General features: G+C 44.0%; 47 protein-coding genes (1 of these 47 only partly in view). 29 read left to right on the top strand and 18 right to left on the bottom strand.

Annotated features, from left to right (window positions below):
• The 4 genes from nirB to L8S15_RS17550 all read left to right on the top strand — a co-directional run.
• On the top strand, positions 1-1,991 hold the 3' portion of the coding sequence (nirB, locus tag L8S15_RS17565) for a nitrite reductase large subunit NirB (RefSeq protein ID WP_016769194.1). 592 nt of this gene lie to the left of the window's left edge; only the last 1,991 of its 2,583 coding nucleotides appear in the window; its start codon lies off the left edge, out of view; the stop codon is at positions 1,989-1,991.
• 248 nt (positions 1,992-2,239) lie between these two features.
• On the top strand, positions 2,240-2,584 hold the full coding sequence (gene nirD / locus L8S15_RS17560) for a nitrite reductase small subunit NirD (RefSeq protein ID WP_010428996.1): 345 nt from the start codon (positions 2,240-2,242) through the stop codon (positions 2,582-2,584).
• Positions 2,585-2,725: 141 nt separating this feature from the next.
• Complete coding sequence (locus tag L8S15_RS17555) at positions 2,726-4,195, top strand: NarK family nitrate/nitrite MFS transporter (RefSeq protein WP_010428993.1); 1,470 nt, start codon at positions 2,726-2,728, stop codon at positions 4,193-4,195.
• Between the two features lie 233 nt (positions 4,196-4,428).
• Positions 4,429-6,219, top strand: coding sequence for a bifunctional protein-serine/threonine kinase/phosphatase (locus tag L8S15_RS17550; RefSeq protein ID WP_016769192.1), 1,791 nt, complete (start codon positions 4,429-4,431; stop codon positions 6,217-6,219).
• A gap of 13 nt (positions 6,220-6,232) precedes the next feature.
• On the opposite strand, the gene cra is transcribed toward L8S15_RS17550, so the two are convergent.
• Entirely contained in the window at positions 6,233-7,237 is a 1,005-nt protein-coding gene (gene cra, locus L8S15_RS17545) for a catabolite repressor/activator (RefSeq protein ID WP_016769191.1), read from the bottom strand.
• 393 nt (positions 7,238-7,630) lie between these two features.
• Here cra and fruB point away from each other — a divergent pair, with 393 nt between their 5' ends.
• The 3 genes from fruB to fruA are packed head-to-tail and all read left to right on the top strand — an operon-like array spanning position 7,631 to position 11,527.
• Positions 7,631-8,764: a fused PTS fructose transporter subunit IIA/HPr protein gene (gene fruB, locus L8S15_RS17540; RefSeq protein ID WP_280574432.1), complete on the top strand. Its 1,134-nt coding sequence runs from the start codon at positions 7,631-7,633 to the stop codon at positions 8,762-8,764.
• A gap of 9 nt (positions 8,765-8,773) precedes the next feature.
• Positions 8,774-9,751 carry a 1-phosphofructokinase gene (gene pfkB, locus L8S15_RS17535; protein ID WP_016769189.1) on the top strand — a complete coding sequence of 326 codons (978 nt, stop codon included), beginning with the start codon at positions 8,774-8,776 and terminating at the stop codon, positions 9,749-9,751.
• 15 nt (positions 9,752-9,766) lie between these two features.
• Positions 9,767-11,527 (top strand): PTS fructose transporter subunit IIBC, encoded by a 1,761-nt coding sequence (gene fruA, locus L8S15_RS17530; protein WP_016789452.1) that lies wholly within the window; start codon positions 9,767-9,769, stop codon positions 11,525-11,527.
• Positions 11,528-11,693: 166 nt separating this feature from the next.
• On the opposite strand, the gene L8S15_RS17525 is transcribed toward fruA, so the two are convergent.
• Both L8S15_RS17525 and yghU read right to left on the bottom strand, forming a co-directional pair.
• Positions 11,694-12,017, bottom strand: coding sequence for a DOPA 4,5-dioxygenase family protein (locus tag L8S15_RS17525; RefSeq protein ID WP_010428978.1), 324 nt, complete (start codon positions 12,015-12,017; stop codon positions 11,694-11,696).
• Between the two features lie 181 nt (positions 12,018-12,198).
• Complete coding sequence (yghU, locus tag L8S15_RS17520) at positions 12,199-13,056, bottom strand: glutathione-dependent disulfide-bond oxidoreductase (protein ID WP_016785129.1); 858 nt, start codon at positions 13,054-13,056, stop codon at positions 12,199-12,201.
• A 289-nt stretch (positions 13,057-13,345) separates the two neighbouring features.
• Between yghU and L8S15_RS17515 the strand changes: the two genes are divergently transcribed.
• The gene (locus L8S15_RS17515; RefSeq protein WP_010428973.1) at positions 13,346-13,690 is read left to right on the top strand and encodes a YajD family HNH nuclease; all 345 of its coding nucleotides are present in this window, start codon (positions 13,346-13,348) and stop codon (positions 13,688-13,690) included.
• 148 nt (positions 13,691-13,838) lie between these two features.
• Here L8S15_RS17515 and L8S15_RS17510 read toward each other — a convergent pair whose 3' ends face one another.
• A complete protein-coding gene (locus tag L8S15_RS17510) occupies positions 13,839-14,219 on the bottom strand; it encodes a hypothetical protein (RefSeq protein WP_016785128.1) in 381 nt (126 codons plus the stop codon).
• 594 nt (positions 14,220-14,813) lie between these two features.
• Between L8S15_RS17510 and L8S15_RS17505 the strand changes: the two genes are divergently transcribed.
• The 3 genes from L8S15_RS17505 to L8S15_RS17495 all read left to right on the top strand — a co-directional run bounded on the left by L8S15_RS17505 (position 14,814) and on the right by L8S15_RS17495 (position 20,285).
• Positions 14,814-16,052 (top strand): OFA family MFS transporter, encoded by a 1,239-nt coding sequence (locus L8S15_RS17505; RefSeq protein WP_010428970.1) that lies wholly within the window; start codon positions 14,814-14,816, stop codon positions 16,050-16,052.
• A 57-nt stretch (positions 16,053-16,109) separates the two neighbouring features.
• Entirely contained in the window at positions 16,110-17,774 is a 1,665-nt protein-coding gene (locus L8S15_RS17500; protein ID WP_016797114.1) for a VRR-NUC domain-containing protein, read from the top strand.
• Between the two features lie 156 nt (positions 17,775-17,930).
• Complete coding sequence (locus L8S15_RS17495) at positions 17,931-20,285, top strand: fatty acid cis/trans isomerase (RefSeq protein WP_102297283.1); 2,355 nt, start codon at positions 17,931-17,933, stop codon at positions 20,283-20,285.
• 131 nt (positions 20,286-20,416) lie between these two features.
• Here L8S15_RS17495 and L8S15_RS17490 read toward each other — a convergent pair whose 3' ends face one another.
• Entirely contained in the window at positions 20,417-21,355 is a 939-nt protein-coding gene (locus L8S15_RS17490; protein ID WP_010428964.1) for a LysR family transcriptional regulator, read from the bottom strand.
• A 93-nt stretch (positions 21,356-21,448) separates the two neighbouring features.
• Between L8S15_RS17490 and L8S15_RS17485 the strand changes: the two genes are divergently transcribed.
• Genes L8S15_RS17485 through L8S15_RS17475 form a run of 3 tightly spaced genes read left to right on the top strand, consistent with a single transcriptional unit; the run spans position 21,449 to position 25,489 of the window.
• Positions 21,449-22,774 (top strand): cytosine permease, encoded by a 1,326-nt coding sequence (locus L8S15_RS17485; protein WP_280574421.1) that lies wholly within the window; start codon positions 21,449-21,451, stop codon positions 22,772-22,774.
• A gap of 5 nt (positions 22,775-22,779) precedes the next feature.
• On the top strand, positions 22,780-23,904 hold the full coding sequence (locus L8S15_RS17480) for a DUF917 domain-containing protein (RefSeq protein ID WP_016797112.1): 1,125 nt from the start codon (positions 22,780-22,782) through the stop codon (positions 23,902-23,904).
• A 4-nt stretch (positions 23,905-23,908) separates the two neighbouring features.
• Positions 23,909-25,489, top strand: coding sequence for a hydantoinase/oxoprolinase family protein (locus L8S15_RS17475; protein ID WP_016789447.1), 1,581 nt, complete (start codon positions 23,909-23,911; stop codon positions 25,487-25,489).
• A gap of 130 nt (positions 25,490-25,619) precedes the next feature.
• Here the strand turns inward: L8S15_RS17475 and torS are convergent, their stop codons facing one another.
• Positions 25,620-28,676, bottom strand: coding sequence for a TMAO reductase system sensor histidine kinase/response regulator TorS (torS, locus tag L8S15_RS17470; protein WP_010428956.1), 3,057 nt, complete (start codon positions 28,674-28,676; stop codon positions 25,620-25,622).
• Between the two features lie 92 nt (positions 28,677-28,768).
• On the opposite strand from torS, the gene torT reads away from it, so the two are divergent.
• Both torT and L8S15_RS17460 read left to right on the top strand, forming a co-directional pair.
• A complete protein-coding gene (gene torT / locus L8S15_RS17465; RefSeq protein WP_280574416.1) occupies positions 28,769-29,839 on the top strand; it encodes a TMAO reductase system periplasmic protein TorT in 1,071 nt (356 codons plus the stop codon).
• A gap of 62 nt (positions 29,840-29,901) precedes the next feature.
• Positions 29,902-30,357, top strand: coding sequence for a methylglyoxal synthase (locus tag L8S15_RS17460; protein ID WP_010428948.1), 456 nt, complete (start codon positions 29,902-29,904; stop codon positions 30,355-30,357).
• Between the two features lie 121 nt (positions 30,358-30,478).
• Here the strand turns inward: L8S15_RS17460 and L8S15_RS17455 are convergent, their stop codons facing one another.
• Positions 30,479-30,829 carry a VOC family protein gene (locus L8S15_RS17455; protein ID WP_010428944.1) on the bottom strand — a complete coding sequence of 117 codons (351 nt, stop codon included), beginning with the start codon at positions 30,827-30,829 and terminating at the stop codon, positions 30,479-30,481.
• Between the two features lie 88 nt (positions 30,830-30,917).
• Positions 30,918-32,993, bottom strand: a complete 2,076-nt coding sequence (gene helD / locus L8S15_RS17450) for a DNA helicase IV (protein WP_010428940.1) — start codon at positions 32,991-32,993, stop codon at positions 30,918-30,920.
• A 176-nt stretch (positions 32,994-33,169) separates the two neighbouring features.
• Here helD and yccS point away from each other — a divergent pair, with 176 nt between their 5' ends.
• From yccS to L8S15_RS17425, 5 genes are all read left to right on the top strand, one after another.
• The gene (yccS, locus tag L8S15_RS17445; protein WP_010428937.1) at positions 33,170-35,353 is read left to right on the top strand and encodes a YccS family putative transporter; all 2,184 of its coding nucleotides are present in this window, start codon (positions 33,170-33,172) and stop codon (positions 35,351-35,353) included.
• Between the two features lie 353 nt (positions 35,354-35,706).
• Positions 35,707-35,892 (top strand): hypothetical protein, encoded by a 186-nt coding sequence (locus L8S15_RS17440; protein WP_010428935.1) that lies wholly within the window; start codon positions 35,707-35,709, stop codon positions 35,890-35,892.
• A 121-nt stretch (positions 35,893-36,013) separates the two neighbouring features.
• Positions 36,014-36,334 carry a hypothetical protein gene (locus tag L8S15_RS17435; RefSeq protein ID WP_010428933.1) on the top strand — a complete coding sequence of 107 codons (321 nt, stop codon included), beginning with the start codon at positions 36,014-36,016 and terminating at the stop codon, positions 36,332-36,334.
• 162 nt (positions 36,335-36,496) lie between these two features.
• Entirely contained in the window at positions 36,497-37,756 is a 1,260-nt protein-coding gene (locus L8S15_RS17430; RefSeq protein WP_016769179.1) for a hydroxymethylglutaryl-CoA reductase, read from the top strand.
• 78 nt (positions 37,757-37,834) lie between these two features.
• Positions 37,835-38,746, top strand: a complete 912-nt coding sequence (locus L8S15_RS17425; protein WP_029203594.1) for a LysR family transcriptional regulator — start codon at positions 37,835-37,837, stop codon at positions 38,744-38,746.
• Positions 38,747-38,807: 61 nt separating this feature from the next.
• Here L8S15_RS17425 and L8S15_RS17420 read toward each other — a convergent pair whose 3' ends face one another.
• From L8S15_RS17420 to L8S15_RS17410, 3 genes are all read right to left on the bottom strand, one after another.
• A complete protein-coding gene (locus L8S15_RS17420; RefSeq protein ID WP_029203593.1) occupies positions 38,808-39,704 on the bottom strand; it encodes a YjjW family glycine radical enzyme activase in 897 nt (298 codons plus the stop codon).
• Between the two features lie 72 nt (positions 39,705-39,776).
• On the bottom strand, positions 39,777-41,342 hold the full coding sequence (locus L8S15_RS17415) for a YjjI family glycine radical enzyme (protein WP_016797109.1): 1,566 nt from the start codon (positions 41,340-41,342) through the stop codon (positions 39,777-39,779).
• 334 nt (positions 41,343-41,676) lie between these two features.
• Positions 41,677-42,276 carry a class I SAM-dependent methyltransferase gene (locus L8S15_RS17410; protein WP_016785115.1) on the bottom strand — a complete coding sequence of 200 codons (600 nt, stop codon included), beginning with the start codon at positions 42,274-42,276 and terminating at the stop codon, positions 41,677-41,679.
• A 161-nt stretch (positions 42,277-42,437) separates the two neighbouring features.
• Between L8S15_RS17410 and L8S15_RS17405 the strand changes: the two genes are divergently transcribed.
• Positions 42,438-43,316, top strand: a complete 879-nt coding sequence (locus tag L8S15_RS17405; protein WP_010428915.1) for a LysR family transcriptional regulator — start codon at positions 42,438-42,440, stop codon at positions 43,314-43,316.
• A 60-nt stretch (positions 43,317-43,376) separates the two neighbouring features.
• Here the strand turns inward: L8S15_RS17405 and L8S15_RS17400 are convergent, their stop codons facing one another.
• Entirely contained in the window at positions 43,377-43,727 is a 351-nt protein-coding gene (locus L8S15_RS17400) for a hypothetical protein (protein WP_016769174.1), read from the bottom strand.
• A gap of 283 nt (positions 43,728-44,010) precedes the next feature.
• Here L8S15_RS17400 and L8S15_RS17395 point away from each other — a divergent pair, with 283 nt between their 5' ends.
• Positions 44,011-44,907, top strand: coding sequence for a cation diffusion facilitator family transporter (locus L8S15_RS17395; RefSeq protein WP_010428909.1), 897 nt, complete (start codon positions 44,011-44,013; stop codon positions 44,905-44,907).
• A gap of 39 nt (positions 44,908-44,946) precedes the next feature.
• Here the strand turns inward: L8S15_RS17395 and yddG are convergent, their stop codons facing one another.
• Both yddG and yjjG read right to left on the bottom strand, forming a co-directional pair.
• Positions 44,947-45,876: an aromatic amino acid DMT transporter YddG gene (gene yddG / locus L8S15_RS17390; RefSeq protein ID WP_010428906.1), complete on the bottom strand. Its 930-nt coding sequence runs from the start codon at positions 45,874-45,876 to the stop codon at positions 44,947-44,949.
• Positions 45,877-46,066: 190 nt separating this feature from the next.
• Positions 46,067-46,741, bottom strand: coding sequence for a pyrimidine 5'-nucleotidase (gene yjjG, locus L8S15_RS17385; protein ID WP_010428904.1), 675 nt, complete (start codon positions 46,739-46,741; stop codon positions 46,067-46,069).
• A 212-nt stretch (positions 46,742-46,953) separates the two neighbouring features.
• Between yjjG and L8S15_RS17380 the strand changes: the two genes are divergently transcribed.
• The 3 genes from L8S15_RS17380 to L8S15_RS17370 all read left to right on the top strand — a co-directional run bounded on the left by L8S15_RS17380 (position 46,954) and on the right by L8S15_RS17370 (position 49,635).
• Positions 46,954-47,118 (top strand): hypothetical protein, encoded by a 165-nt coding sequence (locus L8S15_RS17380; RefSeq protein WP_010428901.1) that lies wholly within the window; start codon positions 46,954-46,956, stop codon positions 47,116-47,118.
• A 237-nt stretch (positions 47,119-47,355) separates the two neighbouring features.
• Positions 47,356-48,504, top strand: a complete 1,149-nt coding sequence (gene yiaY / locus L8S15_RS17375) for an L-threonine dehydrogenase (RefSeq protein ID WP_016794488.1) — start codon at positions 47,356-47,358, stop codon at positions 48,502-48,504.
• A 249-nt stretch (positions 48,505-48,753) separates the two neighbouring features.
• Positions 48,754-49,635: a hypothetical protein gene (locus tag L8S15_RS17370; protein WP_010428896.1), complete on the top strand. Its 882-nt coding sequence runs from the start codon at positions 48,754-48,756 to the stop codon at positions 49,633-49,635.
• A 92-nt stretch (positions 49,636-49,727) separates the two neighbouring features.
• Here L8S15_RS17370 and L8S15_RS17365 read toward each other — a convergent pair whose 3' ends face one another.
• Positions 49,728-50,162: a YccF domain-containing protein gene (locus L8S15_RS17365; protein ID WP_032544929.1), complete on the bottom strand. Its 435-nt coding sequence runs from the start codon at positions 50,160-50,162 to the stop codon at positions 49,728-49,730.
• A gap of 265 nt (positions 50,163-50,427) precedes the next feature.
• Here L8S15_RS17365 and L8S15_RS17360 point away from each other — a divergent pair, with 265 nt between their 5' ends.
• Positions 50,428-50,553, top strand: coding sequence for a hypothetical protein (locus tag L8S15_RS17360; RefSeq protein WP_016769172.1), 126 nt, complete (start codon positions 50,428-50,430; stop codon positions 50,551-50,553).
• Positions 50,554-50,675: 122 nt separating this feature from the next.
• Here L8S15_RS17360 and L8S15_RS17355 read toward each other — a convergent pair whose 3' ends face one another.
• Positions 50,676-51,752: a beta-eliminating lyase-related protein gene (locus L8S15_RS17355; RefSeq protein ID WP_016769171.1), complete on the bottom strand. Its 1,077-nt coding sequence runs from the start codon at positions 51,750-51,752 to the stop codon at positions 50,676-50,678.
• Between the two features lie 306 nt (positions 51,753-52,058).
• Between L8S15_RS17355 and L8S15_RS17350 the strand changes: the two genes are divergently transcribed.
• Both L8S15_RS17350 and L8S15_RS17345 read left to right on the top strand, forming a co-directional pair.
• Positions 52,059-52,676, top strand: a complete 618-nt coding sequence (locus L8S15_RS17350) for an NAD(P)H-dependent oxidoreductase (RefSeq protein ID WP_010428887.1) — start codon at positions 52,059-52,061, stop codon at positions 52,674-52,676.
• Positions 52,676-54,598: a monovalent cation:proton antiporter-2 (CPA2) family protein gene (locus tag L8S15_RS17345; protein ID WP_016769169.1), complete on the top strand. Its 1,923-nt coding sequence runs from the start codon at positions 52,676-52,678 to the stop codon at positions 54,596-54,598. The genes L8S15_RS17350 and L8S15_RS17345 overlap by 1 nt, the downstream gene beginning before the upstream one ends.
• Positions 54,599-55,053: 455 nt before the next feature.
• On the opposite strand, the gene tdh is transcribed toward L8S15_RS17345, so the two are convergent.
• Entirely contained in the window at positions 55,054-56,085 is a 1,032-nt protein-coding gene (tdh, locus tag L8S15_RS17340; RefSeq protein ID WP_010428880.1) for an L-threonine 3-dehydrogenase, read from the bottom strand.
• A 110-nt stretch (positions 56,086-56,195) separates the two neighbouring features.
• Positions 56,196-57,389 (bottom strand): glycine C-acetyltransferase, encoded by a 1,194-nt coding sequence (locus L8S15_RS17335; protein ID WP_280574392.1) that lies wholly within the window; start codon positions 57,387-57,389, stop codon positions 56,196-56,198.
• Positions 57,390-57,671: the final 282 nt, after the last annotated feature.

The following is a 57,671-nucleotide window of genomic DNA, read 5'->3' as shown; positions in this document are numbered from 1 at the left end:
ACCTTGGTGTTCAGGTTCACACTGAGAAGGCAACCTCTGAGATAGTCGCGGGTGAGAGTTCTCGCTACCGTATGAACTTCGCAGACGGCACCCATCTTGAAACCGATATGATTGTGTTTTCTGCGGGTATTCGTCCTCAAGATGCCCTAGCTCGTAGCTCTGATATTGCCATTGGTGAACGTGGCGGCATCGTGATTAACGATCATTGCCAAACCAACATCGACAATGTGTATGCGATTGGTGAATGTGCACTTTGGGACAACAAGATCTTCGGCTTAGTAGCTCCTGGCTATTCAATGGCGAAAGTCGCAGCAGCGCATATCATCTCTGATGGCGCGAGCGACGCTTCGTTTACTGGTGCCGACATGAGCACTAAGCTCAAACTGCTTGGTGTTGATGTCGCAAGTATAGGTGAAGTACACGGCCAAACAGAAGGTGCTCAATCGTATACTTATAACGACGAAATCGAGCAAGTTTACAAACGCCTTATCATCTCAGCTGATGGTAAAAAGATTGTTGGTGCAGTATTGGTGGGCGACGCAGAGGCTTACGGGTCACTACTGCAAATCAAACAAAATGATATGCCTCTTCCTGAAAACCCATCCGTGCTTATTCTGCCAAACCTCGCGGACGATTCTGGTTCAGCAATGGGTGTTGAAGCCCTGCCTGACAGCGCAGTGATTTGTTCGTGTTTTGATGTGACCAAAGGCGATATCAAAGACGCCGTATCTGCTGGATGCACCACCATGGCAGCATTAAAAGAAACAACCAATGCTTCAACAGGTTGTGGTGGTTGTTCTGCGCTTGCTAAACAAGTTTTAGACAGTGAACTAAGCAACCTTGGTGTGGAAGTCTCAAACGATATTTGTGAGCACTTTGCCTATTCTCGACAAGAACTTACCGACATTATCCGCGTCAACAAAATTAAGACATTCGATGAGCTATTGGATTCTCATGGCAATGGATTAGGCTGTACAGTTTGTAAGCCTGCAGTCGGTTCAATTTTGGCTTCTTACTGGAACGATTACATCCTAGAAGATCAGCATATTGAACTGCAAGACACCAACGATATCTACCTAGGCAACATGCAAAAAGACGGCACTTATTCAGTTGTGCCACGTATTGCAGGCGGTGAAATCACACCTGACAAATTGATCGTGCTTGGCGAAGTCGCGAAAGAGTTCGACCTTTACACCAAAATCACCGGTGGTCAGCGTGTCGATTTGTTTGGTGCGCAGCTTAACGAACTGCCTATCATTTGGAAAAAGCTGATTGATGCAGGTTTCGAAACAGGCCACGCCTACGGTAAGTCGGTTCGTACTGTTAAGTCGTGTGTGGGCAGCACTTGGTGCCGATACGGTATCGACGACAGCGTAGGCTTAGCGATTCGATTAGAGAACCGCTACAAAGGGCTACGCTCGCCACATAAAACCAAGTTTGCAGTTTCTGGCTGTACTCGTGAATGTGCAGAAGCGCAATCGAAAGACTTCGGCATTATCGCGACCGACAAAGGTTGGAACCTCTACATCTGTGGTAACGGTGGTATGCGCCCTCGCCATGGTGACCTTTTTGCTACCGACCTTGATGAAACCACCCTTCTGCAATACATAGACCGCATTCTAATGTTCTACACACGTACTGCAGATCGCCTGCAACGCACATCAGTATGGATGGAAAACCTTGAAGGCGGCATTGAATACCTCAAACAAGTCGTGATTGAAGACAAGCTCAATGTTGTTGAAGAACTTGAAGCCGACATCGCGCTCAACATCGAGAAATACCAGTGTGAATGGAAAACCACCATCGAAAACCCTGAAAAGATGAAGCGCTTCCAGCACTACATCAACAGCGAAGAGATGGACACTAGCCTTTCATTCATCAAAGAACGAGAGCAGCGCTTTCCTAAACCAAACATTAGCGCGTCTTTAGATTCGCAACGCGATGAAAAGCTAACCAAGGCTGACCAAATCGAAGTGACTGAAGTTTCATAAATATCAGTTTCATCAGCTTTATAAACAACAGTAGTCGTACCCCCAAAAAACAGTTGAGTAAGGTAAAGCATCTAACATAAAACGCTAGGAAGTGACTGGCATGCTCAGCAAGTCGCTCCCGCCGCTCAGCTATAAGACAAGAAAGACGACTCAAATGACAAAGATTACAGCAGCTCGGAAACGAACTGCTTAGAAACGAAAAAATTAGAGAAATGATTAAAGACTCAATTTTAGACTAGGAGAAAGTCATGGAAAATTGGACAACCGTATGCAACACCAAGGACTTAACCCCAAACGGTGGTATTTGCGCCAAAGTAGACGATAACCAAGTGGCTATTTTTTACTGCAAACGCAGTGACACACTGTATGGGCTATCTAACTACGACCCTATCGGCAAAGCGAATGTGATGTCTCGTGGTATCATTGGCTCATTAAGCGGTGAACCGTATGTCGCGTCGCCCTTATACAAGCAGCATTACCACTTAGAAACTGGAGCATGTCTTGAACAACCAGAACTCAAGCTCATGAAATTTGAAGTTCGCAAGCAAGGTGAACATGTACAAGTTCTCGCACCGCTTGCTATCGCCAGTTAATAAACAGCCGACATCATCCTCAAAACGCTTTAAGGCGTGAGTAATTTCGGCATAAAGGTTTAGCACATTTAAGCGTTCGAATTTCGGAAGTAACGCACGTGCTCAAGCCAGGTAATTTTCCAGATTTAAAGGATTTAAACCATGGATAACACAAAATTTTCGCTGCTTTCATTTACGGGTAAGATGAAAACCTTACACCTAAGTTGGATGGCCTTTTTTATCACCTTTGTTGTATGGTTCAACTTTGCTCCCCTACTGCAAATGGTGAAAACCACGCTTGGTCTTTCTACTGAAGAGATCAAAACACTTCTGATCCTCAACGTTGCATTGACTATTCCAGCGCGTGTCGCGATTGGTATGTTAACCGATAGGTATGGCCCAAGGTTGGTCTACTCTTCACTACTGGCTGTCTGTTCAATTCCTTGTTTTATGTTTGCGATGGCAGACTCTTTCATTCAAGCGGCGATTGCACGTTTCCTATTAGGTTTCATTGGCGCAGGCTTCGTTGTTGGTATTCGCCTTGTGTCTGAGTGGTTCCCACACAATGAACTGGGTACAGCAGAAGGTATTTACGGCGGTTGGGGTAACTTCGGTTCAGCAGCGGCAGCATTCACACTTCCCACATTAGCTCTAGCGTTTGGTGGTGAAGATGGCTGGCGTTATGCAGTCGGTATTACTGGCGCAATGAGCTTAGCGTTCTCGTTTATCTTCTACAAAAACGTAACAGACACACCAAAAGGCTCAACATACTTCAAACCGGCTCAAGTAACAGCGATGGAAGTAACATCAAAGGGTGACTTTTTCTTCTTACTTATTATGAAGATCCCGATGTATGCCGCTCTTGCTCTACTAACATGGAAACTATCGCCAACCAACATTAACATGCTTTCTGATATGGCGGTTAACTCGGTTTACGTGGGTTTAGCCGCACTTTACGTATATGAAGTTTCACAAGTTTGGAAAGTGAACAAAAACGTATTTAAAGAAGAAGTACCAGAAATTCACCAGTACAAATTTAAGCAAGTAGCGGTACTGAACGTATTATATTTCGCGACGTTTGGTTCTGAGCTGGCTGTTGTTTCTATGTTGCCACTGTTCTTCTCTGAAACCTTTGAATTAACACCCGTTCTTGCAGGTATGGTTGCATCGGCTTATGCCTTTATGAACCTAATGTCTCGCCCAGGTGGTGGTTGGATTTCAGATAAATTCGGTCGTAAACCAACCCTGCTTATTCTAACGATTGGTCTTGCTGTAGGTTACTTCGCAATGGGTCAAGTAGACAGTACATGGCCTGTATGGCTAGCGGTTGTCGCAGCAATGGCGTGTTCTTTCTTCGTTCAAGCGGGTGAAGGTGCGGTATTTGCGACAGTTCCTCTAATCAAACGACGCATGACAGGTCAGATTGCAGGTATGACTGGTGCTTACGGTAACGTTGGTGCGGTAGTTTACCTAACAGTATTGTCTTTCGTGAGCTACCAAACGTTTTTCTTAGTGATTGCTGCAACAGCGGTACTTGGCTTTGTGACTCTATTGTTCATGGAAGAACCTAACGGTCAAATTGCTGAAGTTAACGACGATGGCAGTGTCACGCTTATCAATGTTTCGAGTTAGTCTGAGCACTAACGGTTAACGTAGATATTATCAAATCGGGAGGAGCACCTTAGCTGACATATTTATGCTTGAATCTTTAATGCTTAAATGTACTAACGCTTAAGTTTATTCAAGTTTCGATATATCAATGCTGGGTGCTTCGTTCAAAGGCTCTACGTTCACTAGGGCTTTTGTTCTTCCTAGGGGGTTCTGTCAAGGAAGCGGGAAGAAGAGCAGTTAAGAGAAGAACAGTTATGACAATTTCATTCAGCCAAGGGCAAGTCATCACACCGGAATCGAACAACCAACTAACGCTCAAGTTTGGTGGCTATTCGAATAAAGGCGTACGTGATGAAAACCAAGATGCAATCATTGTAAAACACCCCAAAACTCGCGCAGAGCAAGAGTTAAAAGGCAGTGTTGCTTGTATAGCGGATGGTGCAAGTTGCAGTGAACACGGTCAAAAAGCCAGCCATACCAGCGTGATGCAATTCATTGATGACTATTACTCAACCCCGCAGAGCTGGAGTATTCAGCGTTCAGCTCAAAAAGTCCTAACCTCGCTCAACTCTTGGCTTTTTAACACTTCAGTCTCAAATATCCACCCCACTCAACAAGTTAACCATAATGCGCTCGTTTCCACTTTTAGCAGCGTGATCCTAAAATCAAACACCGCCCATATATTCCATGTCGGCGACAGTCGTATTTATCTATTGAGAGATGGCGAATTACGTCAGCTTACTCGCGATCATACCCGCAAGAATATGGGACAGAAACACTACCTAACACGAGCTTTAGGTATGGATAACCAACTCAACGTTGATTACCAAACACTACCGATTAAAAAAAATGACTGCTTCATCCTTACATCAGATGGCGTGCATGAGTTTGTTTCCCCTAACACCTTCAAGGAACACATCGACAAACCCGGAGCGGATTTCGAATATGCAGCACAAACCATCTGTAACACCGCTTTAAGCCACAATAGCTCTGATAACGTGAGCTGCTTGATTGTGCAAGTCAGTCATCTACCTAAGCCTTCGCTCATTGAGTTCCATGAAAAGCTCGCTAAACGAGCCATCCCACCCGCTTTAAAGCTCGGGCAAAGCATCGACAACTATATGGTACTCGAAGTCCTATATGCAGGTTCAAGAAGCCATGTATACCGTGTCATGCACAAAGAGACACAAACCGAATTCGTCCTCAAGGTACCTTCGGTTCAGTATCACGACAGCCCAGCACAACTGAGCGCGTTTTTTAACGAGCAATGGGCAGGAATCCTACTGAACAACAAGAAAGTAATGAAGGTCTACCCGACGCCAGAACACTCGCAATTCCTATATCAAATTTGTGAATGGGTAGAAGGCATCACGCTGAGACAGTGGATGTACGACAATCCAAAACCTTCACTCAAACAAGTGCGCGATATACTCGATAAGATCACACAAGGTATCCGAGTGCTACAACGTGCAGATATGGTGCACAGAGACTTAAAACCTGAAAACATCATGATTCAACGTGATGGCGAGATTAAAATAATTGATCTTGGGGCTGTGTTGGTAAGAGGTATTGAAGAAGGAAGTAAATCAGAGCAAGACTCGGTACCATTGGGCGCTGTTAATTACATTGCACCGGAAACCATAAAGCACAATACCGCGACCACAAGTTCGGATCTATTCTCTATTGCAGTCATCGGGTATGAAATGCTCACAGGCGAACTGCCCTACTCTGAGATGTCTGCACAATCGCTCAAGCAATCTCGTCATCATCAATGGGAATACCAATCGCTGACACAAAAGCGTACTGACATACCAGCTTGGGTTGATTTGGTTTTACAAAAAGCGTGTGCCGAATCGCCAAGCGAACGCCATCAAGTGTTAGGGGACTTTGTGGCCGACCTTTACACACCTAACCAAAGCTTGGTAAAAAGCAAAGCCAAGCAACCTTTGATAAACCGAAACCCGATCCAGTTTTGGAAAGTTTTAGCCTTGTTGCTCGGCATTATTGCGATAGTAGAACTAGGTTTGTTGTTAAACCCAAGCTAGATACGTTTACGAATTAGCCTCGCCTAACTAAGCTTCTTGGCACTAATTCAATACCCGCTTGATAACGTTTAGCAGAAGCGTTCAAAGCCAGAGCAAAAGCACTATCCGCAATTACTTCAAACTGCTGCGGAAGTGAATGGACCTTAAAAGGCAAGAAATCGAGCAGTCGGTTATCACCAAAGGTCGCCAACTTCACTTGATTAACCAGTTCTGGCTTTTCGACCATTACATCAAGTACACCCTCTAACAAGGTGTATGACATGGTGACAATCGCATCGGGCACTGCGTCTTTTGCAATCCAACCTTCAAAAATTTCACGCCCAGATTCTCGGTCAAAGTGCTCGCCGTAACCCACAACGATAGGTTTGTTTTCTGACAGCCCGACTTGTTGACCATACGCTTTGTTTGCCGCTTCGAAACCCAACTGACGTTCACGTGAGATGTTCAGATCTGGCAATGCACCTATCAAACCAACACTCTCAATACTGTCATCAAGAATAGAATGCGTCAGCTCAAACGCAGCTTCAAAATCTTCACTGATCACACAAGCAAAATGCTCATCATCTAATGGACGATCAATCGCGATTACGGGGGTGCCTGAGTTTTGCAGCTTCAAGTAAAACTCATTAGCGTCTGGCATAGAGCTCGCCACCAGCAAGGCATCAATACGACGACTCACCAAAGCGTCAGCGACTTTACGTTCGGTTTCAGCATCATCATCTGAACAGCCGATCAGGATTTGATAGCCCACTTTACGTGAGTTCTGCTCTATCAATTTTGCTAAACGCGCGTAACTGCTGTTTTCAAGATCAGGAATAATCAAACCAAATGAACGACTATTACCAGCACGCAGCGACGAAGCAGCATGATCTGGACGGTAGTTGTACTCATCAACGACTGCCATCACTTTCTGCTGAGTCTTTTCGCTGATTCTGTATTTCTGCGCCTTGCCGTTGATCACATAGCTAGCAGTGGTTTTCGACACACCAGCTAGTTTGGCAATTTCATCAAGTGTCATATGGGTGACCTGTATTTTGTGCGTAGGATCATATAACCAATATTCTGATCCTTGGATTAGTTGAATTATATGCTGAATCGATTCAGTATAAAAGCTGAAAGGATTCAGCAAAATCTGAAAAGTGACTTCAATCATCCTTTTGAATGAATTGAGAGCCATTTGTCGTTAATAAGCTTTTCATTATTTACGAATCGCAACCGAAGCAAATTAACGACACGCAGCAAACTATTTTGAAAACCAAAATCGGCTTTGCTGAATTTTTTTACACTAAATGCTGAACCGATTCAGCCAGGGTAAAACAAAGAGCAAGCAAAGAGTAAAGTTCACTAATTCTTGCTCTAAACTGAATCGTAGCGAAACACAAATTCTCAAGCGATACGCTAAAGAGGCACCATGCTTAAATTATCAAAATCTGACATTACTCTAGGCCAAACTGCCGAAGACAAATTCAAAGCAATCCAAAACATTGCTGGCGACTTAACGGCGAAAGGCTTAGTTGAATCTGGCTACGTTGAAGGAATGCTGAACCGTGAAAACCAGAACTCTACGTTCCTAGGTAACGGCATCGCGATTCCTCACGGAACCACTGATACTCGTGGCCTAGTAAAAGAGACAGGCGTTGCGGTACACCACTTCCCTGAAGGTATTGATTGGGCAGATGGCAACCGTGTTTACGTTGCGATTGGTATTGCGGCTAAATCTGACGAGCACTTAGGCATTCTTAAGCAACTGACCAAAGTTCTCGCTGCAGACGGTGTCGAAGAGAAGTTAAAGCAAGCGAAATCAGAAGACGAAATCATCGCTCTACTGAACGGTGAAGTTCAACTTGAAGCCGATCTAGACGCTTCTTTAGTGCAGCTACTGTTCCCTGCAAGCGACATGATTCAAATGTCTGCAGTAGCGGGCGGCCTACTTAAGAATACAGGTTGTACGGACAACGCATTCGTTGCTGACCTCGTAACAAAAACACCGACTCACCTAGGCCAAGGCCTTTGGTTGTTGGGCAGCGACAAAGGCGTAACTCGCACTGGCGTATCGTTCGTTTCAACGGCTAACCATTGTGAGTACGAAGGCACACCCGTTAAAGCATTGGTAGCGTTCGCCGCTTGTAACAGCGCTCACCAATCTATTTTAGCGAACCTAAGCAAAATGATTTTCGAAGGTAAACAGCAACTACTGTTGACTGCTGACATAGCACAAGTCATTGGCCTTCTAAGAGATGAAGCGGTTTCTACAGCGTCTCAAGACGATGACAACTGCGCGGTATTTAAAATCAAAAATGCTCACGGCTTACACGCTCGTCCGGGTGCAATGCTAGTCGCTGAAGCGAAGAAATTCGAGTCAACCATTCGCGTTTCAAACCTAGATGGCGACGGAAAAGAAGTGAATGCGAAGAGCTTGATGAAAGTGATCGCTCTTGGCGTTAAACACGGCCATCAGCTTCAGTTTGTTGCTGAAGGTGAAGATGCAGCACAAGCTCTTGAATCGATTGGTAAAGCTATCGCTTCAGGCCTTGGTGAAGGTTAAGGAATCGATATGTCTGATAAACAAATCAAAGCCGTTACCGTTACGCTAAACCCTGCTCTAGACCTGACTGGCGCTATCGACGCACTTAACGTGGGTTCAGTCAGCCTAGTGAACAAAGGTTCTCTACATGCAGCAGGCAAAGGTGTAAACGTAGCAAAAGTACTTTCAGAGCTTGGCGCGAAGGTTACCGTAACTGGTTTCCTTGGTCGTAATAACGAAGAAGCATTCTGCCAACTGTTCGAACAGATGGGCGCAACTGACCGCTTCATCCGTGTCGACGGCGCGACTCGCATCAACGTGAAATTGGTAGAAAACTCAGGCCAAGTAAGCGACATCAACTTCCCAGGTGTTCCTGTTGATGCTGACGCTATCAAAGCGTTTGAAGAAACCTTGTTAGAGCTTGCTGAAACACACGATTACTTCGTGATTGCAGGCAGCTTGCCACAAGGCGTATCACCAGAGCTTTGCGCTTCTTGGGTACAACGCTTGCGTGACCTAGGTAAAAAGGTGCTGTTCGACAGCAGCCGTGACGCACTTAAAGCCGGTATCAATGCACAGCCTTGGTTAATTAAACCAAACGATGAAGAGCTGTCTCAGCTGTTCAATGCAGAACTAACCACACGCGACCAATGCCAACACGCAGGCCAAGCCCTCAGTGAAAAAGGCATCGAGAACATCGTGGTGTCACTTGGCGCTGAAGGCGTGATGTGGCTAAACCAAGGTGAATGGCTACATGCTCAACCGCCGCGCATGCAAGTGGTAAGCACGGTTGGCGCAGGCGACACATTAGTCGCTGGCCTATGTTGGGGTCACATGCAACAGATGCCAAAACCAGAACTTATTAAATTCGCAACCGCCTTATCTGCTCTAGCAGTTTCACAGGTAGGCGTGGGCATTACCAGCCAACAAGAGCTGGATTCAGTACTACAAAATATCCAATTACAGTCGCTTAGTGCTCCAACTAACCAGTTAGACACAAGCAAATAGGACAAAAGGTTTATTATGAATATTACCATTATCACGGCTTGCCCTAGTGGCGTAGCAAACAGCATCATCGCAGCAGGCTTGTTAGAGCAAGCAACAAAAGCACTGGGTTGGAACGCCGCTATTGAATGCCAATCAAGCGTGCTACCTGACTCAACCGTATCACAAGACACTATCGACAGCAGCGACGTTGTGGTTATCGCAGCTAACACAAACGTTGATAAAGCACGTTTTGTTGGTAAAAAAGTGTACCAAGCGGCTATCTCTGAATGCACTGCAGATGCAAAAGCATTTCTAGAGAAAGCGGTAGCAGAAGCAACAGTACTAGACGCTTCTCAAGTTGAGACTACAGTGGAAGTGACTGGTACATCAGTAAACTCTTCTACAACGGCAAGCACAGGCAGCAAAAAGATCGTAGCGATTACGGCTTGCCCGACTGGCGTTGCACACACCTTTATGGCAGCTGAAGCGCTTGAAGCAGAAGGTAAACGCCTAGGTCACCAAATTAAAGTGGAAACTCGCGGCTCTGTAGGTGCGAAGAACCAACTGACAGACCAAGAAATCGCAGATGCTGACCTTGTTATCATCGCGGCAGACATCGATGTTCCTTTGGATCGTTTTAACGGCAAAGCGCTATACAAAACGACAACGGGTCCTGCGCTTAAGAAAACAAAGCAAGAGATGGAAAAAGCGTTCGCAGAAGCTAAACCATACCAACACACTGCTTCTTCAAATTCAGCACCTGCTGACGAGAAGAAAGGCGTGTACAAGCACCTAATGACAGGTGTATCGCACATGCTTCCTGTAGTTGTTGCGGGTGGTTTGATCATAGCTCTGTCTTTCGTATTCGGTATCGAAGCGTTTAAAGAAGAAGGCACACTAGCAGCAGCATTGATGACTATCGGTGGTGGTTCTGCATTCGCTCTAATGATTCCTGTTCTTGCTGGTTTCATTGCATTCTCAATTGCTGACCGTCCGGGTCTGGCTCCAGGTCTAATCGGCGGTATGCTGGCTAGCTCAACGGGCGCAGGTTTCCTAGGTGGTATCGCAGCAGGTTTCATTGCCGGTTACGCAGCGAAATTCATTGCCGACAAGGTTCAACTTCCACAATCCATGGAAGCCCTCAAGCCAATCCTGATCATTCCGTTTATCGCGAGTTTGTTCACTGGTTTGGTGATGGTTTACATCGTGGGTGGCCCTGTTTCTGGCGTGATGAGCGCAATGACGACTTTCCTAAACAACATGGGAACGTCTAATGCGATTCTTCTGGGTGTGATTCTAGGCGCAATGATGTGTTTCGACCTTGGTGGCCCTGTAAACAAAGCGGCGTACACATTCGGTGTTGGTCTACTAGCTTCGCAAACTTACGCACCAATGGCGGCTATCATGGCAGCAGGTATGGTTCCAGCTCTAGGTATGGGCCTTGCGACTTTCCTAGTGAAAGACAAGTTTGAAGCAGGCGAGCGTGAAGCAGGTAAAGCATCATTCGTTCTTGGCCTATGTTTCATCTCTGAAGGTGCAATCCCATTCGCAGCGAAAGATCCAATGCGTGTTATCCCAGCATGTATGGCAGGTGGTGCACTAACGGGTGCTCTATCAATGATGTTTGGCGCACAGCTAATGGCTCCACACGGTGGCTTGTTCGTATTACTGATTCCTGGTGCTATCTCTCCAGTGCTTATGTACCTAGTGGCGATTGCAGCAGGTACGGTAGTAACAGGCTTCGGTTACGCCGCTCTTAAAAAGATGAGCAGCGATAAAGTGACAGCAGAGGCTTGATCCCCCACTCTGTTTAACGGCTAAACCCGATGGACGGAGGCTCTTGATTAAACAGTCCCTTGGTAAAACTGTTCCTTGGTAAAACAAAGGCTCCCATTTGAGGAGCCTTTTTAGTTTGTGAATTGTTCCGTTCAGAAAGAGGTAATAACAACACTTGTATGTTTGATTAACTAGTCAGCGTTTCTTCAAAGACACCCAGTTCACGACCAAGCCAAGTCGCACGTACTGTGTGATCTAGCTTTTCTTCACCACCGGTTACTGGGTGAATCAACACCGACATATCGCCACGTTCTTGTTCAAGCCATTCGATAATACCCGACTCTTTGTTCGCAAAATGGAGCTCAAACATTGGCATCTTATGTGGGCCAACCAAACGCTGTATTAATGGGAAAGTCTCTAACACATCCCTGCGTTCTGATAGAATTTTCTGACGCAGTGTTTCTGCCTGCTCTGCAAATCGCAGAGGGAAATAAATATGTGCGTGGTACATGACACCATCCTTTAGAATTATGATGCCGCAAGTTTATACCTAAACCGCCTTTAATAGCTAAATCTAAATAAGTGGACTTACTATGGAAAAATCCGTAGGAACAAAAAACTAGAGTTTGAGTTAACGTTGTTCGCTAAAACAAACTCTAGAGATACTAGTGACGACTATCGTTTAAAAATTACTACGGGCGTAACGTTAAAACTCGATCAATATCTTCAGCTGAATGGCGCTCTGGAACTTGCTCCCACTCTTCGCCAAATGAGCGATTCACCACTCGACCTCGTTGGAAACCTTCACGCGCTTCAAGTTGCTTTGCCCAACGAACGACATTGATGTAAGACTCAACTTGTAGGAACTCAGCTGCATCATACAGTTTGCCTAGTACAAGGTTGCCATACCAAGGCCAAATCGCGATATCAGCGATGCTAAGCTCCTCACCCGCAACAAATGTGTTATTTGCTAACTGTTTGTCTAACACGTCTAGTTGACGCTTAGCTTCCATCGCAAAACGGTTAATTGGGTACTCTTGCTTTTCATCAGCGTAAGCGTAGAAGTGACCAAAGCCACCACCTAAGAATGGCGCTGAACCTTGTGCCCAAAACAACCAGTTAATGGTTTGTGTTCTTGCTGCCCCTTCTTTTGGTAAGAAGTGACCGAATTTTTCAGCTAAGTGCATCAAGATAGATGCCGATTCGAAAACATTAACATCTTCATCACCAGACTTGTCGACAAGTGCTGGTATTTTCGAGTTTGGATTCACGCCAACAAAACCAGAAGAGAATTGATCAGAGTCACCAATGTTGATCAAGTAAGCATCATATTCAGCCTCTTTTACACCTGCTGCCAATAGCTCTTCAAGCATGATAGTGACTTTTTGACCGTTAGGTGTGCCAAGAGAATACAATTGTAAAGCATGTTCACCAACAGCGAGCTCTTTATCAAACCGAGCTCCAGATTCAGGGCTATTGATGTTTGCCCACTTGTTACCACCAGCGGTATCGTTAACCCAAACTTTTGGCGGTGTGTATTGTTCTGACATGATATTTCCTTATTAATATAGGGTCTCACAATCTGATATTAGGTCACATACCCTTGGTTAAAACCCCTGAATACGATTTATTTTCAAACTGTTAAGCATGGCTTATTCCAGAAAGGCATAACCCGCTTTAAAAATTGGCTTGTGTAAAAGATAAGTACCTATTCAAACTTCAATCTAAATAGAGATTAATCCGTAGTACTATTTGGAATCGACATTTACAGACGACATGCCTACAGGTTTAAGAAAGCTGTGATAAAATTGGTGGATTACAATTGATAAGGATTTGGCAATGTCTTCTGATTACACAGGCTCGAGTGCAGCGTACGCTCGCCAAGAGAAAGGCTACCGCGAAAAAGCACTAAAACTGTACCCATGGGTTTGTGGTAAATGTGCACGTGAATTTGTTTACTCAAACTTGAGAGAGCTTACCGTTCACCACGTGGATCACGACCATACAAACAACCCTGAAGATGGCAGTAACTGGGAGCTATTGTGTCTATACTGTCACGATCATGAGCACTCAAAATACACTGACCATGAACGCTATGGTGTGGATGCAAAAGCAAGTTTAGATGATCATCAGTCAGCAACACATAATCCGTTTGCTGATCTCGCTAAGATGATGAAGAAGTAGCACAACTTTAAAGCTGTAGAAACTAAAAAGAATAACAATAAACCCCAGTATGTCAGCATACTGGGGTTTCTTCTATCTGCCTTTAAATTGATAGCTAGACAGGATCAAAAAAGCCTTCCGAGGAAGGCTTTTTAAGAATCAAATCGAATTATGCTGTCGCTTGTTTGCGGGACTCTTCAACCTGCTTGGCGCGTTTTTTCAACGTTAACTTATCGCGGTATGCAAACCAAACGTAAGTAACAACCACTAAGAAAAACAGGTATGACAACGAGAAAATGAACGGTGATTGAATGATATCGTTCGAGATACCCCAAGAAACACCGATAACCGTCACTGCAATTTTCGCGAAGAAGCCACACATTAATAGCATCAAAGCCAACTGTGGGAAGCGTGTGCTGCGGAATGCAAGCCAGTAACAACTACCCACCGCTAACGCAGCGATGTAGAAGCCGAATAAGAAAGAGTGAATATGGTCAGCTGCCGCTAAACCACCAGAAATTGACATCAATAGAATTAAAAACAGTTTCATAATACTCGCCTCACCATAAGTTGGAAACGCATCCTTTCAAATTTGGAATCTTTGTTTGCGTATTATTTTCCCACTTTTTACGGACAACACAACCCCTCAAATCGAACAAAATGTAAGCAAAGGTGCTAACAATAACCAACCGTAACAACTGGTTAACATTTTGTTTTTAATAGAACTCCGTTACTCCTTGTCTCGTATGGATAAAACTCCATTTTGATTTATTTTGTTACACAAAATTAACCTTAGAAAAAATTTTAAATAATTCGTAACTCTGTGATATCCGCACGGAATACGCGTCTATTTAGAGAGCATCATCGAAAAACGCCTAAAACAATAAGGCAACAGCACTAAAAAGAACAAAACAGAAAGGTGTTCAAAACAATTTAAAAACCAATAAAAAACAACTCATTAACAAACTGAATTTAATTGACCAAAAATGGAAAAAGAGATTCCAATCACATTTTTATTGGTTATAATCCGCGCTCTTTTGCGCTATCTGTTGATAAACGCAAACTAATTTTGAAGAAACAATCACAATAACCCGTCTTTAGTTAAGTGGCTCTCACCTAACTGATGACAGAACTGAGAATAAAAATGAGCAAGATTGATAAAGCATCACGTATCCTGCTAGCAGGCTTCTGTATCAACCTTTGTCTTGGCATCCTGTATGCTTGGAGTGTATTTAACAAAGCGCTAGTGACAGAAGCTGGTTGGAGTGCTGCTGAAGCATCTTCACCTTACGCTATTGCAACTATCACATTCTCAGTTTGTCTTCTTGTTGCAGGCATCCTACAAGACCGCATGGGTCCACGTAAGATCCTTATTCTGGGTACAGCACTTACTGGCCTAGGTATGATTGCTTCTGGTTTCGCTACTACACCTATGATGCTGAATATGACATTTGGCGTGATGACAGGTGCTGGTATCGGCTTTGGTTACGCATGTCTTTCTCCATCAGCAATGAAGTGGTTCCACTCATCTAAGAAAGGTATGGTTAATGGTTTAATCGCAGCAGGCTTCGGTCTTGCCGCTATTTACCTGGCACCATTAACTTCTGCGCTAATCGATAGCATGGGTATCCAAACAAGCTTTATGATTCTTGGTGTTGGTGTACTTGCAATTGCAGTACCTCTAGCAGCAACAATCAACAACCCACCAGCGGATTACACGCCAGCTGAGCCTAAAGTAAAAGAAGGCCAAGCACCTAGAGCGGTTAAGAAGACTGAAGACCTGACTTGGAAAGTAATGCTGAAGACTCCTCAGTTCTACTCTCTATGGATCATGTACGCATTTGCTGCTTCTGTTGGTCTTATGATCATCGGTAACATCACTACGATTGCTAGCGTTCAAGCGAACCTACCAAACGCAGTTTACTTAGCGTCTATCCTTGCTGTATTTAACTCAGGCGGCCGTGTTGCTGCGGGTATGCTTGCAGATAAAATCGGTGGCGTACGTACTCTACTTCTAGCGTTCATCCTTCAAGGCGCGAACATGGCTCTATTCGCTACGTTCAACTCTGAATTCACGCTAATCATTGGTACGGCTATCGCAGCTGTTGGTTACGGTACGCTTCTAGCAGTATTCCCAACACTAACTGCTGAATTCTACGGCCTGAAAAACTACGGTACTAACTACGGCGTGCTTTACACGGCATGGGGTATCGGCGGTGCTATTGGCGCAGCGGTTGTTGGTTACTCAATGACAAATGGCGAAGGTTACGGCCTAGCTTACACAATCTCTGCAGCTATGATGGCAGTGTGTATTGTGCTAGCAATCATCACGAAGCCTATCTCAGAAGCTAAAGTTTCTGAACTAAAAGCATCTCAAGCTTAATCGTCAGAAAAGATTGAATTTGTTACAGAAGAGCTTAACCTTAAGGTTAGGCTCTTTTTGTATCAAGCGACTAACCCATTGACGATAGAAACCACTCCTCAGCTTTCCCCTACTTATTATCTCGACAACTTTAATCGACTGATTGAACACGCTCAAACTCTCTATCCCGATCTTCTGAGTGACGATGAATGCCGTTGGTTGTCTGAATACAAACGTCTTTCGGTTACAAGCCAGTGTCTAATGGTTCGTTTGCTTTCTCGCAAGGGCTGTTGGTTTAGAAGTGATAAGCTCGACTATGCTGAGATTCCAGATCTGAAAAGCGCCCTACAAGAGCTAAACGCATCGAGCTTCATTACGTTAAGTCACCCAACTGAACAACATAACCTCGTCATTAGTGATCTCGAATTAGGATTGCATCTACTTACTAAACCAGAGCTGTTCAGCGCATTTCCATCTCTTAAAAACAATAAGACAGCGAAGAAAGACGAACTCTTGGCGTTACTTGACCACCAACCTTTTGATCAGTTCCGAAACTTGTCGTTCGATTGTATTTACGTTGTCGAATCTGAAGTGATTGATGTATTGCTGCTGCTCTTCTTTGCCAATACTTATCAAGACCTAAGCCAATTCGTTCTGAGCGACCTTGGACTCAACAACTTCGAAAACTACCCATTAAGCAAACAGCGTCGTTTCTTCACCTCTAGAGAACAGCTCAATCAACTGATCCAAATGCACGATGTACAACGCTTGTATTTTGAGGGGGACCGTAAAGACAGTGAGTTTCTTGAGCAGCTTTTGCTGTCGATACCTACTGAATCGGATCACAGAAGTATTGCCAGAAAACGATCGCGTTTGATCAATGATATTGCTCGCGATCTAGAAAGATTGAACCTAAACGACCAAGCTGTCTTTTGGTTCAAGCAATCTATACTTCCTCCCAGCAGAGAACGGCTTGCTCGCATCTATGACAAACAAGGTGAGCTAGACCTAATGTGTGACATTGTCACGGAAATGAAAAGTACGCCATCAGATGTATCAGAGCTAGAGGTCGCGGCTAAGCTTGAACATAGGTTATTCCGTATGCAAGGAAACAAAGTACAACGTAGCGCCAAACCAAGTTACGATCAGATAAAGCTGGAGCTAGATCTCAGTCAAATGCGAGTCGAGCTTGCGGTAAAGCAGCACTTTGAAAGCCAAGGATGGAATGTCTATTTCTCTGAGAACAGTTTTTTATGTGGCTTATTTGGTTTGACTTTCTGGAATGTGATTTTTGCAGACGTAGATGGCGCCTTTATCAACCAATACCAACATCGACCACTGGATCTGTACCATTCAGATTTCGTAGACAAGAGAGCCGAACAGGTTGAAGCCGTGTTTCAGGCTATATCCAAACATGGGCTAAACCATTTGCGCGACACTTACGATGAAAAACAAGGTATCGCTAATCCCTTTGTTCATTGGAATTATTTCACGAAGGCGCTCATCGAACACAGCTTGGCTTCGATTCCAAATGCCTTAGCTGTTGATCTCTTCAAAGTGATATTGAGTGATTTAAAACTGTTTCGAACTGGGATGCCGGATTTGATTGCGTTCAAAGACGAAGAGTTTCATTGGATTGAAGTCAAAGGGCCTGGAGATAAACTGCAAGACAACCAATGGCGATGGATTAAAGAATTCGAGCGTCTTGAATTGCCGTTCTCAGTTTGTTACGTCAATCAATAACCCGCTACATGCGTGTAATAGTGAGACCCGATTTCAGATAATAAGTGCGAGAGAGTTATTCGATCCTATCCGTATCTTGTCTATAAAATCGTTAGAACATGAGCATTTTCAATCGTTTTCGATATAATTAAAGAAAATGTCTAATATTAAATACGTATGAATTTGAAAAAACTCTTCATTTTAGCTTTTGTTAGCGTCTTCTCAGGTTGTGCTGTCTACGCGGGTTTAAACTTCGACGAGCTGTTTGGTAAACAACAAGTACGTGATCGCCAAGCCCCTATTCTCTCGGCTCAAGCCCAGCACTTCATTGACGAAGTGAAGCCCATCATTGATAACCGCTGTGTAGTTTGTCACGCGTGTTACGACGCTCCTTGCCAACTCAAAATGTCGTCTGTGGAAGGCATAGACCGAGGTGCGAGCAAAACACTCGTCTACCAAGGCACTCGTTTAACGGCCTCTGCTCCAACTCGTTTATTCGAAGACGCAATCACTACGCAAGAGTGGCGCGATGCAAGCTTCCACCCTGTGCTAAACGAACGTATGCAGAATTCAACCGCAAATCTCGATGCAGGTCTTGTCTCTCGAATGTTGATGCAGAAAGAAAACCACCCTCTCCCCGATCAAATGCAATTAGAAGGGTTCGATTTTTCAACCAATCGCGATCAACAGTGTCCGACTATTGAAGAATATGCTCAATACGAAAGAGATTACCCGACTTGGGGGATGCCTTATGGTATGCCTAACTTAGATAAAACGGAATATGCGACCTTAATGAGTTGGCTGGAAAATGGTGCACTGATGAATGACCATATTCCCCTCAATGACAGTGAACAAGCGTTGGTCGATACCTATGAAAACCTTTTTAATGAAAGTGACCTTAAGAGCCAACTTTCCGCTCGCTACATCTACGAGCACCTATTTTTATCACACCTGTATTTCTCTGACCTATCTCAGCCAACTCGCTTTTTTACGCTTGTCCGCTCTGCCACGCCTCCAGGCGAAGCCGTTCAACGCATTAGCACTCGTCGCCCTTACGACGATCCAAAAGTTGGACGTGTTTACTATCGACTAATACCCGAGCAAGGCACTATTGTCGACAAAACTCACATGCCTTTCGCATTGAATAAAGAACGTCTACAAAACTGGAAAACATGGTTTGTTGATGCGGATTACAAGGTAAAACAACTTCCTAGCTATGATATAGACGTGTCAGCTAACCCCATGACGTCTTTCGAAGCGATACCAGTGAACTCGCGCTTCCACTTCATGTTAGACAATGCGCAAAACACCATTATGGCCTTTATTAAAGGACCAGTGTGTCGTGGTCAACTCGCTCTCAACGTAATTAATGACCGCTTTTGGGTATTTTTTATCGATCCAGAGAAAGCCGATTTACCAGAAATAAATGCCTTCTACGCAAGTCAAAAGAAAAACTTAAAGCTACCTAGTGAGCTTACAAGCAACACAGTACCGATAACGAATTGGGTAAGATACGCGAAGCAACAAGCACGATACCTCAATGCGAAATCAGACTTCACCAACCAATGGTTTGGGAGCGGTGTAAACTTAGATACAAGCATTATTTGGGACGGTAATGGTACTAACCGAAATGCAGCGCTGACCATCTTTAGACATTTTGATAGCGCCTCTGTTGTCCAAGGATTGGTCGGCCCGCAACCTAAAACAGCCTGGATTCTAGATTACGCCTTATTAGAGCGAATCCATTACCTCCTTGTTGCCGGTTTTGATGTTTACGGTAATTTTGGCCACCAACTAATTACACGCATGTTCATGGACTTCTTACGTTTAGAAGGTGAAAGTAACTTCTTAACTCTTCTTCCTAAAGACGTTCGACACATTGAGCATTCAAGCTGGTACAAAAACCAGAGCGTGCAATTAAGTGACTTCCTGCAACGTAACATCGCACCTTTCGAGCAGCCGACAAACGTGGTTTACAAAACAGCCGATCCTAAGCGTGAACTGCTCAACATGATTGAAGAAAAACTAGAACCTGTACTCGATAACCGATTCGACATCGTCGAGACAGGCTTTAGTAAAAAAAATGAAGCCTTATTGAGTCAAGTTAATTTGATTCGAGGGGAAGGCTTACGCCATGTACCTCAGCTCATCATGATCATGATTGAAGGCGAGAACGGTAAAGAACAGTTATTTACGCTCATTCACAATAACGCCCACAGCAACATCTCGAGCCTATTTGATGAAGAAGGTAACAGAGATTACGCCAATGATGATTTAACGTTAGTTAGAGGCGTTATAGGAAGCTATCCAGCCGCATATTTATCATTAACAGAAGAGCAAATACCCACTCTCGTATCGGTGTTGCAGAAGATAAATTCAGAAGAAGATTATGTAGCGCTACTTGATAAGTTTGCAGTACGACGCAGCTCTAACGAGTTTTGGCCGTTCAGTGACCGCGTTCATCGTTGGTATAAGAAAGACCAACCAATTGAATTTGGCCTGTTGGACTACAACCGCTTTGAGAACCGTTAATCGAATTAAGATCAGCAAGCGAGTTAGCCTAGAACTTTAAATGGATAAAAACCCTCTGGGCACCTCACTCGGAGGGTTTTTCTATAAGCGAAGGTAAGTACCTTCAGTATGATTTAGAAACAAAGGAGTCCCTAGTTTGAGTCCGATGTTTCCAGTTGGTGTAACTCATCAAAAAACGCACGCGCGGCAGGGGAAAGGGAATCCACAGGCTGCTTTAGCACCACGTAAAACTGGCTCTTAAGGCTCCATTTCTCAGGCTGAAGTGGAATCAAAGCTTGGTCATAATGGCCACGGTCGATTAAGTGAGACGGTAAAAAACTCAAGTGTGTGCCAGCCAAGGTTAGAATCACCCCCGACTCGACATGCCAACCATCAAAAGGCTTTACAGAATCGTACTGCTCAATATTCAGTAATCGGAACATCTCACCTTTAGCATAACCCCCCATATTGATACGACAACCATCCAATGAGAAGTTCTTGTCCATGATCTTCTCAGCCAGATCTTTGCGCGCATACAGATAACTGTGCTCTTCAAACAATGGGTATTTATGTTGAAACGCTGATTTTTGATGTGACCCTAGAACCACTATCATCATATCAATCTGGTTCTTTGCTAACTTCTCATTCAACTGGGTGAAATCGCCAACATCAACACTCACCTCAACACTATTACTGCGTTGGTAAAACGTCTCGATCGCTTTAGGAAGTGGGTTATAGGGCAAAGTGACGGTGTTATCCAAGCATCCAATTCGAACATGCCCAGAGAGTTCTGTCTGTACACCTCGTAACTTATAAGCGAAGTCGGTTAGGGTTAACTTTAGTTGGTTCGCATATTTATACACTTGCTCACCTTCATGAGTCAGCTTAAAACCCCTTCTTCCACGTTGGCATAATGTTAATTCTAAGCTTTTTTCCAAGGCAATAAGCTGATTACTCAGCACAGGCTGGCTAATCCCGGTGCTTGCGACCGCCTGATTGATGCCTCCTTGCTCAACAATTTCACAAAAAAGCTCTAATCTTCGCAGGTCTCTTTTATCTAACTTATTGTTTGAATTCACTTTGTCACTCACATTTGTTTTTTGTTATGTTTACATCTGATTATATTCATTTATTAACAATAAATACATCAGTATGCTTTATTCACACTTATGGAATAACAATGCATGGATGGCACTATGGCGGCAGAAGCTTACGTGAATAAACCCGAAGCAACACACAGCCACAAAAAGATAGACGACTTCGAATTGGAACCCGTTCCCGAGAGAGCCAAACGATCTTGGTGGGTTATCAGCCTTATTTGGTTGGCTATCGGCATCGATATTTCGGGGTTGTTTCTCGGCTCGATTCTAAGTAGCGGGATTGGTTTTGAAGACGCACTGCTTGCCACGTTTATTGGTTCAGGCTTATTGGCGATCATCGCGATGCTGTGTGCCAACATTGGCTTTCAAGCTGGCGTGTCTACCCCGCTGGTGAGCAGCGCGGTGTTTGGTCGTAACGGCGGTAAAATTCTTGGCTTCATCAACGGCATCTCATTAGTCGGCTGGTTCGCATTCCAGGCTGATTTCTTCGCTTTCATCATGGTCGATGCACTGGCGAAATACGACATCATAATTTCACACCTCACCGCTCTTATTGGCGGCAGTGTATTAATGATGATGACGGCCATCTACGGTGTTCGTGCCCTAGGTAAACTCAGCACCTATTCAGTACCTTTAATGGTGACGCTGATTACCATCGGTTTGTTTATGGCCGCTGATTATCAAGGTGGCGCAGCGCCATCCATTGAAGATCCTTTGACGCTTGGCCAAGCTATTTCATTTGTTATGTCTATCTGGATTCTAGCTGCGGTTGCCGCGCCTGATATTGCTCGCTACGCCAAAACGCGTCGTGATGCGATTCTAGGAGCGGGTATCGGTTTCCTCGTCGGCAACAGTGCCATTATTCTTATCGCGTTGATCCTGACCAAAATGACAGGCACCGACGACCTAGTAGAAGTCTTCTTCACACTTGGTTTAGGTATGGCGGCTATTATCGTACTGGTGTTCGCACAATGGACCACCAACAGTAGCAACCTGACCTCTGGCGGCTTATGCATGTCGATGGTTCTACCGAAGATTCCGCGCCCTGTTTTGGTTGTGATCATGACCATCGTCGGTATTGGCATTGCTCAACTCGGCATGGTGAACAAGTTTACTGACTTCTTAATGCTCCTCAGCGTAACCATTGCGCCTGCGGCAGGTGTCTACATCGTTCAATATTATGTTTTAGATTCGACAAAAATGAGCTTTGAGAACATCCAACAAGTTCCAGCTTGGATGTTTAAAGGCTTGGCTTCTTGGGCATTTGGTACTGCATTCAGTGCTTGTACCGCACCAGAGTTCTTCAACCTGTTTTCGTTCACCAGCATCTCGGCGTTAGACGGCATTCTTGCCGCTGGTGTGATTTACCTCGCCCTAATGAAGCTTTCTCCTTCAAGTGATAAGGAATAGTAGTTGTGATTATTACTGAACAAATGATTGATGATATCGCGCTTGGTGCGACGGTATTAGGTACTGGCGGCGGCGGTGACCCATACAGCGGTGCCTTGATGGCGAAAGTAGCCATTGCAACGACAAAGCACCCTGTACGCATGATTCCTTTAGAAGACGTGCAAGACGATTGGATGACAGTGCCCTCTTCAATGATTGGCGCCCCAACCGTCGCAGTAGAGAAACTCAATTCGAAAGATCAAATGTTGATTGCTTTCGAAGCGATGGAAAAAGCGCTCGACACTGAAGTAGCGGCAACGTTTCCTATCGAAGTGGGCGGTTTTAATTCGCTGATTCCAATCCTTGTTGCAGCACAAAAGAACATCCCTGTAATTGACTGTGATGCAATGGGCCGTGCGTTCCCAGAAGCTCAGATGGTGACTTTCTTTCTTGATGGCCTCCCTTCTGCTCCGAACACATTGGCTGATGAGCGTGGTAATGTCGTCACACTTTACCCAATTGACGGTATTTGGTCTGAAAAGTTTGCGAGACCAATTACCGAACAGATGGGTGGCTCTGCAGCAATGTGCGATTACCCAATGAACGGTAAGAACCTAAAACGCAGCGCACTGCCTGCAACACTGACCCAAGCAATGAAGATTGGTGAAGCGATTAGATTGGCGAACGACAACAATCAGAGTGGCACACAGGCCGTACTAAACATTGTTGGTGGCCATACCATCATCAGTGGCAAGATTGTTGATATTCAACGTGAAACCGATGGTGGATTTGCAACAGGCGGTGTCGTGATTGAAAAGCTGGCTCAGTTTGAAGATACCGGCATCGATAACGTGTTTGTGCAGTTCCAAAACGAATTGCTTCTCGTGCACAAAGGCACAAGCCGCGCAGACATGAATCAAGATAATCTTTTGGCTTCGACACCGGATCTGATTTCGATCTTGGATCATGAAACCGGTAAACCAATCACGACCGAACAACTTCGTTACGGACAGCGCATCGACCTTATCGCCTATCCTTGCGACTCCAAATGGCGCACTGACAAAGGTATTGAAGTTGCGGGCCCGGGTTACTTTGGCTACACCGTCGAGTATCAAACCATTGAACAACTAAAGTCTGCATTGAAGAGGTAGTAACATGACAAACATTACGCTTGATTACTGCCGCCTTGGCATTGACGTTGGTGGCACTAATACCGATGGTGTGTTGCTCGACGCAGACCTAAATGTGATTGCTAAGGTGAAAACGGCAACCACACACGACATTTCAACCGGTATTGATAACGCGATAACTGCACTATTAAACCAAGCAAACATTGACGGTCAGCAAGTGAAACATGCGATGCTTGGGACGACTCAATGCACCAACGCAATTGTTGAACGAAAAGGTTTAGACAGAGTAGGCATGATTCGCTTAGCGCTTCCAAGTGGTGATAGCGTCCCGCCCCTTTGTGGTTGGAGCAAAGCGTGGCAAAACTTGCTTGGTGAACACTTCTACCAAGCGCACGGCGGCTATGAATACGACGGCCAGTTGATCGCTAACATTCAAGAGTCTGAGATCCGCGAGCTTTGTCAGAAAATGAAAGGCCATGTGGATTCCATTGCTATCTGCGGGGTGTTCTCTCCCGTCAACGGCGACCAAGAGCTTCGAGCAGCAGAGTGGATTCAGCAAGAACTTCCGGGCGTGAACCTATCGCTTTCCCATAAAGTAGGCAGCTTAGGGCTTCTAGAACGTGAGAACGCGACTATCCTCAACGCGGCTCTGCAAGGCACAGCAAAACGATTCGTTGACGGTTTTTGCAGTGCACTCATCAATCATGAAATCCACACCACGCCTTATTTCGGTCAGAACGATGGAACATTAATGTCGCAACAGTTCGCGTTGATGTACCCGATTCTCACCGTGGCTTGTGGCCCAACAAACTCGATTCGTGGTGCGAGCCATCTAACCAAGCTTAAAGACGCGATTGTAGTCGATGTTGGCGGCACAACGTCGGATATTGGTGTGCTTACTCACGGCTACCCAAGAGAATCGAGCCTCGCGGTAGAAATTGGTGAAGTCAGAACCAACTTCCGTATGCCTGATATTTTGGCATTAGCGATTGGTGGTGGTACCAAGGTTCGCTTTGAACAACAGCGTATAGAGCTTGGCCCAGAAAGTGTTGGCCATACCTTAACGCAGGCCGCTCGTAGCTTTGGCGGTGATGAACTTACGCTAACCGATATTGCACTCAAAACAGGTCAAATGCAGTGGCAGGCAGAGCATCAATTGAGTGATGAGATTGGTATATCGAGCGAGCAAGCCAGTCAGGTATACCAACAAATGGTCACGGATGTTGAAGAAGGAATCGATAAAATGAAGACGTCAGCTGCGAGCGTACCCGTGATCATGGTTGGCGGCGGCAGTGCCCTATTCCCAGATCATTTTGAAGGTGTAAGCCAAGTGGTTCGACCAGATCACTTTGAAGTAGCGAATGCCATTGGTGTTGCGCTGGGTGAAATATCTGGTCAGTTCGATAAGATCGTTCCGATTGAGCCCGCTTCTCGAGAGGAAACCTTAAAAGGCTTGGAAGAACAATCAAAGCAACTGGCGATTGAAGCTGGCGCTTGCAGCGATAATGTCGCGATCATTGAACGCAGCGAGATTCCATTAAGCTACCTACAAGGCAATATGGTTCACATCAAAATAAAAGCTGCAGGACATATCAAGACGGCTTAGAGCCATTTTTAGAATGTCTAATTTAAAGTCTTATTCGACAATGGAAAAAGCAGGCTGTTTCTTTATATTCAAATAAAGAAACAGCCTGCTTTTTTACTTTTAGTCTCGGAATTTCAGTTCAACAACCACTTTATAGTTGTAATCGTAGTTCGGCTAGCGAGTCTTTCGTCAATTGAATCAGAGACTCACTGCAATCTCGGTACTGCTTCAACGGATCATCGCTTGCTTCAATGCTCTGACATAAATTCAATAACGCAGATAAACCTAAACTACCCGCAGAACCTTTTAACTTATGAGCCAGAGATTTTACTTCTCGCCCATTGGCTGCTTCACTTGCTTGAACCAATTCATTCAACGTTTGCTGGCTACTCTCTTCAAATAACCCAACAATTTGTTTCATTTTCTCCAAACCAAGAATAGACAAGTCGCCTTCTATTACTTTTCGATCAATCAGTGTCACTGTCGTTTCTCCTACGCCTGACTTCTGAGCGCTCATTTCCGAGATTGAATCAACTATTACACCAGCCATATAAGGGGGCTCTTGATGTTCTTCGTTGGTTCGGCTCAATCTATCCGTTTTGTTGGGCCTATCAATTTTATTTAGCCTTGCAGCCTCTTTACATATAGCATCGTCTGGGCCTGGCTGCGGAAGCAACAAGGATTTACCATCAAGCTGAGTCACAATGAGTTGTGACAGTGCTTCTTTTTCTAACGGCTTAGGTAAAAACCCATCAAACCCCGATGATAAATAGCCTTCGACTTCTTCATTGAATACGTGTGCAGACACAGCCACCATTGGTGGAACATGTTGAGTATTGGCATATAAAGTCTGGACTCGCTGGGTGTCATAACTGCTTTTTAACTGCTGAATCAATTCAACACCATCGCAGTCTGGTAAGTTAATATCCACCAGCGCAATATCAAACGCTTGTTCAGTAAAGAGGACTCGAGCTTCTTGACCTGTTGTAGCAATCACAACTTCATGGCCCAAGTTATGTAAGAAACCTTCGGCAACAATACAGTTCACTGGGTTATCTTCAATCAAAAGCACTTTCGCACGAATACAGGTTTCGACTACTGCCGTTTTCGTCTCTATTTTCTCGCCTATTTCAAGCGGAACAGAGAACCAGAATTGGCTACCTTCGCCTTCTTCTGAATGGACGCCAATGTCGCCGTTCATCGCCAGCATAATACTCTTACTAATGGCTAAGCCTAAACCGGTACCACCTGTTTTATTCCGACCACTATCCGTTTGGCTAAATGCATCAAACAAACATGTCTGTTCACTTGCATCAATACCAACACCCGTATCTGATACTTCGAACATCACCCGATTTTCATCTTCCACATCTAGGCTAATAAAGATATCGACCGAGCCGCTTTCGGTAAATTTAATCGCATTGCCAACTAAGTTATTCAATATCTGGCTAATACGAGTCGCATCTCCGCGCCAATAGCGTTTCACGTCACTTTCAATATGGAAGTCAAAATTTAGCTTCTTCTCTGCAGCGCGCCCTTCCATCAACTGATATGTATCTTGAACCATCTGGTGAAGGTCAAAAGAAGCCACTCGGATTTCTAGGTGACCAGCTTCAATCTTCGAATAATCAAGAACGTCATTCAAAATCGCTAATAAGTTCTTACCACTGCGGTTGATGATATCGGCATAACCAGACTGTAGTGGATCTAACCCTGTGTCTTTAAGTAGCCTAGCCGTACCTAAAACCCCGTTCATTGGTGTTCTTATTTCGTGACTCATGGTCGCTAAGAAAGCGGATTTCGCGCGGCTCGCTTGTTCAGCAGCATTACGAGCTTTTGCGTGATTACCAACCTCGACATTCAGTTTTTCGTTGGTTTGTTGTAGTTGATAAGTACGTTCAGTGATCAACTCTTCAAGATGTTCCTTATGCTCTTCTAATTCGCGTTTTGCTTTCGCTTCGCCCACTGCCACCACTTGCAACGCTTGCGCTGTATTTCTCGCCGTAATAATGGCTTCCCCCATGTGAGCGAGTTCATCATTACCTTTGACTGAAATATCAATATTAAGTCGCCCCTGTGCGATCAACATTAACGCTGAAGAATACTCGGTCAGACGTTTCACCACTGATACATAAACGACACGCCACACGATAAAGGCAACAATAACAAGGCCGATAATCGAGATGACAGAGAGCGACCATTGAGCCAAGCTTAGCGTAGATGTCAGTTCATCTACCGCTTTCTTTGTACTCAAATTTGAGTCATCAATAAGTTGGTTGACGGTGGTATTCAATTGAGAAAACAACTGCAACGTATTTTGCATCAGAAACTCTGACTTCTTGGTGTTTTCATATTGCTCTAGCGATATATCAAACACGACTTGGCGTTTTCTTAACTCTTCAAGAAGCTGAGACATCTGTGCTGAACGGGTAGGATCTTCTACCGCTTTTACACGGCGAACCATAATTCTGAGATTAGATTCGAATTCAGTTTGGATTTGATGAATACGTTCAACATTGGTTACCGTCTGAGTTTCTTCAATTTGGTTGAGCATCTTAAATGCGAGGAGATGCAATTCGTGCAGACGTTCAGATAGGTCGAGATCAACTTCGACAAGCGCATCTAGCGCTTGATAGGCTTTATCAGTTTCTTGTGACTCTAGCAGGTCATAGATATGTGTGACATTAGCAACCGCGATAGTGGCAGTATTCAGAACTTGCGTTCGAGTGAGTTGCTCAAGCTCTTCGGCAAGCAAACGCATCTCTTCGACACGAGATGACAGCTCTTTAGTTAGCCATAACTTACGTTCAACAGAAACACCCAGCTCAGCCAGCGTATTGATAACACTTTGCACGTTGTTTTCGAGTTTATTCAGAAGCTCAGAGTCAAAGCTATCAACACCCAACTCTTTGATATGTTGGAGCAGCGCCTCAAGTTGATCGAATAAGACGGTTCCCGCTTCTTTTCTCTCGGCTTCATTTCGAGCATTCGAGAGGGTTTGCACTGACGAAATAATACGATTACTCAATTCAGAAACCTGACGAGCTTCAATCATCGCAGGTAATGCCGAATCGACGACGTTTCTCTCTGTTTTTGCTACAAAGCTAAACCCAGAAACACCAATCAATGCAGACAAAAGAACGAGCATCGCCATCACTAAAAATGAGGCCAGCAGCTTGCGTCCAATACTTGCTGAAGCTAACAACATAAAACCTAAACCTTAAAACGTTCTTCTTTACCCATGCAGAATACGCTATATTTTGCAGTGTTTCTTATCTAATACCAATAAAACGGCAATTCATGCTCTCTAAACCCTTTGCTTCAAAACTTCTTATCTCTTTGCTTACGATAACGAGCGCTTCGACAAATGCGAGTGAATCTTTAAGTGATTCTGAAAAGCCCCTAAGTCAGGCTAGCGAACCTTTGAGCCCTATAAAACCGGCAACCGCTACATCACAGAAAGAGAAGATTTGTGCTATTTATCCTCACCTTAAGGATTCATATTGGTTATCGGTCAATTACGGCATGGTTTCCGAAGCAGAGAAGCAACAAGTAGAATTCAGAGTTTTGGAAGCAGGCGGTTACCCCAACGTTGCCAAACAAGCTTCTCAATTAGTGCTTTGCACAAAATGGGGAGCTGACGCCATTATTTTAGGCACGGTTTCACCTGACGCTTATCACGATAATCTTACCGACTGGGTAGGCTCAACGCCGGTTTTTGCTACGGTTAACGAATTAACAGTGAGTGAAGAACAACAAAAAGTGTTGAAAGGAACTGTGGGGGTTGATTGGTATCAAATGGGCTTTCAAGTCGGTGAATACTTAGCAAAACTACATCCTAAAGGCTCAGGCAAAACCCCTATTGCTCTATTACTTGGACCACAATCCAGTGGCGGCACCAAACCCGTAGCATTAGGTTTCTACGACGCGATTAAATCCAGTGATGTGACAATCGCGATCAGCTACTGGGCAGATAACGATAAAGAGCTACAAAGAAACCTTGTCCAACAAGTCATCGAACAACCTGATATCAAATACATTGTGGGCAGCGCGGTCGCAATTGAAGCAGCGATCAGTGAACTCCGAGCGGCAGGCAAAACCAAAGAAATTGGGTTAATTTCAAGTTATTTGAGTCACGGAATCTACCGAGGCTTATTGCGGAATAAGGTACTTTTTGCACCAACAGATAAAATGGTCGAGCAAGGTCGTTTATCCGTAAAACAAGCCGTCAGCTACTTGCGTGGGCAGCCTTATGAGGTGCACAGTGCACCAACAATTGAAGCGCTCACCCCTGCAACATTAAAAGATCAAATTATTGCCGACTCTTTGTCACCTTCTGAGTTTCGGCCGGTATTCAGTGTGAATCCATAGTGTTATATTGAGTTAAGTAGTCAATAACAATAAAAATACGAACAATAATTTAGGGAACATTCATGCAAAAAACAACGCGTACAATGCCAACGCACAAACATATTGCTTTAGTTGCTCATGACCATTTTAAGCCAGAGCTACTAAGATGGGTTAAGGAAAATAAAGAAAAGCTACAGAGCCATTTCCTATATGCGACAGGCACAACGGGTTCACTACTAAGCAAAGAAACAGGCTTGGCAATCAAGAGCATGATCAGCGGTCCAATGGGCGGAGACCAACAACTAGGCGCACTTATCTCTGAAGGAAAAATCGATATGCTGATTTTCTTTTGGGATCCATTGAATGCGGTACCTCATGACCCAGACGTAAAAGCGTTGCTTCGTATTGCAAGTGTTTGGAACATTCCTGTTGCCACTAACCGCGCAACTGCAAACTTCTTGTTTAATTCTTCTCTGTTGGATCAAGAAGTGATCATCGAGATTCCAGATTATGAAGCGTATCTAGCTGAGCGCACTTAACTGTATCCACTCTTGGATTGGATATAGATGCGGCAATACGCGAGAACTAAAAAGCCTGCTTTATCGCAGGCTTAATTATTTGTAACGCTTGGTAAAAGTAACTCTATGCTTCGGAACGAAGCTAGTTATCGCTCCACACCGCCATCTCATTACCACTCGGTTCTTTAAAATGGAAACGTCGTCCGCCAGGAAAGCTAAAAATCTCTCGGTTTATATGCCCACCAGCATCAATCACATCACGCTCGGTTTGCTCAAGATCTTGGCTATAAAAAACCATCAGCGCCGCGCCACTTTCAGCATCAGAAGCTAACTCTGCCAAATAGAACCCTCCCATCAAACCTTTACCTTCAAAAGCAGAATATTCGGGACCGTAATCTTCAAACTTCCAACCAAACACTTGGCTAAAAAATACCTTTGTTGCTGTGATGTCTCGTGCAGCAAATTCGATGTAGTTAATAGAACCATGTTCCATAGCGGATTCCTTGTGCTTTATGCCGTTGCCTTATTGATAATAAAGCGAGCCTTGGAGACCTAATCTTAGACCATCACATCAAGTCACATTACCTTTTTCGAACCACTGGATAATCAGAGCCATGAAGTTCTTGTACGAAGCCAGAACCATCACCGCTGTGCGTAATCCAAACTTTCTCTTTAGCTCGCGTCATTGCTACGTAAAACAGGCGACGCTCTTCAGCGTAAGGGAAAACATCAGACGATTCAGTCAATGCTCCATCAATGTGTAGCTGCTTCTTTTTAGCCGGGAACTGTCCTTCATCAACACAAAGGATAATCACGAAGTCGGCTTCTTTACCTTTACTCGCATGGCAGGTCATAAAATTGATATCAATCGAAGTGTAGATTTTTTTCCAATCTTCTAACAATTCAGGCTTGTGGTAATGATTACGACCAAGCAACAAGACAGATTTTTTGGTTTTACCTTTCGATTGTCGATTCAATTGATCGAGGATCTTCTCCACTTCTTTACTTGGCGCACTATAGACCGCCTTCTGCTTTTGTTGCTTAAAGCTGTTCAGCTCTTTCGGCAACTGAATCGGGTTTTCTTGTACAAAGCGATTGGCAACCGCACCTAACTGATTATTAAAGCGATAAGTTGTATCTAGATGATGAATAGTCGAGCTCTCAAAACGATCCTTAAAGCCCGTAGTTAGATCAACATCTGCACCTGCAAACTGGTAGATAGACTGCCAGTCATCACCGACTGCAAAGATAGAAGCTTGGTGTTGAGCCTTCGACTGATTACAAAGCGCTTCAACCAGAGCAAGACGATCAGGTGAGATATCTTGGTATTCATCGATCATGATGAACTTCCAAGGCGAGACAAACTTGCCCTTCTCCACGTATTGAGTCGCACGACTAATCATGGTCGAGAAGTCGATATGATTCTCTTCTTTTAGCGCTTTCTGCCATGCGATGACACACGGCCAGCACAATGAAAGTTCACTGTTTAAGCGCGTGTAATCCCGATGGTCGATTAACTGTTGCTGGACTTCTTTCTTCGATAAGCCCGACGCGTTTAACTGCTCAAGTTGTTTTTCGAGCCAACCGATTAACTTAAGGTTCGATACATGACTACCAAGTTCATCATCTCCGGTCAAATACGCGATTGGCCATTTAGACAGGTGTTTTTGCCAACGCTTGAAGTTGGTCGGCGTCATCCAGTGCTTCTTCAACCAATCAATGCACCATGCTTGGCGTTGATTATTGTCTAGCGCGAGAGGAGAAATAACAACGCGTTCGGTTTCTACTTGATTCAGTATCTTCAAACCTAATTGATGGAAAGTGCTGACTTGAACTTTTTCAGCTGATAAGCCAATTTTGCTATCGAGACGCTGTTTCATTTCGTCAGCCGCTTCTCGACCAAATGCAAGCAATAGAATCTCTTCAGCTTGAGCCTGATGGCTTTGCAATAAATAAGCAACACGAGCCGTCAGAACGCTAGTTTTACCTGACCCTGCACCAGCAAGAATGAGGTTATGGTCGTCGTTCATCAAAACCGCGTATTGCTGAGACAAATTCAACGGTGATGACTCACATTGTGCAAACAGCACTTCCCAGTTCTTCCTTTCAGTTTCTAGCCACTGTTGATTTCGTTCAGCTTGTTTAATCTCGGTTTCTAACAACCATGGCTGCATACGAGCAAATCGGTTTGGCATACGCTGAGCCGCTTCTTCTAGCGTCATCGTCATATTTTCTAAACTTGAATTGACCATTTCAACCCAAGTATTGACCTTGGAATGCGGCAAGAAAGCAGGAAGTTGCTCCAAACGAGTTAATTCAGCTTCCCATTGAGGGACGTGTTCCGCGAGTTGTTCACATTGAGTGTCATGCCATTTTTGATAAGCGGCAACGGAGGCTCGAGCAAACTGACGACACTGATCCCAAGGTAGCCCTTGCACTAACCAGCTGCGCTGTTTGCCATCTTGTTGGTTAGCAAAAAACTGCAACGATCCCCAAAACAAGCCGCGCTTTATCGCGATCTTGCCACTCCAAATAGTAAACGGGATACGTTCTTCACTACCCACTGAAGACAACAGTAGGCGTGGACCATCAAGTTCGACCTGATGATACTCATTTTGAATAAAAAACTGTGCAGTCTTGTTAGCGCTTAGCTGCATTGGAGCGTGCTCTTAATTGGGAATATTGAATTTATATCATGATGCAATCAGAATTAATAATATCTCATATCTTATCGACGCTTTCATGACCATCTAGGGACAATTATGGATAAGTATCAAATTCTTGTGCTTGATTTCTGTTAGGATTATGGTTTTAGTGTGTCAAGTGAGCGACTGTGGACTTTTCTGCCAAATTACGCCTCTATTGGGCGAATAAAACCATAAATTACAGCGTATTAATTCTCATCACCCTACTCGGTGTTGTGGTGCCTGCTTGGTATTATGGACAAAACACACTCATCACCCCACTTATTTTAGGCGTCATTGCTGCTGCTCTAGCGGAAAGTGATGACAGCTTTACTGGTCGATTGAAAGCACTCACGTTGACCTTTATCTGTTTCGCTGTTGCAGCCTTCTCTATTGAGATTCTTTTCGATACACCTTGGCTGTTCGCGATAGGGCTTTTCGTTTCAACCTTCTCTTTCATCATACTCGGAGCGATTGGCCCTAAATACGCCAGCATCGCGTTTGGCTCGCTGTTGGTCGCTATCTACACCATGCTTGGCGCTCACGAAAGTACCAACCTATGGTTTCAGCCTTTGCTGCTATTAACAGGGGCAGCTTGGTACTACTTCATGTCAATGATTTGGCAAATTGTATGGCCAATGCAACCCGTGCAACAGAACCTTGCTACCGTATTTGATCAAATTGGCACCTATATGGGATCAAAGGCGGAGCTATTCTATCCTGTGTCTGACCTTATCCCACAGCCACACCGTATAATTGAAGCTAAGTTGAATGCCAGCACCGTTAATGCACTAAACATGTGCAAAGCAACGTTGCTTAACCGTTCCAAGCGAGGGCACATTGATGGCCCAAGTGACCGGTTCCTAAACACCTATTTCATCGCGCAAGATATTCATGAACGTGTCAGTTCAAGCCACTATCGCTATCAAGAGCTAGCTAAACATTTCGAACGTTCTGATGTTCTGTTTCGCTTCAAATACCTGCTCGAAGCTCAAGCTGCGGCCTGTAAAGAAGTTGCGGCGTCATTAAAAGTTGGTGCTGAATATCAACATGGCGACAAATCTGTACTGGCACTTGATGAATTGATGTCTTCACTGAATCATTTACAGCAACAGAACAAGCCAGAATGGAAGCCACTGTTAAACCAATTGAATTATCTATTCAACAACCTAGCTACCGTTGAAAAACAGCTATCGAATATCAGTAATCCAGATGCCGAAAAACTAGAAGAAGGTGTGTTAGACGATACGAACCCACATACTTTGACAGCAATGTGGCAAAAGATCAGAGCCAATCTGCATACCGACTCCATGCTATTTCGCCACGCAATCCGCATGGCTATTACGCTCACACTCGGTTACGGAATCATCCAAGGTTTTAATATTGAACGTGGTTATTGGATTCTGCTCACGACGCTGTTCGTTTGTCAGCCAAACTACAGCGCAACTCGACAAAAACTGACCGCCCGTGTCATTGGCACGGTAGCAGGTTTACTCATTGGGGTTCCGTTACTGACTTTCTTCCCTTCCCAAGAGAGCCAATTGGTTTTCATTGTCATTAGTGGCGTGATGTTCTTTGCATTCCGCATTAATAACTATGGCTTCGCAACGGGCTTCATTACCTTATTGGTATTATTCTGTTTTAATCAACTTGGAGAAGGCTTCGCCGTTGTACTTCCAAGATTAGCTGACACCTTTATAGGTTGTGCTCTCGCCGTACTCGCTGTGATCTACGTATTACCAGACTGGCAATCAAAGCGATTACATAAAGTCATGGCAGACGCCCTCGCTTCAAATAAAAACTACCTGGCTCAAATCATTGGTCAGTACCGTGTAGGTAAAAAAGACACGCTAAATTACCGTATTGCACGTCGCAGCGCACACAATAACGATGCGAACCTAACAGTGGCCATCAGCAGCATGTTGGTTGAGCCGGGCAAATATCGCACCTCAGAAGATGAGAGCTTTCGATTCCTTACGCTCAATCATGCTTTACTAAGCTATATTTCAGCACTCGGTGCCCATCGGACTCGTATCGATGACGAAGCCACACACAAACTGGTATTGGACGCACACCGTGTCATACATGAGCATCTCAACGCTCTCAATGATCAGCTCTATTCTCATCAAGAACAGTGTGAAGTGAAAAATTCTTACGACCCTGAGCTTGATCAGCGTTTAAGTGAATGGCGAGAAGAAGATGAAAGCTCTGTCAGAATGGTCTTACAACAGCTTCATTTGATTTATCGAATGCTTCCAGAACTCCATACCTTAGCGACCAAATTTGCGGTAAAAGTTAAGATTGATAAGTCGCTCGACACAGGCGCGTCTTGAGAAATAAACAAAATACTGTAAAAACAAAAAGATAGCCAAGATCGAGCAATTATTAACCACCCTTTTATTTGTACATTGTTCTATCAATAGCAAAAACTCACTCTACCAATACCGATAAGGAGGCAAGACAAACTATTACGCGACCTTATGCGATAAGGGCTGAGGAGATTTTTACATTGTGGGAATTTTCTGACATTGATTGACCAAGCCATAACTTTGCCTAACATTTCTCGGACAAAAAATGACCAAAGCAATTTATAGTTGTCTTAGTTTTGGGAACTATCAAACTTCATTTAATATTCACTTAATCTTGTTTGATTTTCCGAATCAGTAGGCTATGCTCTATAGAGCATATGGATTTGAACAAAGGTCACACTATGAATACACAACAATTTGAAGCGTTTAAGGAGCAAATACAGCTTCTCAATCCTCAACAACTTAAAGCGCTTCAAGGCGAGATCGACGGAAGTCTTGAGCTGGATAAGCCATCTCTTCTGACTGATGAAGAGCTAAACGCGCTAAATGACCTGTTCAATTAGTAGACACCCGTCACTATTTTAGCTTAAGTTCATCGTTTCATAGTAAGTTTTATCAAATCATCATTGCGCTCAATATATCGTCCACCTAGACTTAGTCCGTATGTCAATTAAAGGTTCTGCTATGTCGATATCGGGAATTCAATCTGGTTATGCCATTATTCAGCAGTCAACCAATATGGCTGAAGAAGCAGCGCTCGAACTCAACCAAGCCTCTCAACACACATCCAACCCCGACGACCAAATCCAAGGTAGCGACTTGAGCTTTAATCAAGTAGAACCTGACCAATCCATTTCTTTTAAAGAGAAAGAAGCTGATCCCATTACCTCGTCAAACGATGCAATCTTAAAGCTGACACAAAGTGCAAATTACAACCGTGTGGGAGCCAGCGTGATTGACCGTCAAAATGAAGCCATCGGTAGTCTTCTCGACATCCATATTTAGAATAACGTCTCAAAGGCCATTTTTTGAGCCATCATTAGCTCCTTTTTGTCATCACAACCACACAAACTGTAACTCATTATATCAGATGCTTGTTTCTGGCTTATTACTCGGTAGAATCAGCGCAAATCAATTTTGCTGCGCAAACTTTACTTCATACTATTTATGCCAAAACTAAATCTGCATCGCCGTGACTATGTTTCTATTTTAGGGGGCGACATCTCCGCAGACGAATTAGAAAAAAAGCTTCAACCTCATTTTGAAAAGCCAGTGAATAAACTGACTCCGAGCCCGTACCTGACAGAAAAGAATCTAACGCGCCGTTGGGCTGCTCTCAATAATTCAGAATCACAACAAGAGCTACTCGACCCGCATACGCAAAGTCAATTCCAAGCCTACGAAAAAAACATCGAGCACTTTATTGGAACAGTGAAAATCCCTGTTGGTATATCTGGTCCACTAAGAGTCAATGGCTTATTCGCTGAGGGTGACTACCTGGTACCGCTAGCAACAACTGAAGCTGCACTTGTTGCATCTTATAACCGTGGCTCAAAGCTGATTACCGCTTGTGGTGGCGCAAGTGCAATGTTGTTAAACGAAGGCGTCACTCGTACCCCAGGCTTTGCATTCCAAGGGTTAGTTGAAGCCGGGCAGTTTGTGGCTTGGGCCGTGACTCAATATGACCAATTTAAAACCTTGGCGGAATCGACAACCTCACACGGCAAACTTACCGACATCAATATCAACATCGAGGGTAACCATGTTTACTTGGTGTTTGAATTTCTAACTGGAGATGCCTCTGGTCAAAATATGGTGACTATCGCGACCAATGCCGTATTTGAGTACATCATAGAAAATACGCCAGTTAAGCCTGATCATGCCTTTCTCGATGGCAATTTATCAGGCGACAAGAAAGCCAATACACAAACCTTACGAAGCGTTCGTGGCAAAAAAGTCACCGCTGAGGTGAATATATCCCCAGAATTGGTTGCTAAGTACCTACATACCACGCCACAGAAGATGGTTCAGTTTGGCCAGATGACCACTGTCGGCGGTGCTTTGAGCGGCACTATCGGCATTAATGCCCATTATGCCAATGCACTAGCTGCTCTCTACATTGCTTGTGGCCAAGACGCAGCGTGTGTTGCTGAATCAGCAATAGGCATGACTCGTATGGAAATCAACAAAGAAGGCGGTTTGTACGCGAGCGTAACACTGCCTAATTTAATGTTAGGAACAGTGGGCGGCGGTACTGGCCTGCCAAGTCAAAAGGCGTGTCTCGATTTACTTGGTCTTCACGGCAATGGTAAATCACAAGCCCTCGCTGAGGTATGTGCTGCACTGTGTCTGGCGGGTGAGCTATCGATTGTCGGTGCGTTTTGCGCTGGCCACTTTTCACGAGCTCACCATAAATTAGCTCGTTAATAACCTTTATCTAATTTGGCTTGTGTGATTGTGTGGATTAAGCAAAATCACAAGCCATTCTTAATGCGTGAGTCACAAATGGATTATTTACACTTATCTAGAGTGAGCCTTAAGCACCTCACTGCGCTTCATATTATGCTAAATACCCACAGCGTCACGCAAACCTCAGAGCAACTCTGTGTAAGCCCTTCGAGTGTAAGCAAAACCTTATCTCAACTACGCGACATTCTAAATGACGAACTGTTTTACCGAGATGGCACCAAGCTGATCCCGACACCATTTGCATTGCAGATAGCTCCGACTGTTCACGCGATCCTTTCAAGTATGAATGGATTGCTTCATCAAAAAAGTTTTTCACCTCAAAAATACCAAGGTAGCTTTTCGCTGTCGATGCGTGAAAGTACCTTTGAAGTTTTCGCTTCTAAAATCAGCAAAATCACCACCGAACTCGCCCCCAAAGCTAAGCTCAATATCTACTCCAAGCAACAACTCGGCTTCGATGCTCTGCTTAGTGGCAAGGTAAACTTGATCTTGTTACCTCATGATATTTCCCAGCCCCCAACAGATAACAAAGAACTGGTTTGGGAAACGATTCTTCCAGACGAAATGGTATGTTTAATGGGCACACACCACCCTCTCGCTCAGCGGGACCTGACCGTTGAAGGTTATTTAGATTATAAGCATATTGGGATCTTAGATAATGAACTCTCCAAGCCTTACTTTGAGCAAAACCTGGTTCAATGTCATAAACCACGAGAGATGGCGATATCGGTAGCAGATTTTGGTGCTGCGGCTGTGCTGTGCCATCACACACCTTTCTTGTTCACTTGTTCTAAGCAGTGGGCTGAACAAGCTAAACAAGCTCAAGGTTTAGTGAGCAAACCCTTGCCTTTTGATTACGGTAAGGTCGCGTATAGCTTGGTATGGAACAAACCCAACATGAATGACCAAGCGATCAAATGGTTGTGTGACTTGTTCTTAGAAGCCTAGGTATTAACTGGAAGCAACTCTAACAAGCTAATTCCTTTTGTGAAAGCAGGCTTCAAAAGAATTAGGTATATACCCCAGGGGTTTGTATCGGCCTTTGAACTATGGTGTAGAGCTTATCGTGAAAGCTCTGCATCTGTTGTTCGGTGCATGTCGGCCAATCTAACGCTTCGCCAATCACGCCATGATGTTGAAACGCATTCAGTCGAATTCCAACATCACTAGGCAGCACCTTCAAGTAACATCCCACCTGTTCAATTTCATCTTCGAGATCGCTTTTATTTGGGATATGCAACAACCTAACTTCATGCAGTTTGCCTTTCTCAGCAAGGTAGTTAATGGCTTTGAATACTCGATGGTTGCCTCTTCCGACAAGCCATTGATGCGTTTCCGATTGCCATGATTTTAAGTCAATCATCGCACCATCAAGGTATGGTAATACTCTTTCCCAACCTTGTATTGGTAACGAACCATTACTATCAATAAAGCACGTAAGGTGTGCTAATTGCTGATCACTTTTAATTGCTTGGAACAACTCGATAATAAACGGCAGTTGCATCGTCGCCTCACCGCCAGAGACAGTGATACCGCTCAGAAAGAATGCGTTATGTTTAACGAGAGTAAGAATCTCAGAGACCGTCATGGTGGTAATTTTCGGACTCGACTTATGAGCGCAGCTATCGATGCACTGATCGCAATTTGTACAGGCTGCCGGGTCCCACACAACTTTACCTTTAGTCAAAAATAGTGCGCCACTTGGGCAGTCACTAACGCAGCCTCCACAATGGTTGCAATGATTGATGGTGTGTGGATTATGACAAGTAATGCAATCAAAATTACAACCTTGCAGAAACAGCACCAAGCGATTTCCCGGTCCGTCAACACAAGAAAAGGTCAGCACACGGCTGACCTTCGCTTGTTTTTCTGTCTTATTATTTTTAACCCTAGCCATTTGAGTCATTAGATCAGAAACTTTTATTATTCATAGTATTAGTACGATACTTAAGCTCGCTGTCATATGTACGCTTAAGTATTAAGCGTACGTCGGTGACATCTCTAAACTCGCTACTCGTGGTTTGCGCTCAAGAATGCCTGTGTTTTTAGCCGCTTCAGCACCTAAGAATGTGGTATTGGTACGTGAACCTTGCTCATCATATTTTGCAATATCAGATAGCTTGACCATATAACCTGTCACGCGAACCAGATCATTTGACGCGACGTTAGCCGTAAACTCACGGTAACCCGCTTGAATCGCCCCTTTGCACAAATTGAACATCGCTTCAGGATTAGATTTCACTGTTTCGTCGATGGTAAGAATGTCACTGATACCCGAGGTGTAGAACTTATGGTGACCCGCGGTAGCGCGAACGTAAGAGACTGGGTCAGGTTCGGTGCCATAAGGAATACGCACACCCGGAGTCACATCTTCATCTAAACTAATACCGCCTTGAGCATGCAGCAAAGCTTTACCCTCAAGCCCATACTTCACTTCAGAGCTTTCAACGATCTCAGCCAGCTTTTCAGAAATGCGGTGACCAAGTTGATTAGCTTGTTCATCGTGACCATAGCGCCCTGCTTTACCTTCTTTTTCCAACAGAATGTTTACCGCTTCAGCCATGCCATAAATGCCAAACATTGGCGCAAATCGGTCTTCTTCAATAAGGCCTTCTTTGGCCAGGAATCCTTTAAAAAAGTGAGACTCTTCATGCAAGAAGCGGCTACGTGCGTTCATCAGTTCAACCATTTTGCCACTGTAATTCGGCAATACTTGTCGTAAGAAATCAGCACTATCCTCAGACTTCAACGCCACTTGCTTAAGGTTCATACGCACCAAGGTGTTTGAACCACCCGCTAGAGGCAAAGAGTTATAGCAGCTCACAATACCAAAACGCTTGTCGCCGTAAGCCTCGGCATGCGCTGGATAGTTTGCGATATGTGGTTTACCGCACTCGCAGATATTGCTTGCCGCATGACGAAGTAGATCGTCAGGGGTCACAGCAGGGTCGTACATAAAGGTTAGGTTTGGTGCGATCTGCTTCAGTTCAGCATCTACGCGCAAAATCGTACGGCACACAACGTTGTCTGTTGGACCGATATTAACGTGCATGAACGCATCAGGAAGCGTGCGATCCAACATGATCCAGAACAGCTTAAGTTTTTGATATACCTGTTCATCGGTTAGGTCACCAACAAAAGGCATCAATACATCATCCAGCTGTCCTAGGTAGACCGGAATCGACGTCACAGATGGAACGTGATGGTAGATAATGGTAAGCATGTTCAACGCTTCATCAAAATTGGTTGCCGCGCTAAGCTCTAAATACTCTGAGCCTTGATATAAGTATTTAGAATAGTCTGGAAGTACATAGCGCGGCTTAAATGGAGCGTGGCCTTCAAACATGTCACATAGCACACCTTGTTGTAAGGCTTCCTCTACTTCGTTGCTTACCGGCATATACGGCAGGCTGGCTTCGGCTTCTAAAGCAAGATAACTCGACTTCTGTTTTGGAGACAGGTTGGCATCTGAAATGATATTGCTAAAGCGTTGTTGTTGATCTGAAAGTGGTGAAGAAGTAGATGACGCAGATTGGTGGCTCATGATGAAACCCTTAAACTTATTATGGGCTTATTTTATATCTCACAGCCGTATTTCCACTAATGAAATGTAGTCAACGATACATTTCCAAAATGGAAACTACCAGTTTATTACTTGCCGGTAACTAACTTATCTATGATCAAAATGGGAAAGAGGAAATCAGTATTGCCGTTGGTAGTGGTAGTGGTAGTGAAGATATTAAAAAGCACTCACTAGCTCGCCTGTTTGGAACACAAACGACTAAAAATAGAAAACCCACATCACTGACCTTAAGTCGTTAATGTGGGTTTAGTGTTTGAAGGAGTACTCTGAATGCTAGCTCAAGATGTATTCTCTATTACAGATGAGGAAGTACTTGTTTTCGTCCAACACCCATCAATACTTTCAAAGTACCTTGTGGCGTATCAATCGAGAACGGTGTTGATACTTCGACAACTGAAAAACCGGCTGCACTTAATACGTTTTCAGAGCGCTGTTGGCTAACGCCATAATCATCACTGTCATTGTCTAAGTACCAATCCCAGTGTACAAACGTGCCATCGTTTTCAAGCAACGTGTAAATAAGACTGACTGTGTCTTGTAAGTTAGGGATAAAACCACACACCGAAGAAGCTACCACTACGTCAAACTGGTTTCTGAATGCTGGATGCTGCGCTGCAAGTCCGCGCGATAAAATATCCACAACCGGTTCAACGTTAGGCAACTCTTTCTTATCTAACTCTTCAATCATCCCTTCGGAGATATCAAGTGCGATGATCTCTTTTGCTAAAGGAGATATTTTCTGGCTGAGTAGTCCTGTACCACAACCAAAATCAAGGACACGGGTTCCGTTCAAATTAACGAGCTGTGTTAACTGGTCAAATACGGACTGTGCGAATACTGCGGTCGCGGGATCTTTATCCCAATCAACGGCGTATTCGTCCCATTGTTTCGCCATCATGGCCTCCATCTTTACTTCTTGTAGGTTCGGAACTTCTCCAGAGTAAACCAAATTAGTCAATTCGTCATAGAGTTATCATGCAAAGATGGACTATTTCTAAGATAGTCAGCACAATATTCAGATAATATGCACCGACACCCGCTCAATATGGAAATGAAATGAACCTTTCTCAAGTCCAAGCCTTTTGTTCTGTTGCTGATTTAGGGTCAGTATCTGAAGCAGCGCGACAGCTTGAATGCAACCGAACCAAACTCAGTATGTCGATTAAAGCCTTGGAAAAAGAGTTAGATGTCGAACTGTTCGTGCGCAGCGGAAACCACGTTGAACTCTCTGAAGCAGGTAAAGCCATCTACAAAGACTGCGAAGGCATGTTAGTAACGGCTGCGCGTATTAAACAAACCTGCCTGCATGTCTCGGGCGAATTCAACGCAGAGATTTGGATTGCACGAGATGATTCCCTACCCGATGAGATGTGGCAGGACTTATCTCATACCTTAAACAACAAGTACCCGTCGACTTCATTCAACTTCGTTCTCGCGTCGAGCGGCGATTTAGCTAACCTCGTTGAAACCCAACAAGTCGACTTCGCATTTGGTGTCGATTACGAACGTGTTGACGATCCAAGGATTATCTACAATCCACTCGGTAAAATTCGAATGATGTCTGTGTGTAAGAAAGGGCATGATCTGAGTGCGATGCGACGTGTTTCTGATGAAGTATTGAGAAATTCAATGCAAGCGACCATGGTTTACCTTAACGAAAAGGATAATCCTGAGCTTGAGCCATTCTCTCGCCGTTACATAGGTTTCTCTAGCTTTGACTTTATGCTAGATACAATCTTACGAGAAGAAGCTTGGGGCGTAATGCCTGAACCATTAATTCGTCATTTATTGCGCGAGCAGGAATTAGCGGTGATCAAGCACACTTACGGCTTGACGCAAGAGGATTACTGCATGTTTACAGCAGCAGGGATGGCTGAACACCCAGGAATGAATTGGTTAGCCGACCAGCTCAGCGACTACTTGTTTGATTTCTAACGGTTAATATCTAAACAGGTGATTTCCAAATCGATGCAAAACGATCATAGACTTCCTAGATTAGAAAACCATCACATGGTCTACCAAGTAGCGACCGTCTTCTTCTACCAGCACCATTTCAGCCACAAATTCGCCTCTAGCAATCGTGTATGCTTGCTTCCAAACAAAGGCAATTGAATCGGAACGTCTAAACAGCGCGACAGGCTCACGCTCAGCAAAAAAGCCATTGCTATGTTGATAATGATGGCACACCTTTTCTAAGTAATCTGGCGTAACAATATCTTTCATTCGCTGAGTAAAGTCCCTGCAATGCAGATCATGGTCAATTTTGGTTGAACCTTCCATCAGATTATCCATGATCGGGTTAGCAATCACCCACAACTCGTTATCACTGATATCGTCAAACTTCATATGCACCTACTCCTTAGTAATAGCAGTTCAAATTCACACATCTATAAAATGCACAACAACAGATATATTTAACTAATGATAAACCATCCTATTTCACTTGCACACTTTACCCCAAAAACAGTCATCGTCAATTTTATTGACACCTAAAAATAAAACTAAATATATGAATATTATAGATTTACTTATTAAAATTAAATAATGCATATAGCCATCATCAGATAAAGTTTGTAAAGCCAACTCAATATTAGAACAATGAAGTTATCAAAAACATCTGGAAAATATTATGTGTGACAGGAAAAGCCAAAACGAAAACGGAGTACTCTTGTTCTCAGCCCTTTTAGCATCAGGCTTCGCCACCGGTGGACTGGTATTAGGCCTTCTCGTCGGCTCTCTAGTCATAGTATTTGACGGTGTCTATTCTCTCATTAGCTTACTGTTAACTTTATTGTCACTAGCTGCCTCAAAATACATTAATCGCCCTTCAGACACAGAGTTCCCGTTTGGTCGAGCGATCATCGAACCGATTGTTATCGCAATTAAAGCCATTGTTATTCTGCTTGTGGTTGGTTACTCATTGTATTCAGCGATCGGTGCTTTGATGACAGGTGGTCGTGAAGTCGATGCTTCTATCGCGACTCTGTTTGGTATTTTCAACGTATTGGGTTGTGGTTACGCTTGGTGGTACATCGCCAATAAAAGTAAGCGTATTTCTTCTGGTCTGATTCAAGCTGAATCTAAGCAGTGGCAAATGGATACACTGTTGAGTGTAGCGGTAACGGCAGGTTTCGTGGCGGCTTGGTTAATTACTTTTTCTCCGCTAGCAGAGTACGCAGTATATGCTGATCCAACGATGATGTTGCTGATGTCTTTCTACTTCATCAAAGTACCTTTCGATATGCTAAGAGAAGCAATGCGTGAACTGCTTATGATGTCGGCAACCAAAGATATTTGTGACACGGTAGATAAAAACGTTATCGCTGTAGACAAAGATGCAGAGCAAGATTTAGAGCTAATCGGTGTAACAAAAGTTGGGCCGGAGCTAAGAATTAACGTTGATATCCATACCAACAACCAACAAGCCATTGCGGTCGATGATATAGAACGTACGCGCCGCCAACTTAAGCGACGCTTATCTAAAATGCCTTATGAGCTGCAACTGAACCTCAATGTCGCGAGCTAAGCTTTCACCTAGCAAATGACGCTGGGACATAAGCGCAAATTAAGACTGAGATTGAACCTTTTTAGAAGCCGACGCCTTTGCCGTCGGTTTTTCTCTTGTTACCCACCAGCAAGCTAAAGAGCCAATCGTTACCATACATACGCCCTGCCAAAACGTCATAGTCAATGACAAGCCCAAAATCACAGAGGAAAGTAGCGTCGCGAAGATTGGCGTAAAGTACGACATGGTTGCCAAAAACACCATGTTGCCACCAAGAATCGCCGTGTTCCAAAGTGCATAGCCTGCGCCCATACAAGCGCCAGCTAATGCTAAATCAATTGCAGCACTGGTTGTCATTACCATACCGGTTTCATCACTCAGTGCGTATTTAATCCACAGAGTGACCGCCGTAGCGATAAAGAACAGCACAATCGCATTCTGCCCTTTCGCAACGCGCTGGGTGTAATTACAATAAACAGCCCAAATAATCGCACCAAAGAACGCCATTGAATAAGTTTTTGGGTTGGTCGCAATGTTGGCTGCAATTTGGTCGACAGAAAGACCTTGATCACCACTGATGCTCCAAGCCACCCCAAAAAATGCCAAGAAGATACTTGGATAAACCAACCAGTTAATCTTCTTATCGCTCAGTAGTACCGCAAATAACACCGTCAGTGCTGGCCATAAATAGTTGATAACGGCCATTTCTATTGCCTGATGTCGACTGTTCGCCATTCCCAAAGCAAGAGCCAAGAAAATCTCATAGCAAACAAACAGCGCGCCACCGATCAGTAGGTAAGACTTAGAGAAGCGTGACAGTTTTGGTAACCCCATCACACACACTAACAACAGCGCACTCACAGTGTAGAGACTGGCTGCACCACCAACTGGACCAAGCTGTTCTGACACACTACGAGACAGAGCAATCAAGCAGCTCCACAATAAAATGGCGATAATACCGTAGCAGCTATAACGATGAGATTTCAGCACGCCTCTTCCTTTATCTGTTTGTGGTCATCACTCTGTAAGCTAAACCAAGTTTAAAATATTTGGCCGAGTATATTTTCGTACTCGGCCATCGGTTATTAATTTGCGAAAACTTAAGCGACTTCCGAATATTGAGCAATTTACGAAATAAACTATTTGTTATTGCGTATTCGTTGGTGCTAGTTGTTATTGCCTAAGCCAATAAAAGCGCTTGTAAGTCAGCCAGTGACTTAACTTGATAATGAGGGTTGATACCCGCAGGTATTGCCTTTTCTTGGCTGTTTAACCAACAAGTCTCGATACCAAAATCTAGCCCACCTAGAATATCTGAATGCGGGTTATCTCCAACCATCAACACTCTTTGCTTGGATGGAAATCCCACCAGCTTATGTGCATATTCAAAAATCTGGGCGTCCGGTTTGGCTACCCCAACCTCTTCAGAAATAATCACGTGATCAAAGTAATCTGTCATTCCGGTGCGCTCTAAACGGATTGACTGCAGCTCTGTAAAACCGTTAGTAATGATGCCCATATTCACTTTGCCTTTTAAAGACTCCATCAACTCTTGTGCACCCGGTAATAATGAACAGATGTCTGCCATCGCTGTTAAAAATGCACTGTTTAAAGCAGCCGTTGTTGTTTCTAGTTTCTCGGCCCAGCTTTCGAAGCGGGTGTGTTTCAGTTGGTCTGCGGTAATACGACCATCTTGGTAATCAACCCAAAGTGGTAAATTAACCTTTTGGTAAGCCGAATAATCTTGCTCGCTGAAATCCACCCCAAAACGAGAAAACATCAGCTTCATTCCTTGATAAGCATCAAAATGGAACAAGGTTTCATCTGCATCAAAGAATATCCAATCGTACTTCATTATCTGTCCTATTATTCGCGCTATCTAGCCGTGTTATTTTTGTTCTTTCTTAGCTTCAAAGGCTAAGTGTTCATTCTACTACCATTTTTGTGAGCCTGAATATAGTTCTAAGAATTTATAGAAAACAAGCAACAAGTCATGATGTATCGCAAATTTTGCCACATATTAAACCAATACCATACAAGAAATACACTCAAATACCCGGAGGTATTATGAAGCACTTCTTACCGTCATCTATCATGCTTACTCCTTTTCTTGTTAAATACTATGATAAAGAGCCAGAAGAAAATGAAATTTCAGAAGCAGAACCTACACACAGTCTAACTCAGCCTGAACTTGAAATAATCCTTTCTAACGAAGATGAACCAAGACGATAATGTGTATTTTTCGCCACATTATTCATCAATATCCCTGCATATCTACCAAAATTCAGCTTTTCGATGTTGATAATAAACACACAATAAAACCATAAAAACGATTGCTATATGAGCCCTATCACACCACATAATTACAAAGTGGTAGTTCGGGCTCAAACTTATCTCAGATCAAAAGACTCCCTTCTGATTACCGACAACATAAAAGAAACCAAAAATCATAATTAACGGAGTTTTCCAATGTCTAGTGCATTCTACATCCCTACAATCAACTTCATGGGCACAGGCTGTTTGAAAGATGCTGCTGATAGTATTCAGTCTCAAGGCTTTAAAAAAGGGCTTATTGTTACCGATAAAATCCTGAACCAAATTGGTGTGGTAAAGCAGGTCCAAGATCTTCTTAACCAACGTGGTGTTGAAGCTGTTGTCTTCGATGGCACTCAACCAAACCCTACCATCACCAACGTTAATGATGGCCTTGAACTGCTTACAGACAATGATTGTGATTTTGTTGTGTCTCTTGGTGGTGGCTCTCCGCATGACTGCGCAAAAGGTATCGCACTGGTTGCTTCTAACGGTGGCAAGATTGCTGATTACGAAGGCGTTGATCAGTCTGAAAAGCCAATGATGCCGTTGATTGCGATTAATACCACGGCAGGAACAGCGTCTGAGATGACCCGCTTTTGCATCATTACCGATGAAGCTCGTCACATTAAAATGGCTATCGTTGATAAACACACAACACCGCTTATCTCCGTAAACGATCCTGAGTTGATGCTTGCTAAACCTGCATCATTAACTGCTGCAACCGGTATGGATGCGTTAACACACGCAATCGAAGCTTACGTTTCTATCGCAGCAACACCAATTACAGATGCAGTAGCAATTAAAGCGATTGAACTTGTACAAGCACACCTGAGAACAGCCGTAGCACATGGCGACGATATTGAAGCTCGTGAACAAATGGCTTATGCGCAATTCATGGCAGGTATGGCTTTCAACAATGCTTCTCTTGGTTATGTTCACGCGATGGCGCACCAACTAGGTGGTTTCTACGACCTTCCACACGGCGTATGCAACGCTATCTTGCTTCCACACGTTCAACGCTACAACGCGCAGGTTTGCCCTGAGCGTCTACGTGACGTTGCAAAAGCAATGGGTGTGAATATTGAAGGCATGACACCAGAGCAAGGTGCAGAAGCAGCGATCAACGCGATTGTTCAACTAGCAAACGACGTAAATATCCCAACAGGTATCGCAAAACTAGGTGCGAAGCTTGAAGACATCCCTACACTTTCTGACAACGCACTGAAAGATGCTTGTGGTTTCACTAATCCTAAACAAGCAACCCACGAAGAGATTTCAGCAATCTTCGAAGCGGCAATGTAATCTAGATACTAAGACATTTTGACCTTGCTCGGTCAAATATTGTTCTAGAAACAGATCAATGTAAACACAAACGGACTCACCTTCTGAGTCCGTTTTCATTTGTCGGCCTCTACCTCAAAAGTCACGATAAACCACTAAAAAGTCGCATTGTTGTAATCGCTTGGTTATAGTTAAACTATTGATATATAGAATAACAAACAGGTTCCATTGAGTCGTTGGATAGTTAGCACCTCATTATTAGCTTCACTCATGTCCTACTCTGTTAAAGCGGAGGAACAGAATGAGTGTCACAGCCAGCCATTAGAAGACGCTCCTTTAGAAAAAGCCTACCACTTCCTAAACAGTAAATTTTGTCAACCCGCCCTGTGGTTCGATAGCTTCTTTGTTGATGACCGTATTACAGAAGATGCTAGAGCTGGCACGTCCGTCCGTTGGTACAACGATTTCATCTACTCTGAAGGTGGTGACGTGGGCTACTCAACAAAACTCAATGCGCGTTTACATCTTCCTTTTGTCAGTAAGCGGTTGAAGTTGATCTATGAATCAGTCAGCGATGAAGAGTTCTTTGATTTCTTCCCTAACGACTCAGAAGAATTAGAAAGTGCATTAGGTTTACGCTACGATGCCTATGCCAAGGGTTACAGTAGTTTCAATATCAAAGCAACACTGCGCCCACGAATCGAAGCTCGCTATCGTTTTACCTACCCTTTGACTACAGATGCCGTAGTTAGGCTGACTCAACGTGTTTATCAAGATAAGCAAGAGACAGGAGAGATCACCGATATCGATTTTGATCTTTCACTAAGTGATGATTTCTTAGCTAGATGGTCGAACTTTGCGGGTTATAACGATGATTTAAAAGGATGGGAATATGGTACGGGCTTGACGTTATACCACTACCTTTCTCAAGATCAAGCTCTCCAATATAGCGCGACTATCAAGGCAACCAACGAACCTTACAACCACTATGAATATTCACAAGTGTCGGTGACTTATCGGCAAAACGTTTGGAAAGAGTGGTTATTCTATGAACTAACCCCTCGCTACCAATGGGAAAGAGAGCCTTATGATAAGCACATTGAAGAAGCCAATTTCACACTTAGGTTAGAGGTTCTATTCAACAACGTTTAGAACTTGGTTTTCTTTTTAAGCAACGAACCAGAGATAAAAAAAGCACATCATGCGATGTGCTTTTTCAGTTCAATCAAGATGATACTGTAATCTTAACCTTTGTAGTTTCTTACTCGCGCCGCTTCTGCTTCACGCTTGTCGACAACCGTTTTACCAATTGGCGCCAAAGAGATAACCGCTAACTTAAGGTGCTGAATCGCAAACGGAATACCGATAATAGTAATGAAACACGCCACGGCTGACATGATGTGACCTATTGCTAACCAGATACCTGCAAATAAGAACCAAATAATATTACCTATCACACCTAGCGGACTAGTACCGATATCCATTTCATTGGTTAGTTCATCACGCGAAATCGCTTCCTGACCGAATGGGAAGAATGAGAAGTTGCCCATAACAAAACACGCTCGCCCCCATGGGATACCAACAATAGTGAGAAATGCGAGCAGTCCGAAGAACCACCAAGCTAACCCCATAAATACGCCACCGAACAGAAACCAAATAATGTTTCCTATTGTTTTCATTCTGTATTCTCCAAATTTTTGAACGTTATTTGTTTTATATGCCGAGTAAGGCAGTGCTTGCTCTATTAGGTTCATTATTGTTGAACCTTTATGAACCGCTTATGAATCACTTACATTTTATGTGATTGATACACACCACGGTTCTCTAAATCCACATAGGGCTCAACCCATTTATTTGATACCATGCACTTAGATTTTTAGTACCACGAAGCTAGACAGCTACAAATACTACTACTGTAACTACAACTAATTGAAGGCCGAATTTATGAACAACCCTGAGCAACCTAAAAAGAAAATGAAGAACTGGGTGCCAATTGTCTTCTTCGGGCTTCTCAGCACGGTTCCAGTGTTCATGTTCTTGGTCGACGTGTACATCAACCAGTATATGTAACAGAGCTGGACATCCTAGCTATATAAATGGATACAAGAACTCTTTCCTGTATCCATTTCAGTTCCAATTAGATCAGTTCTTCTTCAGTCAGCTCTTCTGTAGTCAACTCAACTCTTCCGTGATCAAATCAGCTCTTCGCTAATAAAATCTAGAATGTCTATCAGCTCATGATCAGGCAAATTTAGTAAGTTATCCCCTACATACCATTCAATCTTACATTGGTTTGGCAACTCACTGATCGCTGGGCTTCCTATCCAAATCTTGTGTTTCTTCGCTATGTTATCTCTCACAATAATGCCGTCTTCGTAGTTCACAGGTAAATAAAGGTGAAGCATATTGACCTGCGGTTGCTGCGGATTAACGGTGAACTGAGGGTAATCTTGTAATATTTGATAAACCTGTTTGGTGCGTTCATACAGAGCTGGCATCAGTTCTAATCGCTCATCAAACTGCATCGCAGCAGATACCACATAAGGCGTTCGGTGATACACGTTACCACCTTGGCGCTTCATCCACGCCGATGCCTTCGCTACAAAAGCTTTATCGCCTAACAGTAGCGAACCACCAAGGCCATTGAGACCTTTATACAGCGAGACATAGGCGCTATCGAACCCCTTAGCAATCTCGCGGTATGGCTTTTGGTAATACGCGCCACACTCCCACAAGCGGGCACCATCCATATGAAGGTGAATCGATTGCTCTTTGCAGTACTGTTTAATCGCCTCAAGCTCTTCCCATTCGGGTAACTGCCCACCAATTTCTCGCATCGGCAGTTCATATAATGCGGCTGCGATTTCATCAGGCCATGCCTTTAAGTCATCGACATTCCAAGTGCGGAATACGTTACCGACAGGAAGAACACTAAAACGATTTTGAAGCTGATACCCTTGGCGTTCATGGCGCATAATATGACTCGATTCATGCATCGCCACTACTGGGTTTCTTCTCTCTTGGCACGCAATTTCTAGTGCAGTCGGTTGATTCATGGTGCCCGTAATAACAAACACAGCCGCTTCATAACCGAGCAGATCTGCCACTTTCTTTTCAAAACTCTCAATAAACTCGCCATCACCGTAGCTATCGTGAGTAACATTATTTGTTTCACACCAGTGAGCCATCTGAGCGAATGTTTGTGCCGGAGTTGGTTCTAAGTGACCAGAAAGCAAAAAATCACATTGTTGACGCAGATCTGTACTCATACTCTTTCCTTTATTCGTTATCATTGTATGAAAAGTTGTCGAATGGTTTCGTTCTAACGTTAAGGTGACATAAAGTAAAAATGTTAGCTTTTATTATTAACGAATATTTAGTTTTACAAGCTCATATCCTTTCGAAGTATTGAATTGTATAAACAATACAGTGCCTTAAAACAAGGTAAACTATACGAAATGAGATAATGAAAAAACAATCACTATTAGCTAATTCGTTGTTCTTCAAGCATTCTTCTATTATTGTATATCTATAATCCCAATAGGTATTATTCGTTTATATACAAAGAGGGCTATATGTCGAAAAATCGAGTTTTAGTGCTATTCGCACACCCTTCTCAACATCGTTCTGAAGCAAACAAACCGTTATTTGAGCAAGCAAAACGCGTTGACGGTGTCACGTGCGTCGACCTCTATGCCGAATATCCAACGTTCAAGATCAGCATCGATCGTGAGCAAAAACGCCTATTGGACCATGACATCATCATTTTTCAGTTCCCCTTATATTGGTACTCCACACCGGCAATTCTCAAAGAGTGGCAAGATCTCGTTCTAGAGTATGGCTTCGCCTATGGAACCGATGGCAACGAGTTACAAGGTAAGAGCTTACTGTGTTGCATCACTGCTGGCGGTAAAAAGGATGCTTACCAAAGTGATGGCTACAACCACTTCACTATTCGAGAACTGCTTCACCCAATTGAACAAACCGCGTCTTTATGTGGGATGAACTATCTTGCGCCTTTTGCGCTTTTTGGATCTCGTACCGCTTTAGAAGAAAACCGTATTCAACAACATGTCGATAGCTACAGAACGCTTTTACAGGCCTTGGTTGCAGGTGATATCAACATCAAAAGAGCCAACAAGGCAGAAAAGTTGAACCATATTGTGGAAGAATTGATGGCAGAGGTTAAATAATGACGGGATACTTTCTACAAGCATTTATCTATTTAATTGCAGCCGTGATTGCGGTCCCTATTGCCAAAAGACTTGGACTTGGATCAGTTCTCGGCTACTTAATCGCTGGCGTTGTGATTGGTCCCATCATTGGATTGGTTGGCGAAGAGACAACAACCATCCAGCACTTTGCCGAGTTCGGTGTAGTGATGATGCTGTTCTTAGTCGGGCTTGAACTTGAACCTAAGATGCTATGGGCGATGAGAAACCGATTGATGGGGCTTGGTGGCCTTCAAGTTGGTGGTACGACCGCTATCGTGATGGGAATTGCACAGTTCTTTGGTCAACCTTGGACGATTGCTTTAACTATCGGTTTGATCTTTGCGCTTTCATCGACAGCCATTGTTCTACAAACGTTCAATGAGAAAGGCCTGTCTAAAACGGAAGGCGGTAAAAACGCTTTCTCGGTACTTTTGTTCCAAGATATTGCCGTTATCCCAATGCTGGCGTTCATCCCTTTGTTGGCTCTTCCTGAATTGGTTGCTTTGGCAGAAAGTGCCGCCCAAACCGCTGCACACCATGATGAACTCAGTTTAGTTGCAGGTTTGCCAAGTTGGGCATACGGACTTGTTATTACGGCTTCAATTGCGATTGTGGTCGTCGGTGGACATTATCTAAGTCGGCCACTGTTTCGTTTTGTTGCGAGCTCTGGCTTACGCGAGATCTTCACTGCAACTGCACTGATGTTGGTGATTGGTATTGCCGCGCTAATGAGCCTTGTTGGTTTGTCGCCTGCCCTAGGTACTTTCTTAGCAGGTGTGGTACTTGCCAACAGTGAGTTCAGGCACGAACTGGAATCTAACATCGACCCGTTTAAAGGGTTATTGCTTGGATTGTTCTTTATCACGGTAGGCGCAGGCATCAACTTTGGCGTTCTATTTAACGATTTCGCACTCATCATTGGCTTAACTCTTGGCGTGATGGCGCTGAAAGCCTTGGTGTTGTTTACACTGGCTTTAATCTTCAGAATCAAAAACAGCGACCGCTGGCTATTTACATTGAGCTTGGCTCAAGCGGGGGAATTTGGTTTTGTACTACTCAGCTTCTCAGCACAGAACCATGTATTACCTGCGGATATTGTTCAAACACTATCACTGGTTGTTGCCCTCTCTATGTTCTTAACTCCTGGTCTGTTCATTCTGTTTGATAAAGTCATTCTGCCCCGTTACGAGCAAAAATCGAACGATCGAGAAGAAGACAAAATAGAAGAGAAAGGTACCGTTATCATTGCAGGCATCGGCCGATTTGGTCAGATAGTAAACCGCTTGTTGGTATCAAATGACGTCAATACCGTAGTATTGGATCATCAAGCAAACCAAGTGGACTTATTACGCTCCATCAATATTAAATCTTACTTTGGTGATGCTACTCGTCACGACTTGTTGCATACCGCGGGTATCGAAGAAGCCGCGATGCTTGTTGTTGCTATCGATAATCAAGATTCTAGCGTCGAATTAGTGAAGTACGTAAAACACACGTATCCAAAAGTTAAAATCTTGGCGCGTGCATTTGACCGTGGTCATAGCTATCGCTTAAGAGAAGCCGGCGCCGATTTTGTGGAATCAGAAACGTACCATTCAGCACTTGAGATGGGCGCACAAGCCTTGCGTTCTCTTGGGCATCATCCATTTTTTGTTGAACAGCAAAAATCAACGTATCAACGTGTCGAAAGTCGTAAATCTGAAAAGCTTTATCAAGCTTGGTCTGAAGCCGAAGAAAATCCACGCTACGACAATAACTACCGACAGATCTTCATTCACCTGGAAGAAGCGATGAAAGAAGACATGAAAAAAGACCGTTCAGACAAGCATTCTCGCTCCGAACGTGGCTGGACACCACCGCCAAAAGGTTATGCAGACGGCTTTGAGGAAGAGGAGTCCTAAGCAAGTTCTAGCTAACCATTCTCTATACCAATTCAGAAAGCGGCTCTCATGCCGCTTTTTCTTTGCCCATACCTTTACCTACAGCTCGAACAGGGCACCGGCTAACTAGGTAGAGCGTGCTAAACTCGGCGATCTTTAGGATTTATGTGATCTACCCATTATTTTTAATTTCTCATCGCTCTGTAAAAATGAATTCAATTTTTACATTGTTGAAACATTCCTCGACATATAAACCATACAAGTCGAATGGCTGTACTTGGTTACGCACTCGGTACATACGGCGCTTACATCTGTGGCCTAATCATGCAGGCTGCTGCATTGGGTTAACAACTCATTGCTGTAAAAAATGGGCAACTGAACCTTGATCATATCGCCCATTTTCTTGAGTTCCGAGATGTAAAAAAGGCGACAGTAAAAACTGTCGCCTTTCTAATATCTTGTTACTCAGCTAAAGCTTATTCCCAATCAAGAATTACTTTACCTGACATACCAGAGCGCATCATGTCGAAGCCTTTCTGGAAGTCGTCCACTTTGTAGTGGTGAGTAATGATTGGTGTTAGATCTAGGCCTGACTGGATTAGTGACGCCATCTTGTACCAAGTTTCAAACATTTCACGACCGTAGATACCTTTGATAACCAAGCCTTTAAAGATTACTTGGTTCCAGTCTACTGCCATGTCTGATGGTGGAATACCTAGTAGAGAGATCTTACCGCCATGGTTCATGTTAGTCAGCATACTGTTGAACGCAGATGGGTTACCAGACATTTCTAGGCCTACATCGAAGCCTTCAGTCATGCCAAGATCAGCCATTACGTCTTCAAGCTTCTCTTCCATCACGTTTACTGCGCGAGTTACACCCATTTTTTTAGCGAGATCTAGGCGGTATTCGTTTACATCAGTGATAACAACGTGACGAGCACCAACGTGCTTAGCAACAGCTGCAGCCATGATACCGATTGGGCCAGCACCCGTAATTAGCACATCTTCGCCTACTAGGTCGAAAGAAAGCGCTGTGTGAACTGCATTACCAAACGGGTCGAAGATTGATGCTAGGTCGTCAGAGATTCCTGCAGGGATCTTAAATGCGTTGAACGCAGGGATCACAAGGAACTCAGAGAACGCACCTGTGCGGTTTACACCAACACCTGTTGTGTTACGACAAAGGTGAGTACGGCCACCACGACAGTTACGACAGTGACCACATGTGATGTGACCTTCGCCAGATACACGGTCGCCGATTTCAAAACCACGAACTTCTTGGCCAATACCAACAACTTCACCCACGTATTCGTGACCTACTACCATAGGTACTGGGATTGTATTTTGTGACCACTCATCCCAGTTATAGATATGTACATCAGTACCACAAATTGCAGTTTTCTTAATGCGGATAAGAAGATCATTATGACCCATTTCAGGTTTTTCAACCTCGGTCATCCAGATGCCTTCTTCAGGCTTAAGCTTAGAAAGTGCTTTAATTTTCATAATGTTATCCAGTTCATCTCGCCTAACTGTAAGGCGAGAATCAAAAATCTATATGTTCTATTGGGTGTTGCTCTATCTAATTAAAGGATGCTCGTGGCACCCCTTTAAAATTAGATGATACCCATGTCTTTACCAACTTGGATGAACGCATCGATTGCGCGGTCTAGTTGCTCACGAGAGTGTGCAGCAGACATTTGCGTACGGATACGAGCTTGACCTTTTGGTACGACAGGAAAAGAGAAACCGACAACGTAGATGCCTTTCTCTAGAGCGCGCTCTGCGAATTCAGCCGCTACTTTTGCATCACCAAGCATGATTGGGATGATAGCGTGGTCAGCACCACCCATTGTGAAACCAGCGTCTTCCATGCGAGTACGGAAGTGAGCAGAATTTTCCCATAGTTGAGTACGCAGGTCGCCAGATTCCGCAAGAAGATCTAGAACGCGGATAGACGCCGATACGATTGCAGGTGCAACAGAGTTAGAGAACAGGTATGGACGAGAACGCTGACGTAACCAGTCGATTACTTCTTTCTTACCAGCAGTGTAACCGCCTGAAGCGCCACCCATTGCTTTACCAAGCGTACCAGTGATGATGTCGATACGGTCAACAACGTTGTGGAACTCGTGAGTACCTGCGCCGTTTTCACCCATGAAACCTACTGCGTGAGAATCATCAACCATCACTAGTGCACCGTACTTGTCAGCAAGGTCACAGATAGCAGGAAGGTTAGCGACTACGCCGTCCATTGAGAACACACCGTCAGTTACGATAAGCGTGTGACATGCACCCGCTTCTTTAGCTGCGATAAGTTGCTGCTCTAGCTCTTCCATGTTGTTGTTTGCGTAGCGGAAGCGCATTGCTTTACACAGACGAACACCATCGATGATAGATGCGTGGTTTAGAGCATCAGAAATGATTGCGTCTTCTTTGCCTAGAATCGTTTCGAATAGGCCAGCGTTCGCATCAAAACAAGATGTGTAAAGAATAGTGTCTTCTTTACCTAGGAACGTAGATAGCTTTTGCTCTAGTTCTTTGTGAGAATCTTGAGTACCACAGATGAAACGTACTGAAGCCATACCAAAACCGTGCTGATCCATACCATCTTTAGCAGCTTCGATAAGAGCTGGGTGGTTAGCAAGGCCTAAGTAGTTGTTTGCACAGAAGTTTAGTACTTCTTCACCTGTCGAGATAGAAACCGCTGCTTTTTGAGCAGAAGTGATAATGCGCTCAGACTTGTAAAGACCTTCTTCTTTAACTTCTTCGATTTGGTTTTGAATCTGTTGGTAAAATGCAGAAGACATTGTTCTATTCCTTCCTAGTTATTATTCAGCAGCATCGCGCGCCGCATTATGTAGGGAATGTAAACGATTTCAATTCGATCATTTACACTGTAAAACTTATACCTCTATTCTAGTTGAACATGCCCTTTTCGATTATCCCTCCAGTTGGAAAAACATTAATGAATCACAGGCACTAATAATGATTCATCCCAGTGATACAGAGCACATTAACACCTCAATGTTGTTCTTTTTAACGCCAAGCTCCCATCAATTACCGTCTAATTTTGCTTTCATATCGAATAT

Source organism: Vibrio sp. S/42/10 (assembly GCF_029890535.1).
Lineage (GTDB): Bacteria > Pseudomonadota > Gammaproteobacteria > Enterobacterales > Vibrionaceae > Vibrio > Vibrio cyclitrophicus.
The sequence above is the reverse complement of the archived record's forward strand: the minus strand, read 5'-3'. Positions and strand labels throughout refer to the sequence as shown.

Coding starts and splice junctions, on each gene's coding strand:
- nirD (WP_010428996.1), top strand. CDS start 2,240: ATGGAAAATTGGACAACCGTATGCAACACCAAGGACTTAACCCCAAAC.
- L8S15_RS17410 (WP_016785115.1), bottom strand. CDS start 42,276: ATGGCGAAACAATGGGACGAATACGCCGTTGATTGGGATAAAGATCCC.
- torT (WP_280574416.1), top strand. CDS start 28,769: ATGCTCTCTAAACCCTTTGCTTCAAAACTTCTTATCTCTTTGCTTACG.
- L8S15_RS17440 (WP_010428935.1), top strand. CDS start 35,707: ATGGATTTGAACAAAGGTCACACTATGAATACACAACAATTTGAAGCG.
- L8S15_RS17360 (WP_016769172.1), top strand. CDS start 50,428: ATGAACAACCCTGAGCAACCTAAAAAGAAAATGAAGAACTGGGTGCCA.
- fruB (WP_280574432.1), top strand. CDS start 7,631: ATGCTTAAATTATCAAAATCTGACATTACTCTAGGCCAAACTGCCGAA.
- L8S15_RS17420 (WP_029203593.1), bottom strand. CDS start 39,704: ATGACTCAAATGGCTAGGGTTAAAAATAATAAGACAGAAAAACAAGCG.
- yghU (WP_016785129.1), bottom strand. CDS start 13,056: ATGTCAGAACAATACACACCGCCAAAAGTTTGGGTTAACGATACCGCT.
- L8S15_RS17415 (WP_016797109.1), bottom strand. CDS start 41,342: ATGAGCCACCAATCTGCGTCATCTACTTCTTCACCACTTTCAGATCAA.
- L8S15_RS17355 (WP_016769171.1), bottom strand. CDS start 51,752: ATGAGTACAGATCTGCGTCAACAATGTGATTTTTTGCTTTCTGGTCAC.
- helD (WP_010428940.1), bottom strand. CDS start 32,993: ATGCAGCTAAGCGCTAACAAGACTGCACAGTTTTTTATTCAAAATGAG.
- L8S15_RS17395 (WP_010428909.1), top strand. CDS start 44,011: ATGTGTGACAGGAAAAGCCAAAACGAAAACGGAGTACTCTTGTTCTCA.
- yiaY (WP_016794488.1), top strand. CDS start 47,356: ATGTCTAGTGCATTCTACATCCCTACAATCAACTTCATGGGCACAGGC.
- L8S15_RS17430 (WP_016769179.1), top strand. CDS start 36,497: ATGCCAAAACTAAATCTGCATCGCCGTGACTATGTTTCTATTTTAGGG.
- L8S15_RS17400 (WP_016769174.1), bottom strand. CDS start 43,727: ATGAAGTTTGACGATATCAGTGATAACGAGTTGTGGGTGATTGCTAAC.
- cra (WP_016769191.1), bottom strand. CDS start 7,237: ATGACACTTGATGAAATTGCCAAACTAGCTGGTGTGTCGAAAACCACT.
- L8S15_RS17380 (WP_010428901.1), top strand. CDS start 46,954: ATGAAGCACTTCTTACCGTCATCTATCATGCTTACTCCTTTTCTTGTT.
- pfkB (WP_016769189.1), top strand. CDS start 8,774: ATGTCTGATAAACAAATCAAAGCCGTTACCGTTACGCTAAACCCTGCT.
- L8S15_RS17425 (WP_029203594.1), top strand. CDS start 37,835: ATGGATTATTTACACTTATCTAGAGTGAGCCTTAAGCACCTCACTGCG.
- L8S15_RS17405 (WP_010428915.1), top strand. CDS start 42,438: ATGAACCTTTCTCAAGTCCAAGCCTTTTGTTCTGTTGCTGATTTAGGG.
- L8S15_RS17525 (WP_010428978.1), bottom strand. CDS start 12,017: ATGTACCACGCACATATTTATTTCCCTCTGCGATTTGCAGAGCAGGCA.
- L8S15_RS17505 (WP_010428970.1), top strand. CDS start 14,814: ATGAGCAAGATTGATAAAGCATCACGTATCCTGCTAGCAGGCTTCTGT.
- L8S15_RS17435 (WP_010428933.1), top strand. CDS start 36,014: ATGTCGATATCGGGAATTCAATCTGGTTATGCCATTATTCAGCAGTCA.
- L8S15_RS17550 (WP_016769192.1), top strand. CDS start 4,429: ATGACAATTTCATTCAGCCAAGGGCAAGTCATCACACCGGAATCGAAC.
- L8S15_RS17370 (WP_010428896.1), top strand. CDS start 48,754: ATGTCCTACTCTGTTAAAGCGGAGGAACAGAATGAGTGTCACAGCCAG.
- L8S15_RS17345 (WP_016769169.1), top strand. CDS start 52,676: ATGACGGGATACTTTCTACAAGCATTTATCTATTTAATTGCAGCCGTG.
- L8S15_RS17475 (WP_016789447.1), top strand. CDS start 23,909: ATGACAAACATTACGCTTGATTACTGCCGCCTTGGCATTGACGTTGGT.
- L8S15_RS17495 (WP_102297283.1), top strand. CDS start 17,931: ATGAATTTGAAAAAACTCTTCATTTTAGCTTTTGTTAGCGTCTTCTCA.
- torS (WP_010428956.1), bottom strand. CDS start 28,676: ATGTTGTTAGCTTCAGCAAGTATTGGACGCAAGCTGCTGGCCTCATTT.
- L8S15_RS17515 (WP_010428973.1), top strand. CDS start 13,346: ATGTCTTCTGATTACACAGGCTCGAGTGCAGCGTACGCTCGCCAAGAG.
- L8S15_RS17365 (WP_032544929.1), bottom strand. CDS start 50,162: ATGAAAACAATAGGAAACATTATTTGGTTTCTGTTCGGTGGCGTATTT.
- L8S15_RS17510 (WP_016785128.1), bottom strand. CDS start 14,219: ATGAAACTGTTTTTAATTCTATTGATGTCAATTTCTGGTGGTTTAGCG.
- fruA (WP_016789452.1), top strand. CDS start 9,767: ATGAATATTACCATTATCACGGCTTGCCCTAGTGGCGTAGCAAACAGC.
- L8S15_RS17350 (WP_010428887.1), top strand. CDS start 52,059: ATGTCGAAAAATCGAGTTTTAGTGCTATTCGCACACCCTTCTCAACAT.
- tdh (WP_010428880.1), bottom strand. CDS start 56,085: ATGAAAATTAAAGCACTTTCTAAGCTTAAGCCTGAAGAAGGCATCTGG.
- L8S15_RS17335 (WP_280574392.1), bottom strand. CDS start 57,389: ATGTCTTCTGCATTTTACCAACAGATTCAAAACCAAATCGAAGAAGTT.
- L8S15_RS17555 (WP_010428993.1), top strand. CDS start 2,726: ATGGATAACACAAAATTTTCGCTGCTTTCATTTACGGGTAAGATGAAA.
- L8S15_RS17455 (WP_010428944.1), bottom strand. CDS start 30,829: ATGGAACATGGTTCTATTAACTACATCGAATTTGCTGCACGAGACATC.
- L8S15_RS17485 (WP_280574421.1), top strand. CDS start 21,449: ATGGATGGCACTATGGCGGCAGAAGCTTACGTGAATAAACCCGAAGCA.
- yjjG (WP_010428904.1), bottom strand. CDS start 46,741: ATGAAGTACGATTGGATATTCTTTGATGCAGATGAAACCTTGTTCCAT.
- L8S15_RS17460 (WP_010428948.1), top strand. CDS start 29,902: ATGCAAAAAACAACGCGTACAATGCCAACGCACAAACATATTGCTTTA.